Origin of the sequence: Paracoccus isoporae (genome assembly GCF_900101865.1) — a bacterium.
GTDB lineage: Bacteria > Pseudomonadota > Alphaproteobacteria > Rhodobacterales > Rhodobacteraceae > Paracoccus > Paracoccus isoporae.
This window is the reverse complement of sequence record NZ_FNAH01000005.1, coordinates 56,741-113,966: the sequence shown is the minus strand read 5'-3', so window position 1 is coordinate 113,966 and position 57,226 is coordinate 56,741. Positions and strand designations below refer to the sequence as shown.

Below are 57,226 nucleotides of genomic sequence, written 5' to 3'. Positions count from 1 at the left end.
CAGCGCGACGGTCTCCATCCGCCGGATGGTCAGATCCACGGATTCGGGGGTGTAATAGCTGCCGCGGCGGACCTGGTTCTGGGCCTGGAACGGGGCTGCATCCACGCCTGGAATCTCGGAAATCGTGGTCACGTCGCCAAAGCGATAGCGCGGCCCCTCGCTGATGGCGTAGGTGACGAAATACGCGTCGCGTTCGCGGGTCAGCTCGGGCGCCACCCCCTGCACGGTGAAATCGGCAAAACCCTGCGAGCGGTAGAAATCCGTCAGCAGGTTTTCGTCCAGTTGCAGCCGTTCGGGGTTGTAAGTGTCGGACTGGATGAAGCTGCGCAGCAGCCCGGCCTGCTTGGTCGCCAGCACGTTGCGCAGGCGGCGGTCGGAAAACGCGCGGTTGCCCGTGAAGCCCACCCGCTCGATCTCGGTCACGTCGCCCTCGCGCACCTCGAAGACCAGATCGACGCGGTTGCCCTCGCGCGGGATGATGCGCGGGCTGACGCGGGCCGCCAGCCGCCCCTGCGCCGAATAGGCCTGGGCGATATTGGCCGCGTCACGCTCGGCCAGCGACGGCGAATAGACCCGGCGCGATTCCGATTGCGCGATCCCGGCCAGTTGCTCGTCATCGATGCGGCGATTGCCCTCGAAGGCGATCTGGTTGATCGTCGGCCATTCGCGGACCCGGATCACCAGCGTGCCGCCCTGCGGCACCACCTCCACGGTCTCGAACAGCCCGGAGTTCTGGATCCGCTGCAGCGCGTCATTCACCTCGCCCGCCGAGACCTCGACGCCGCGGGTGATATTGGCATAGGAGAGGATCGTTTCCGGCTCGATCCGCTCATTGCCCTCGATGCGGACCTGGGTGAAAACATAGGCATAGGCGGGTGCGGGCGTGATCACCGCCGGAACCGCCCCTGCCAGCCCCGCCAGAAGCGCCACCGCGCATGTGCTGCGTTTGAAGTTCATGTCTGCCTGCCCCTTAGGTTAACGACCAAGGCGCAGTTTCGCGCCAATTTTGCCCGCGAATCTACAAGGATAGGGGGGGCAGTGTCAAAACCCCTTTTGCCGCGCTCAGCAACGCAGATCGTTACTGAGGCCAAAGAACATCAGCCCCAGCACGAGGGCGAGGCCAAGGCTGGTCAGCAGCCGCAGCGCACGCTCCGATGGCGGGCGGCCGGTCAGCGCCTCCCAGGCGTAGAAGGCCAGATGCCCGCCATCCAGCACCGGGATCGGCAGCAGGTTCAGAAACCCGATCGCCACCGACAGCACCGCGATCCACCAGATGAAGTTCCCCGCCCCGGCATCGGCCGCCTGCCCGGTACTTTCGGCGATCGAGATCGCGCCGCCCAGATTGCACGACCCGATCTGGCCAGAGATCATCGCCCAAAGCCCCGCGAGGCTGGTCGCGATGATCTGCCAGACCTGCCCGATCCCGTGGCCGAGCGCGGCCAGCGGCCCTACCGGTTGCGTGGCCGGCGCGAAATAGCCGTCGCCGGTGACCCCGATCAGCCAGCGTTGCTCGAACCCGCCATCGGGGGCGGCGATATCCTGCTGTTTCGGGGTCAGCGTCACATCCAGCGTTTCGCCTGCACGCCAGATCTGCAGATCCAGCGGCGCACCCCCGGCCGCCTCGACCTTCTCGCGCAGCTCGCCGAAGCGGGTCACCGCGTCGCCGTCCACCTGCAGGATCACGTCGCCCGCGCGCAGCCCGGCCTCGGCCGCGGCACTGCGTGGCGCCACCCCGCCGATGCGGGTGGGCAGCGGGTTCGGGCCTGCGACCTCGATCTCCGCGCCGTCGCGCGCCACGGTCCAGTCATAGGATTGCGCCGGGGGCAGCGCCTCGGCGGCGGCAAACAGATCCGCCCATTCCTGCACCGGCTGATCGCCGATGGCGAGGATCCGGTCACCGGGGCGCAGCGCGTTTTCCACGCCGGGCGGGGTCGGGGACAGTTGGCCCACCGTAGGCTGATCGACCGGCACGCCGCGCACGACCATGAACACCGCGAAGATCAGCGCCGAGAGGATGAAGTTGAACACCGGCCCGGCCGAGACCGTCGCCACCCGCGCCCAAAGCGGCGCGCCTTCCAGCGTCTGGCGGCGCAGCGCCGGATCGACGCGCCGGCCGGTGCCGGCGCTCGCCGCGTTGGCATCGCCCAGAAACTTCACGTACCCGCCCAGCGGGATCGCCGCCACCTGCCACAGCGTGCCGCGCCGGTCGCGCCGTGCCAGCAGCCGCGGCCCGAACCCCAGCGAGAACACCTCGGCCCGGATCCCCGACCACCGGCCGACAATGTAGTGGCCGTATTCATGCACGGTCACGATCACCGACAGCGCGACCAGAAAGGTCACGATGGTCCAGATGCTGCCGCCAAGCGCCGCGATGATGTCCATATGCTTATCGTCCCCCGTGACGTGCGGCCCAGGCGGCGGCGGATTGCCTTGCGCGCTGATCCCAATCCAGCACCGTCGCCAGATCTCCCGGCGATGTGGTGAAGCCCGCAACGCCGGTCAAGTCGTCAAGCGCCGCCTCGACCGCATGGGCCATGTCGGTGAAGCGGATGCGCCCGGCCAGAAAATCGTCAAGCGCCTGCTCCTTAGCACCGTTCAGCGCCGCCCCCGCCGCCCCGCCCGCCGCCATCACCTCGCGCGCCAGCCGCAGCGCCGGCCAGCGGGTCTCGTCAGGCGCGCGGAAACTCAGCGTGCCGAGCGCCGCCAGATCCAGCTTCGCCACCGGCAGCGCCGCCCGGTCGGGCCAGTTCAGCGCATAGCCGATGGCGTGGCGCATATCGGGCGCCCCGAGATGCGCGATGGAGCCGCCGTCGCAATGGGTGACCATCGCATGCACGATGGATTCCGGGTGGACCAGCACCCGGATACGGTCCGCTTCAATCCCGAAAAATTCATGTGTTTCAATGATTTCAAGCGCCTTGTTGAACATCGAAGCACTGTCGATGGTGATGCGCTGCCCCATCGCCCAGTTGGGGTGGGTCGAGGCCTCGTCCACCGTGGCGTGTTCCAGCCGGTCAAGGGGCCAATCGCGAAAGGCGCCGCCCGATGCAGTGATGGTGACATTCTCGACATTCTCGAGATCATCGCTGCCAAGCGCCTGAAATATCGCGGAATGTTCGGAATCCACCGGCAGGATCCTGGCGCCGTGCCGCGCCGCCGTGCCCATCACCAGCCGACCGGCGGCGACCAGGCTTTCCTTGTTCGCCAGGGCCAGCGTGCCGCCGCGTTCCAGAACCCGCAGCCCCGGCGGAAGCCCGGCCGCCCCGACAATGGCCGACAGCGTCCAGTCAGCCTCCATCCCGGCGGCCGCGACGATGGCATCCGCGCCTGCCGAGACCTGCACGTCCGAACCGCCGAGCACCTCCGCCAGATCGCCCAGCAACTCGGGATGGGCTGTCACCGCCATCTCGGCGCGCAACGTCCGCGCCATCTCGGCCAGCCTTGCGATATTGCGCCCGCCGCTCAGCGCGACGACGCGCCAGCGATCCGCACCGCCCGAGCGGATCAGCAGATCATATGCGCTTTCCCCCACCGAGCCGGTGGCCCCGAAAATCGAAACAGAGCGCATCAGAACCCGACCCGTGGCAATCCCATGACCCAGCTGAGCAGCATCACCGCCAGAACCGCGCCGGAGACGGCGTCGAACCGGTCCATGAAGCCGCCATGACCGGGGATCAGGTTGGAGCTGTCCTTGACCCCTGCCCGGCGCTTCAGCCAGCTTTCGGCGATATCGCCCAACTGCCCGGCAAGCGCAACCACCGGCGACAGGACAATCGCGGCCGGATCGGCCCATCCGCCAAGCCACAGCGCCAGCCCCAGCAGCAGCGCACCGACCCAGCCGGCGATGGTGCCCGACCAGGTCTTTTTCGGGCTGACCCGCGGCCAGAATTTCGGCCCGCCCAGCATCCGCCCGACGAAATATCCCAGAATGTCGGAGATGATGACCACACCCATCAGCCACAGGATGAAGGGCAGGCCATATTCCTCGCGCAGATGCACCAGCTCGAACCCGACGGCCAGGATCGCAATTCCGAACACCGCATAGGTCAGCCGGTCCTTCGGCACCGCGCCGGGCAGACCGGCGGCAATGGGGATCAGCAGGATCGGCAGGGCGAATTGCGGCAGGCCGAGGGCGGCAAACAGCGACAGCCCGGCGGCCACCGCCAGCACGATGGGGCGGCTGCGCCCGAACGGCGTGTCGAAGCGCGCCGGTCCGCGCCAGCCGGTCATCCGCGCCAATTCCCAGAAGGTCAGCGCCATGAACAGCGCCACGCCCGACCACAGCAGCAATCCGGTCGCCACCGCCAGTTGCGTGCCGATGGCGATCAGCACGGCGGCCGACACCACCCGGCGGGTCAGGTCAGACCACTTCCCCGACGCCGCCATCCCGCCTCAGACGCCGCCGAAACGGCGCTCGCGCAGGCCGAACCGGTCGAGGATCTGTGCCAGATGCTCGGGCGAGAAATCGGGCCACAGCGTTTCGGTGAACTCGTATTCCGCATACGCCGCCTGCCAGGGCAGGAAGTTCGAGGTGCGGGTCTCGCCCGAGGTGCGGATCACCAGATCCGGGTCGGGGCAGCCGGCCGTGTCCAGGCAGGCGGCGAGATCCGCCTCGTCCGGGGTGTCGATCTGCCCGGCCTGCATCTTCTCGGCCAGCCGAGTCGCGGCGCGGGTCAGCTCGTCGCGGCCGCCGTAATTGATGGCAACGGTCAGGTTCAGCCGCGAATTGACCGCCGTGCGCGCCTCGATCCCGGCCATCAGCGCCTGCAGCTTCTTGTCCAGCCGGTCGCGCCCGCCGATGAAGCGCATCCGCACGCCTTCGGCGGCCAGCCCGTCCGCCTCGCGCTCGATATAGCGGCGGAAGATCTTCATCAGCCCCAGCACTTCCTCGGTTGAGCGTTTCCAGTTCTCGGTCGAGAAGGCGTAGACGGTCAGCCAGTTCACCCCCAGATCCGGGCAGGCCCGCACGATCTGCTTGACCCGCTCGGCCCCGCGCCTGTGGCCCACCAGCCGGGGCCAGCCGCGATTGGTGGCCCATCGTCCGTTGCCGTCCATGATGATGGCGACATGGCGGGGCGGGGTCGGTTCGCCCGGCTGCGGGGCCGCGTTCAGCGCCATGATCAGACCTGCATGATTTCGGCCTGCTTGGCCTCGAGCGCCTCATCGACCTTGCCGATCATCCGGTCGGTCAGGGTCTGCACCTCGTCCTCCCACAGCTTCTGGTCATCCTCGGACATGCCGGCGCCCTTGGCCTTCTTGATCTGGTCCATCCCGTCGCGGCGCACATTGCGGATCGCGACGCGGGCATGTTCGGCATATTGCGCGGCAACCTTGGTCAGCTCGCGGCGGCGTTCCTCGTTCAACTCGGGGATCGGCAGCATGATGATCGTGCCGTTGAGCTGCGGATTGATCCCCAGCCCCGATTCGCGGATCGCCTTCTCGGCCTTGCCGACCAGCGACTTGTCCCAGATGTTGATTGTCACCATGCGCGGTTCGGGCACGTTGACGGTGCCGATCTGGTTGATCGGAGTGGGCGAGCCATAGGCGTCCACCATCACCGGCTCGACCATGCTGGCCGAGGCCCGGCCGGTGCGGAGACTTCCGAATTCGTGACGCAGCGAGTCCATTGCGCCATTCATCCGACGCTCCAGGTCATCGGTGTCGATTTCAATCTCGTCGGCCATGCCTGTCCCTCACGTCACATTATCCGCTCGTTCTAACGCGGCGAGTCGCGCAAGGCAAAGCGATATCCGCGATCGCCGCCCTGTCTGAACAACTGTTGAACGCCGATCAGAAAGACCGGGTTTCGCCGGGCCGCGCCGCGATGTCCATCGGCCCGGCCGCCGCGCCGCGCCGCATGATCCGCGACCGGGCGCGCATGATGGCGGCAGGTGGCATGCCCAAAGGCGCTGCAGCCCGGTGCAACACCGCACTGGAACCCTTTGGAATGTCGACTCGTTGGCATAAGGAAGCTGAAAGGAGGGACATGACATGAATTCCATCATCTATATCGTCGGCCTCGTGGTCGTGGTGCTGTTCATCCTGTCGATGCTCGGCATGCGCTGAGCCGCGGGACGGAACCGACAGGGGCGCGGCGGCTCATGGCCTGCCGCGCCCCTTTCCATTCCGCCCTGCCCGATCCGCCCGGCCGCGCCGCCTTTCCGGTCTGCCGCGACGTGCCGGGGAATGCGGCGGGACATAGTGCTGGCCTTCGCGCCGCCCCTGCGTTAGGGGGGCGCAAGTTTTTCTGAACAGGCCGTCTCATGGATATCCGCAACATCGCCATCATCGCCCATGTCGACCATGGCAAGACGACGCTGGTGGACCAGCTTCTGAAGCAATCGGGCAGTTTCCGCGAAAACCAGGCCGTGGCCGAGCGCGCCATGGACAGCAACGACATCGAGCGCGAGCGCGGCATCACCATCCTCGCCAAGGCCACCTCGGTCGAGTGGAAGGGTACGCGCATCAATATCGTCGACACGCCCGGCCACGCCGATTTCGGCGGCGAGGTGGAGCGGATCCTGTCGATGGTCGACGGCGTCTGCCTGCTGGTCGATGCCGCCGAAGGCCCGATGCCGCAGACGAAATTCGTGACCTCCAAGGCGCTTGCGCTTGGGCTGAAGCCCATCGTGGTGCTGAACAAGGTCGATAAGCCCGCGGCAGAGCCGGAACATGCGCTGAACGAGGTGTTCGACCTGTTCGCCAATCTCGGCGCCTCGGATGAGCAGCTCGATTTCCCGCATCTCTATGCATCCGGCATCGGCGGATGGGCCGTCGCGGATCTGGAGGATGAGCGCAAGGATCTCTCGGCGCTGTTCGATCTGATCCTGCAACATGTCGAGCCGCCGAAACAGATCGCGCAGTCCGACGCGCCGTTTCGCATGCTGGCCACCACGCTCGGCGCGGATCCGTTCCTGGGCCGCATCCTGACCGGGCGCGTCGAAAGCGGGCGCGCCAAGGCCGGCGACACGGTCAAGGTGCTGAACCGCCAGAGCGAGCGGGTCGAGCAGTTCCGGATTTCCAAGGTTCTGGCCTTTCGCGGTCTGACCCAGCAGCCGATCGACGAGGCGCAGGCGGGCGATATCGTCAGCCTCGCCGGCATGGCGAAAGGCACGGTCGCTGATACGATCTGCGCCGTCGAGGTCGAGGAGGCGATCCCCGCCCAACCCATCGACCCGCCGACGATCAGCGTGACCTTCGGCATCAACGATTCCCCGCTCGCCGGTCAGGACGGCAAGAAGGTGCAGTCCCGCGTCATCCGCGAGCGGCTGATCAAAGAGGCGGAATCCAACGTCGCGATCAAGGTCGAGGACACGCCGGGCGGCGAGGCGTTCATCGTCTCGGGCCGCGGCGAACTCCAGATGGGCGTGCTGATCGAAAACATGCGCCGCGAGGGGTTCGAGCTGTCCATCTCGCGCCCCCGCGTGATCTTCCGCGAGGAGGACGGGCAGCGGATGGAGCCGGTCGAGGAAGCCATCATCGACGTTGATGACGATTACACCGGCGCAGTGATCGAGAAACTGACCGGCGACCGCAAGGGTGATCTGGTCGACATGCGCCCGGCAGGTCACGGCAAGACGCGGATCGTCGCGCATGTGCCGTCGCGCGGGCTGATCGGTTATCACAGCGAATTCATGACCGACACGCGCGGCAATGGCGTGCTGAACCGGATTTTCCACGGCTGGACGCCCTATAAGGGCGCCATTCAGGGCCGCCGGCAGGGGGTGCTGATCTCGATGGAGAACGGGGTCAGCGTGGCCTATGCGCTGTGGAACCTCGAAGAGCGCGGCAAGCTGCTCATCGGCGCGCAGGAGCAGGTCTATACCGGCATGATCATCGGTGAGCACTCGCGCGACAACGACCTCGAGGTCAACCCGCTCAAGGGCAAGAAACTGACCAATGTCCGCGCCTCTGGCACGGATGATGCCGTGCGGCTGACCCCGCCGGTGCGCATGTCGCTGGAAGAGGCCATCGCCTATATCGACGATGACGAGCTGGTCGAGGTCACACCCAAGAATATCCGCCTGCGCAAGCGTCATCTCGACCCGCATGAGCGCAAGCGCGCGGCGCGGTCGGAGTAAGCCAACCACGCAGAATATCTGCGCGCGCTTTGGAACCGCTGCGTCGGATCACCGACCGGGGACAAGCGGGCGGTCGCCCCAAGGCGCGGTCGGTCGCTGGCCAGGCGGGGCTGCGGCCCCTGCTCCGGGCCGGCCCTGTTGCCTGCCCAGTCAAAAAGTAACGGCGTAGGCCATTCAGCACATCATCGACCGCCAATTCGGCAGCACTCAACCGAATTCGCCTACTCGCCGAACTCCCGCGTGATCCAGCCATTGATCCGCGCGGCCACCGGCGCGGTCTGGCCCGGCGACAGGATGTCGCCCGCGATCACATGCGCCGAGGCATCGTCGCCCGGACCCAGGCTGACCTGAACCGCGCTGACCTCGCCGCCCCAGCCGTCAAGCGCGCGGCGCGTCGCGGCCGGATCGACAACCTGATCGGCATCCGACCACATCGCCAGCACCGGCTGATGGGCCTCCGCGAACCCGACCCGCGCCGCCTCCCCCACCAGGGCCACCATCGGCAGGATCGACGCCATCGGATAGCAGGAGGTCCAGAATTCGCGATGCCTGTCGTTGCGCGGCTCGAAACAGCGCTCGCGCCCGGCGATCAGCGGCAGCCATTGCCGGGCGAGCGGCTGGCGCGCCAGGAAGGCCCAGCGGTTCTGCAACCCGAAATTGGGCGAGATCAGCACCACCCCGTCGATCAGCGGGCCAAGCTCCGGGTCGCGCGCCGCCATCGCGGCCAGCGTCCCGCCGGTGGAGCTGCCGATCAGCACCACCCGCTCGCCGATGCGCCGCCCGATCGCCACCGCCTCGGCCACGTCGCGCGCCCAGTCCGCCACCCGCGCCTTCTCCATCGAGGCGCCGTCCAGCCCATGCCCGTCCAGCCGGGCGAAATAGAGATTGGCCCCGCGCCAGGCCGCGACCAGATCCGGCACCGGCCGGATCTCCTGCGAGCTGGCGGAAAAGCCGTGCAGATAGACGAGCGCCACCGGCGTCTTCGCCCCGGTCCGCCCGGCCCAGACGATGCGGCGCGAGACCTCGGGCCGCACGCCGCTTTCCTCCTGATAGAGCCAGGCGTCCAGATCCTCGGGCAGTTCCGCGATCTCGGGCGGGCTAAACCGTCCGGGCTCGCGCGGGCCGAACATCCAGATCAGCAGCACCAGCCCGGCCAGACCGGCCAGAAGGATCAGCAGCCAGACCATCAGTCGCCGCCGCATCGGGCGGGCAGGCGCGGGCGGCGGGGACGCGGCTGTCTTCCGCCGCGCCTTGCCCGATCCTGTCCGCGCCGGGCGGGATGTCTTCGCGCCATCACGTCCGGCCACGTAGAACCTCGGTGATCGCCGTCTCGATCAGGCTGAGGCAATCCGGCGTCGAGAACCGGTGATCGGCCCCCTTGACCAGCGTCAGCCGCAGATCGGGGCTCTCGGGGTGATCCAGCAGCCGCATCGCCCAGTCCACCGGCACATCCGCATCCGCCGTGCCCTGCAGAAGCCGCACCGGGAACGGCAGGGCGAGCGGCCGGTCGAGCACCAGCCGGTTGCGCCCGTCCTCGATCAGGCGGCGGGTGATGACATAAGGCGCATCGTCATATTCGGAGGGCAGCGCGACGCGCCCCGCGTCCATCAGGGTCGCGCGCTGTTCCTCGGTGAAGCCGGACCAGAAGCCGTTCTCGGTGAAATCCGGTGCGGCGGCGATGCCGACCAGCCCGGCCACCCGCGCAGGCATCTCGCGCGCCACGAGCAGCGCGATCCAGCCACCCATGGACGAGCCGACAAGCACTTGCGGCCCCGCGGTCAGGCCCGTGATCGCCGCCATCGCATCCTCGGCCCAATCCCCGATCGCGCCATCCTCGAAGGCGCCACCCGATTCGCCGTGGCCGGAATAATCCAGCCGCAGATAGGCGCGGCCGTTTGCTGCCGCCCAATCCGCCAGATGCTCCGCCTTGGTGCCGCGCATGTCGGATTTGAACCCGCCCAGAAACACCACGCCCGGCCCCGCGCCCGGCTGACGCGCATAGGCGATGCGGCGGCCCTGCGCTGTCTCCAGATATTCGGTCATCGCTTGCTCGGGCATCAGCGCTCCGTCAGTTTCAACTCGATCCGGCGGTTCCGCGCCCGCCCTTCCGCGCTGTCCTCCGGGGCGACCGGGCGCGTATCGGCGAACCCGGTCGGCGCAAGACGGCCCGCGGGAAAGCCCAGATCGTCCACCATATAGCGCACAACCGCAAGGGCGCGCGCCTGGCTGAGCTCCCAGTTGTCGCGATAGCGCCCCTGACCCGAGAGCGGCACCGAGTCGGTATGCCCGTCCACCCGGATCACCCAGTCGATCTCCGGCGGGATGGTGTCCGCGATCTCGATCAGCATGTCGCTGACCCGCGCGACGGATTGCCGCCCTGCCGCCGACAGCGTCGCCTCGCCCTGCCCGAACAGCACCTCGGACTGGAACACGAAGCGGTCGCCGACCACCTCGACCTCGTCGCGCCCCTCCAGGATCTCGCGCAGGCTGCCGAAGAATTCCGAGCGGTAGCGGGCCAGGTCGGCGGCCTCTTCCTCCAGCCGCACCCGCTCCGCCTCCTCGAGCGCGAGCCGCTGGCGCTGCTCCTCCGAGGCGCGAAGCAGCGCTGCGTTCAACTGCTGGCCCAACTCCTCCAGTTCGACCTCCGCCGCCGCGCTGTCAGACTCGCTCGCGTTCAGCGCCGCCTGGATCGAGGCCAACTGGCCGTTCAGCGCCGCGACCTGCTCGTTCAGCAGGGCCACCCGGCGCTGCGCCTCGGTCGAGGCCGCCTGTTCGCCCGCAAGCTCCTCGCGTGCCGCGGCCAGCAGCGCCGCCTGACGCTCGGCCTCGCTGGCGTTCTCGGCGGCCGCGCGCAGCGCCGCCTGCGCCTCGCTGTCCAGCTCTTCGCGCGCGGCGCGGGCGGCGGCCAGCAGGGTCAGGGTCTCCTCGGCCTCGCGGCGGCTTTCCTCCAGCGACAGCGTCATCGCGGTCAGCTCCGCCTCCGATTCCGCCAGCCGTTCGCGCAGCAGCCGCGCGGCCTCCGCCTCCGCCAGGCGCTGCTCCTCGGCCTCGCTCAGCGCGCTGCCGGTCTGGTCGAGCTGCTGCTGCGCGGTGCCAAGTGCGGCCGCAGTCTCGGCCTGATCGGCGCGCAGCTCCTCGACGAGCGCCTGCAGCGCCTCGCGCCTTGCGGCGGCCTCGCGCGCGGCCTCTGCCTGCGCATCCACTTCGGTCCGCGCCGAAGCAAGCGCCTGTTCCGCCCGGCTGAGCGAATTGGCGGTGGTGTCCAGCGTCGCCTCTGCCGTGGACAGGCGCTGCGCGGTCGCGGCCAGTTCCTCTTCGGTGGACCCCAGCCGCTGCCGCGTCTCGGCCAGCTCCGCCTCTGCCGCACCGGCGCGTTCGGCCTCGGCCTCGCGCGCGGCGATCAGCCCGGCCACCTGGTCTTCGAACGCGCTCAGTCGGTCCCGGGCCGAGGACAGATCGCTCTGCGCCGTCTCGCGTTCCTGCCGTGTTATGGCGAGGATGCTGGTCAGCCCGGCCACCTGCTCGCTCAACGTGCCGAGTTCGCTTTCCTGTCGGTCCACCGTGTCGCGCAGCACCGACTGCACGACCATGAAGATGGTGATGACGAACATCAGCACCATCAGCAGCGCCGTCATCGCATCGACGAATCCCGGCCATATCGACGTGGACAGGCGGCTGGCGCCGCGCCCGCGCGCCAGGGCCATCAGGACCGCCCGAGCGCGCGCAGCGCCTCTGTCAGCTCGACGATTTCACGGCGCAGCTCGTAGCTCTCGAGCTGGCTGGAGGTCTGATCGTGGTCGAGCATGCGGGTCATCGCCTCGTCGATCGAGCGCAGATGCCGCAAGGTTTGCGGGTCCGCGCCATGTCCGCCCGACGCGGCGATCATCCGGTCCTGCGCATCGGCCAGCCGGGTCAGCGCGCGGGCCATCTCGTCCATATCGGCGGGGTTCTGCTCGACCATGCGGATCAGCCGGTCCTGCCCCTCGACAAGCTGTGCCATCACGCGAGACAGCGCCGCGTCCGTTCCGCCCGGCCCGGCCTCGGCCTGGCGGTCGTAATGCCGTTGCTGCGACTCCTCCAGCCGCGCAATGGCCCGCGCGATCTCGCCCGCCTCGTCCGGGCGGCGCTCCAGCACGGCGTGCAACCGCTCCTGCCCCTCGCCCAGACGGGCCACGGCCCCGGCAAGCGCATCTGTGTCGCGCGGCTGGCGTTCGACGGCGTCGATCAGACGGTCCTGCCCCTCGGTCAGCCGCGACATGGAACGGGCCATATCGACCATGCTGGACACGTTCGCCTCGGAATCGTCCAGCATGAACTGGCCCAGCCGTTCGACGTTGCGGGCCATCAGCAGCACCCGCTCATCGGCCTCGATCGCCTCCTGCTCGCGGATCTCGTCGCGCTCGGTATAGAAGGCCTGCATCTCGGCCATCTGCGCGGCGATCTGGTCCAGAAAGCCCAGAATGCTGGCCTGATCCAGCTTGTCGCCGTCGTCGCTGGACAGCCCCAGCCTCGTGAAGCCCGACAGCCACTCCTCCAGTTCGCGATAGAAGCGGTTCTGGCCGTGAGTCGCGAACAGCTCCAGCAGCCCGACGACCAGCGAGCCCGCCAGCCCCAGCAGGGACGAAGAAAACGCCACCGCCATGCCGCCAAGCTGCGCCTCCAGCCCGGTCATCAGGTTGTCGAACAGCTCCAGCCCGCTCTGGCCTTCCTGCGGGGCGAGCGCCCGGATCGTCTCGACCACCGCCGGCACCGTCGTCGCCAGCCCGTAGAACGTCCCCAGCAGACCCAGGAAGATCAGAAGGTTGGACAGATAGCGCGTGATGTCGCGCGCCTCCTCGATGCGGGTCGCCACCGATTCGAGGATCGAGCGGGCCGAGCCGGTGGAGATCACCCCGCCGATCGGTCCCCGCGCGCCCAGCAGGGCGGCCAGCGGCGCCAGCAGGCGCGGCGGGCGGTCATCGCCTGCGCCCACCGCGGCGACGCCCTTCTCGATGGCGTTGCGGCGGCGTTCGGCGAAGCGCTCGATCCAGCTCACCGACTGGAAAAGCTGCGCGACCTGCCAGAAACAGGCCAGCACGCCGATGACGAACACGCCCAGGATCAGCCCGTTCAGCCACGGGTTTGCGGCGAAGATCGGCAGGATGCGACCATAGGCGAACCAGCCGCCAAAGCCGACCAGAACCAGCACGATCAGCATCATCACGATCTGGCGCACCGGCTGGCCGAAATGCGGCTGCGTGACCTTGCGCTCCTGCGCGCGGCGCGCGGTCAGCCGCCGGGTCGGGCGCGGTGCCGGATCGGTGACGCTGCGCGCGCCGGCCATCTCGCGGCGTCCGGGCCCTTCCGTGCCCGGCCCTTCCGTGCCCGGCGCGGCCGTGCCCTGCGCGCCCCGCGCCGGCTGCGCCCCCGGTCGCCGCGCCGGATCGGCATCCGGCCCCGGCTGTTCGGGGCGGTCGGGATCGGACGGCGTGTCGGTGCTCATTACGCAACTCCGGGCGGGCAGGAACTCGGGACCGACTTTATCAGTGCCACTGAAACTGCCAACCGCCTATTTAAAAGTTTCAACCGGATAACTGACGGACTTCGCGGGCGAGCGCATCCAGCTCGGGATCGGGCAGGCCGAGCTCGGCCAGATGTGCCGCCGTGTTGTAAAGGTAGTCGCGGTTCGGACCGCGCCCGCCCACCGCCGCGGCGATGATCCGGGCCTGTTCGCGGGCGCAAAGCCCGCCCGCATATTGCTCGTGATCGGGCCGCATCACGTAAGCGATGGCCATCACCTCGCGCCCGTCGGACAGGCGCAGCGGCAGGACAGCCTCGCGATAGGCATCCGTCACCAGCTCGCGTTCGCGCACCGCGGCAATCGCCTCCGGCCAGTCCTCCGCCCCGATCCTCAGGGCGACGCCCCTGCAGCATGCGCCCTCCGCCGCGTCCAGCCCCAGCACCAGCCCCGGACTTTCCGGCGTGCCGCGATAGTGATAGGAGCGCAGGCAGAAGCTGCGGTGATACCCGTCCAGCGTCGCGGTCACCCGTTCCGCCACGTTCACCCGCGGATCCCACATCAGCGAGCCATAGGCGAATAACCAATTCTCGTCACTGTCTCGTAACTGCGTCATAAGATGGCATACTATGCCTGACAGCGGCCGGTTCAAGCTGGCCCGGAGACACACGGACGGGACTATGAGCAAACTGCTTCTCGGAACGGCGATCCTCGCGATTGCGGTAGGTGCTGCCTGGTTTGGCGGCGAAACCTGGCTGAGCAACCGGGTCGGCGCGATGGTCGGGGACAACCCGCAGATCGCGGCATCGGAGGTCTCGCCGCTGCGCAACCCCGCGCGGGTCGGGCTGCGGATGCGCGATGTCGAATATGGCGATGCCGAGAACGGGTTCAGCGCACCGGGGATGGAGGTCTATGCCCCGCTCACGGCACCGAACACGCTGACGGTGGACCTGCCGAATGTCATGGCGCTGCGCGTCGGGGCCACCCCGTTCGATCTGACGCTGGCCGAAGGCGTGGCGCAGGCCTCCTTCGCGCCGACCCATGGGCTGGCGATCCGCAGCGCCGGGCTGACCGCGCGCGAGCTCTCGCTTGGCGGGGCGCAGATGCTGGGCGCGGCGGATCTGGCCGCGCGGCAGGTGCATCGCGGCAGCGCCGCCCCGGCGGGCTCGGCCACGGCCTACAACATCGACATCTCGGTGCAGGACATTGCCCTCGCCGGGCTGGCGGACCGATTGCAGATCGCCGGGCCGGTGCAGGCCTGGCTGAGCGCCGTGCCCGACCGCCGAGTGCTGGAAGGCGCCGCGCCGCCCCCGTCCCTGACCGGGATCCAGACCCACGGCGTCGAGTTCAAGCTGGGCAGGATGCAGGCCCGCCTGCTCGGCCGGGTGGAGGCGGATGCGAACGGCTTTGCCAGCGGCGAGGCCGCCTTCTACACCGATGACGCGCAGGGCTTCATCGACGCGGCGGTCACCGCCGGGCTGATCCCGGAGAACGGTGCATTGCTGGCCCGTGCGCTGATCCACAACATGGCCGGAACCAGCCTGCCCGGCGATGCCGAGGAGCCGGCGGCGGAGGATCTCGCCTCCACCTCGGCCGAGGTGGCGGAAGAGGCGGCGGAGGCCACCGAGATCTTTACCGACGAGGCCGTGTCGCTGCCCAGGGCGGAGCCGGGACAGATCCGGCTGCCGCTGATCCTGAAGGATGGCGAGATGCGGCTGGGTCCGGTCCCGCTCGGCCCGGCGCCGCGTCTGCTGGGATAAGATCGCCCCGCCCGGCCCCGCGGCTGATGGGCCAACTCTGCCGCGCGCGTCCCCGCGCCCCCCGTCACGCAACGGCGGGTCGTGCGGTCAATGCGCGGCGGCCCAGCTTTCCCCGGTGCCGGCATCGACCACCAGCGGCACGGACAGCTTCACCGCCGGCTCCGCCGCGCCCTCCATCACCCCGCGCGCCGCGTCGACCAGATCGTCCACCGCCTTGTCCTCGACCTCGAAGACCAGTTCGTCATGGACCTGCAACAGCATCTTCGCGGGCAGATCCCGGATCGCGGCAGGCATGCGGATCATCGCGCGGCGGATGATGTCGGCCGCGGCCCCCTGAATGGGCGCATTGATCGCCGCGCGCCGCGCCCCGCCCGCCGCCGGACCCTTGGTGTTGATCCCCGGCGTCATGATGCGGCGGCCAAAGATCGTGCGCACGAAACCGTCGCGCTTGGCGTCCTCGACGGTCTTGTCCATATAGGCCCGGATTTCCGGGAAACGCTCGAAATACGTGTCGATGAAGGCCTGCGCCTCGGCCCGCGGGATGCGCAGATTGCGCGACAGCCCAAAGCCCGAGATGCCATAGATCACCCCGAAATTGATCGCCTTGGCCTGACGGCGGATCATCGGGTCCATGCCCTCGATGGGCACGCCGAACATCTGGCTCGCGGTCATGGCGTGAATGTCGATCCCGTCGCGGAAGGCCTGTTTCAGCGCCGGAATATCGGCGACATGGGCCAGGATCCGCAGCTCGATCTGGCTGTAATCGAGCGCCACCAGCCTGTGCCCCGGCGTGGCGATGAACGCCTCGCGGATGCGGCGGCCCTCTTCGGTGCGGATCGGGATATTCTGCAAATTCGGATCGGTCGAGGCCAGCCGCCCGGTCTGCGCCCCGGTGATCGAATACGACGTATGGACCCGCCCGGTATCGGCGTTCACATGGGTTTGCAGCGCATCGGTATAGGTCGATTTCAGCTTGGACATGCCGCGCCAGTCCAGCACGCGGGCGGGCAGGTCATGGCCTTCCGCCGCCAGATCCTCCAGCACATCGGCGCTTGTCGAATAGGCCCCGGTCTTGCCCTGCTTGCCGCCCGCAAGCCCCATCTTGTCGAACAGGATTTCGCCCAACTGCTTGGGCGAGCCCACGTTGAATTTCTGCCCGGCAAGCTCGTGGATCTCATCCTCCAGCCCGGCCATTTTCTGCGCGAACACATTCGACATGCGCGCCAGATGCTCGGGATCGACCTTGATCCCGGCCATCTCCATATCCGCCAGAACCGGCACCATCGGGCGTTCCAGCGTCTCGTAGGCGGTGGTCACCCGGTTGGGCGAAAGCTGCGGGCGCAGCATCTGCCAGAGCCGCCACGTGACTTCTGCATCCTCGGCGGCGTAGGGCGTGGCCTTGGCGATCTCGACCTGCTCGAAGCCGATCTGCGACTTGCCCGATCCGATCAGATCCTTGATCGGCATGGTGGTGTGGCCCAGCACCCGCTCGGACAGCGCATCCATGCCGTGCCCTCCGTCCCCGGCGGAGAGCGCATAGGAGAGCAGCATCGTATCCTCGATCGGCGTCATGCGGATGCCGAGCCGGGCGAGGATCTTCCAGTCATATTTGATGTTCTGCCCGATCTTCAGGATCGCCGCGTCCTCAAGCAGCGGCTTCAGCTTTCCGAGCACCAGATCCATGTCCAACTGCCCGTCGGATTTCGCGCCAGAGCCGAACAGATCGCCGCCGCCCGAGACATGGCCGACCGGGATGTAGCAGGCCGATCCCGCCTCGACACAGAGCGAGATGCCGACCAGATCGGCGGTCATTTCGTTCAGCCCGGTGGTCTCCGTGTCGATGGCGACGGCCCCCGCCTCCGCGATCCGCGCGATCCAGCTATCGAGCGCGTCTTCGGTGGCCACGGTCTCGTATCCGTCGCGGTCGATCTCCGGCCAGTCCGGCCCCGCCGCGGCCTCGCCCTGCGGGGCGGCTGGCGTGTCGGGCACGGACGGGGCTTCGACCTCGAATTTCTCGGCCACGCGGTTGGTCAGCGTGCGGAACTCCATCTCGGTCAGGAATCCCAGCAGCGTCTCCGGCTCCGGGTCGCGCAGCTCCAGCGTTTCCAGCGTGAAATCCAGCGGGGTTTCGCAATCGAGCTGCACCAATTGCTTCGACACCCGGATCTGATCGGCAAAGTCGATCAGCGTCTGGCGGCGCTTGGGCTGCTTGATCTCGTCGGCACGCGCCAGCAGCGTTTCCAGATCGCCGTATTCGTTGATCAGCAGCGCCGCCGTCTTGATCCCGATCCCCGGCGCGCCCGGCACGTTATCGACCGAATCCCCGGCAAGCGCCTGGATATCGACGACGCGATCCGGGCCGACGCCGAATTTCTCCTCGACCTCTTCCGGCCCGATCTCCTTGTTCTTGATCGGGTCGAGCATGGTCACCCCGTCGCCCACAAGCTGCATCAGATCCTTGTCGGAACTGATGATGACCGCCTCGCCCCCGGCCTCGCGCGCCTGGCAGGCGAGCGTTGCGATGATGTCGTCGGCCTCGAAATTCTCCAGCTCGATGCAGGCGATGTTGAAGGCCTTCGTCGCCTCGCGGGTCAGCGGGAATTGCGGCACGAGGTCTTCGGGCGGTGGGGGCCGGTTGGCTTTGTAGTCGGCGTAAAGATCGCTGCGGAAGGTCTTGGCGCTGTGATCGAAAATCACCGCGACATGGGTCGGCGCCATGTCGCCCTTGGAATCCTGCACGTATTTCCACAGCATGTTGCAGAACCCCGCGACCGCACCGATAGGCAGCCCGTCGGATTTGCGCGTCAGCGGCGGCAGCGCGTGATAGGCGCGGAAGATGAAGGCCGAGCCGTCGATGAGGTGAAGCTTGTGGCCCTTGCCGAAGGCGTTGGACATGGTGATCTCCCGCTGCGATGGACGGGTTGTGCCATGTCCGGGGCCGGGCTTCCAGTGGAACGGGCGGCGACCCCTCACCCTTATCGGGCAACAGAGGGCCAGCGGCTGTCCGCCGGATGGCCGGACCCGGTCAGGTCTGCGCGCTTAATGGCGAAACCCTCCGCCGGACATCCGGGCTCAGTGCGGCGGCACCGAAGCGGCCGTCCGTCGGGGCGGACAGCCGTTGGCCCGGCGGGCTTCGCCCTCGATTCCGGGCCGGGCACAGAACCCGATGGTCGGACAGTCCCAGAGGCGGGCTGTTCCCGCCCCCTCAATGCTCGTCGTGCACATTCTCCGCGTCGATCACGAAGCGCTTGTCGCAATAGCCGCAATCGACGAAGCCCATCTCGGGCGAGATCTTCAGCCACACCTTGGGATGGCCCAGCCCGCGCGATTCGTCGCCCGCACAGGCGACCTTCCAGGTCGTCACCGTCTCGGTCTCGGGCGCCGGGTGGGCGACGGCGCTGCTCTCGCCGGTGGAGAGCGGGTTTTCGGGCGGCACAAACTCTGACATGGCAAGCCTTCTTGTCGTGCGGGGCTGGATCGGGTCTAAACCCACATAGCCGACCGCACGCCACCCCGCAAGAACCGCCCCCGCAGAAGGCCAGGCCACGCCATGAACGAGACCCAGAACGCCATCGAGATCACCGGGCTGCGCAAGACCTATGCCGCCTCCGGCAAGGCGCCCCCGAAAGAGGCGCTGAAGGGGATCGACCTGACCATCCCGGCAGGCTCGATCTACGGGCTGCTGGGGCCGAACGGGGCGGGCAAGTCGACCACGATCAACATCATGGCCGGGCTGGTGAACAAGACCGCGGGGAACGTGGTGATCTGGGGTTTCGACCAGGACGTGAACCCGCGCAATTCCCGCGCCGCCATCGGGGTCATGCCGCAAGAGCTGAATATCGACCCGTTCCTGTCGCCCCGCGCCAGCCTGGAGGTGCAGGCCGGGCTATACGGCGTGCCCAGATCCGAACGCTGGACGGATGAGTTGCTGGCGCTTGTCGGGCTCAGCGATCAGGCCGAAAGCTATTCGCGCAATCTGTCGGGCGGGATGAAGCGGCGGCTTCTGCTGGCCAAGGCGCTTGTTCACCGCCCGCAGGTGCTGGTGCTGGACGAACCCACGGCGGGCGTCGATATCGGGCTGCGCGAGATGCTGTGGCAGAATGTCCGCCGCCTGAACGAGCTGGGCATGACGGTGATTCTGACCACGCATTACCTGGAGGAGGCCGAGCAGATGTGCGACCGCATCGCCATTATCGACCGCGGCGAGGTGCTGGTGGAAAACTCGACCGAGGCGCTTCTGGCCGGGGCGGATGGCAAGACGCTGGTGATCGCCACCGACGACACCCCGCTGCCCGCCTTGCCCGATGGCGTGACGGCAGAGCGGCGCGACGCGGGCCGGGTGGCGTTCAGCTATGCCCCCTCGCAGATGCAGCCCGATGCAATCATCGACGCGCTGCGCGGCGGCGGCCTGCCGATCCGCGACATTGCCATCGAGCAGCCGAGGCTGGAAGATGTGTTTGTCGAACTGACCCGGCACTGACCCTTCAGGAGGACGAGACATGGCCGACACATCCGGCACCATCACCGCGACCTGCCGCTGCGGGCAGGTGAAGATCACCGTGCAGGGCCCGCCCGCCGTGACCAATGCCTGCCACTGCACCGGCTGTCAGGCGATGACGTCGAGCGCGTTTTCCCTTGGCGTGATGTATCACGGCGACGCGGTGACGATCGAAGGCGAGACCGTCATGGGCGGGCTGAAGGGCGATGCCTCGCAGCATCATTGCTGTGCCAACTGCCTGAGCTGGGTCTTCACCCGCGCCGAGGGCTTCGCGCCCTTCATCAACATCCACAGCGCCATGTTGGGCGATCTGGCGCGGCAGCCGCCCTTTATCGAGGTCTGGACCGATGAGAAGCTGGACTGGGTGGAGACCGGCGCGGCGCACAGCTTTGCGCAGTTCCCTCCCCCCGGCGACATGCCCGGCCTGTTGCAGGAATTTGCGCGGTCGCGCGGCTGACGATCCCGCCTATCCGCTGACGCGGGCCAGCCATTCGCTGTGGATCGGCCCGCATTCGGCGCCCCGGTAAAGGCCGAGCGGCGTCACGATCCCGCCCGTGACGAACACCCATTGCTCGGATGTCTGCTGCTGATCGCCATCGACCGAAACGCCCACGCGCAGGTCGAGAACCGCGCGGTCCTGCCCGCCTTCGGCCTCCAGCACATAACCCCAGCCGCCGCCCTCGGCGGTGGTGACATTGCCGTAGCCATAGACCTGAATCGCATCGCCCTCGATCATCTCGATCAGCACCGCGCCGGCATGGCCTTGCGTGTCGGCGGCGAAACAGACCGGCGCGACGATGTCATCCGGCGCTTCGACGCGGATCTCGCCGGCAAGGGCCGCGGCGGGTGCCGCGCTGAACGCCATCAGCGCGGCGGCGGCCAGCGGGCAGAGGGTTCGCGGATCTGGCAAGGGCATCGGGGCAGCTCCGATTGCGGCGGGAACGGGACCGATCATAGCAGATCAGCACCGATTCGGCTGCAAAGCATTGCAGGCACGGGCGCGGCAGGCCGGAACCGCCTCATCGCCCCGGCAGCGCCGCCCCGGCGGGGCACGGCGCAGGCGGCATCAGCCCGGCGTCACTCCGGCATCAGCAGCATCGGCCCGATCACCCGACCGCCGAGGATATGCAGATGGAAATGCGGCACCTCCTGCACCCCGTCATTGCCGGCATTGGTGATCGCGCGGAACCCGTTGCCCTGATCCAGCGAGACCCCCTCGGCGCGGACCACCTCGGCGCAAAGCCGCATGAAGCCGGTGATCTCCTCGGGCGGGGCGTTGGCGGCGAAATCGTCGAAGCTGACATAGCGCCCTTTCGGGATCACCAGCACATGGGTCGGCGCCTTGGGGCTGATGTCGCGGAACGCCAGCGCGTGCTCGTTCTCGGCCACTGTGTCGTTGGGGATCTCGCCGCGCAGGATCTTGGCGAAGATGTTGCTGTCGTCGTAATCGTAACCCATCGGGCCTCCTCAATCGGCAAAGAGATACGGCGTCGCCGCGATCTGTCTGGCGGTATCCTCTTCCACATGCAGGAAGGCCGCAAGCACCCGCGCATTCGCCTCCACCCCGGCCGCCTCGCTGATCTCGTGATAGCCGCGCAGATGCAGGTCGCGCAGCCGGGCCGATTCCTGGTCCAGATCGTTGCGCACGATGGGCAGAAGCCGTTCGACCACCTGCGGCGGGGTGGACGGGTTGGCCAGCCCGACCCGGCCGATATGGCCGCGCAGATAGGCGTCGTCGAAATCCGGCTCGATGAACAGAACGCGGGTCACGCCGCGGTCGCTGGTCAGATCCTGGATCAGATCGAGCGCCGAGGGATCGAGGCAGATCACCAGCCGGTGATCCTCGTATTCGGCATGCAGCAGCCTGATGAGCGCGCGGCGATGGCGCTCGCGCTTGGCGACGGTCTTTTCCACCCCGCCCAGATCGGGCAGATGGGCGTCGCGCTCGTTGAACAGGTAATCCACCGCCGGCACGTCGCTGTGGCCGCGGATCGCGGCGGTCAGGCGTTTGGCCACGTGCCATTTCTTCGCCACCACGATCAGAAGCTGCGCCTTGCCGGCCAGGCCGCTGTCCATTTCCCAGAAGCGCGGGGCGAAACGCTGCCCGACCCGGCCGCGTGCGGTCAGGAAGCGGAACAGCGACTTGCCCTCGCCCGAGATCGCGAAATGCAGCCCCTGTGCCTGCCACAGCACACCCAGCCGCGATTTCAGCTCCTGCGCCTCGGGGCTGATCTTGCGCGCGAACAGATAGTCCTGACGCAGCAGCATCTCGTAGTGGTCGTTGTGAAACACCACCGGCATGCCGTAATCGGTGAAGATCAGATAGGTAAGAGTGCGCGACCGGATCTCTCGCCGCGGCACGAGATGGCGCACCAGGGTCTGGAAGAAGATCTCGTCGGGGATCCAGGTGGTGCGGAAGAACCGCATCACGTCGCGGCGGTCCCGGCAGAAATCCAGGATCTTCTCGACGGTCTCGCGGCGCAGGCACCACCACTGGCTGCCGATCATGATCTGCAGATCATCGGGGATTCGCCGGGTCAGCCCCAGCCGCTTCTGGATGTTGTAGCTGGCATAGAAGCGGCGCGGCTGGCTGCGCTCGTTGAACCAGTGCCGATAGATCAGCCGGTCCTCCTTCATGCCCGTCTTGATCCAGTCCGAGCCGAAGAAATCGACGCTCTCGATGTAATCGACATCTTCCGCATCCAGCAGGTCGCGGGCGAATTCCGCCGACTTGATCGGCATGCAATCGCCCGACAGCATGTAGAAATGCGTCGCGGCCGGAAAGGAATCGACGGCGATGCGCACCGCCTCCAGCGTCGCCTCGACCAGCGACCACGCGCCCCAGCCGCATTTCACCCGCCGTTTGGCAAAGGTGATGTTGGGATGATGCTCAAGCGCCTCGCGCAGCCGCAGGTAATCGGCAAAGGGTGCGCGGGCGTCGAAATGGATGGCCACGTAATCGCCGGTCTCCGACAGCCGCCTGGCCTGGGCGATCAGGCCCTCCACATCCTTGTGGGCCAGCAGGATGAAGGCGATCTTGGCCATGGCTCTCCGGTCGGGCGTCGGGCGTCGTGCGTCGCGGTTCATGTGACAGGGCGTTGAAAACCCTGCGCTGATCTGCTTTTGTCTGTAACGATTTTGGCAGGTGTCGCAACCCGCCGCATACCACCAGAGGATGTGCAATGGGGTTTCCCGGTGTCTGGATGACGGAAAGCGAAAGTCTCGTTTACCGGGTCGTGCCGAAATGCGCCTGTTCGACGATCGGCCAGATTATGTTCCATTCCGATCACGGACGCTATTTCGACGGCGACATCCATGACAGCAAGGACGGGCTGCACAAGTGGAACCAGGACCACAGCCAGCCCTTGATCGAGGAGGCGGTCCGGGCCGGGCGCGGCGTGACCTTTACCTGCGTGCGCAACCCCTATTCGCGCATCCTGTCGTCGTTCTTCGACAAGATCGCGGGGATTCAGCGCAACGGCAAACGCTATCGCGGCAATCTGGTCCCGCAGCTCATGCAGCGCTACGGGATCGAGGTCGGCAGCCCGGATGACGAGTTCGATTTCGACCAGGTCCGCTCCTTCCGCCGCTTCCTGCTCTTCGCGCGCGATACGATCCGCTGGCGCCGCCCGATGGAACCCGACATCCACTGGTCGGCCATGTCGGGCCATATCTCGACCTTCATCACCAATGGCGGGAAATACGACCAGATCTTCTTCACCGAGAAGTTCAACGAAGGCATGCAGCGCGTGCTGGACGCGGCCGAGACGCCGGTGAAGATCGACGTGAACGACGTGCCGCGCTTCAACGAATCCGAAGGCCACGGCCCCAAGCGGGCGCATAAGGTCAGCGACTATTTCGACGATCTCTCCCGACACCTGCTGTGGGAGATCTACAAGCGCGATTTCGTGCTGTTCAAATATGATTTCGACGATCCCGACAACAAGTTCCCGACCGCCGAGGTCGACCTGGACGAGGTCCACGCCAAGCTGGGCCGCTGACCGCGCCGTCCCGATTTCCTTTCCGGGATAGCACGCCTCGGGTTCAGCGCGGCGGCGGTCCGTGGGCTGCGGCCAGGTTGGCATCGCTCAGCAGGCGGCGATGGCGCTGCGCCTCGCGCCGCATCCGCGCGAAGCTGGTGATCCCCCGCGCCTCGAGCGCGGGCAGCATCCGCAGATAGGCCTGCGCCGTGGCCTCGGCATCGCCCATCGCGGTATGGCGACGCTCGGGCGGCAGGACGATCCCCAGCCGGTCGCAGATCGCATCCAGGCTGTGGGTGGCGCCCTGCCCCCAGAGCATCGCCGACAGCAGCACCGTGTCCATCACCGGGTTGGAAAAATGCCGCCCCGACTCGGCCTCTGCCGCGCGCAGAAGCCCCATGTCGAACGGCGCGTTATGGGCGATCAGCACCGCATCCTCAGCAAATGCGTGGAAATCGCGCAGCGCCGCCGCCATGTCGGGCGCATCCGCCACCATCTGATCGGTGATGCCGTGATACCGGGTCGATCCGGGCGGGATCGCACGGCACGGATGCACCAGCGTCTCGAAACGCTCGCCGGTCAGCCGCCCGCCCGCGATGCGCAGCCCGGCAATCTGCACGATCCGGTCAGAGAGCGACAGCCCCGTCGTCTCGGTGTCGAAGACGACGCAGCACAGTCCGCGCAGATCCCGCTCGTCTTCGCGGCCGGACGCGGCGAGCGCGAAATCATAGGTGACCGAGGGGCGCGCCGCGCGCGGGATCTCCGACAAAGGCAGCGGCAGGACCAGCCGGAAGCCATCGCCCTGCGGCTCGGGCCAGATCGCGCTGTCATGCGCGGCCAGGATCTCCGCCCCGCTCAGATCGGGCGTGTCGGGATCGGGCGGATCCTGCAGCCAGCGGTCCAGCTCATCCACCGCCAGCTTCGCACCCTGCCAGCGCAGGCTCAGCACCGCCTCGCCCTGCGCGGCGCGGATCTCGGCCGTGGGTGGCCGGCCGCTCTCCTCCAGCCGCGCCCCGAGCGCGGCCAGCAGACCGCCGATCTGCCAGCCATCCGCCGCCAGCGTCACCGGCGCCACCTCACCCAGCGGCAGGCCCATCCCGCGGGCCAGCTCCTCCGCCGCGACGCGGGGGCGGTCTTGCGGGGCATCTGACAGCGTCCGGTCCAGATCGCGCAGCGCGGTGACTATCCCCTGCCCCGCCGCGCGGATCGCCTGCTGCGCCGGGGCGGGCAGCGTCCGGCCCGGATCGTCAAGCAGCGGCGCCAGGGCCGCGGCATGGCGGCGCAGCGCCTCGATGGGGGCATACGGGGGGGCGGGCCGGTCCTGCGCCGGGCGCAGGATCAGCACGCTGCCGCCCATCTCTCCGGGCAGGGCGCGCATCCGCCCGCGCAGCCGCGTGCCATCCGCCGCGCTCAGCGCCAGATCGGTGGCCGCCGCCCCGGCCGCCAGCCGCGCCCGCGCCGCCGCCAGACCGCCGCCGTCAAGGGATCGTTCGAGCGGGCGTTCCAGCGCCAGGCCGGGCAGAAGCTCGGCCGCGGCGGCATTATAGAACAGCACCCGCCCCTGCCCGTCGGCCATCACCGCCCCCGCCCCGATATCGGACAGCAGATGCTCCAGCAGCCGCTTGTCCTGCGCGTCCGCCTCGGCATGGGCGGCCATCGCCGCGTCCAGCACCCGCGCCGCGCGGTCCCGCGCCGCGGCCGCCCCCGCCACCGCCTGCGCAAGTTCGGGCAGGTCACGCGCCTCCTGCGGATCCGGGCCGGTGCCGGTCAGAAGCGCGCCGGTCAGCCGCTCGACCGGGCGGGCCAGATGCCGGTCCAGCAGAAACCAGATGCAGGAAATCAGCACCAGGCTGCCCAGCCCGCCGATCAGCGCGATCAGGCTCAGCGCATCGACGAGACCGGCGGGCGAACCCTCCCCCGCGCGCAGGCCCCGCCACGCCAGCCCGAGCGCGGCCAGCACCAGCATCGCCACCCCGGCCCCCAGCACGGCGAAGATCAGCAGCACCCGCCGCCGCAGCGGCAGCCGCATCAGCATGCTCCGGCCGCCAGCACCCGCGCCATCTCGGCGCGCAATTCCGACAATTCAAACGGCTTGGCGATGAACCCGTCCGCGCCGAGCGCCAGCCCCTTGCGCCGTTCCAGCGCCGATCCCCGCGCCGTCATCAGCAGCACCCGCACCGCGCGCAGATCGGCATCCTCGCGCATCTCCTGCACGATCTGATAGCCGGATTTCTCGGGCAGCATCACGTCGAGCAGCACCAGGTCCGGCCGCATCTCGCGCAGCGCCGCGATGGCGCCGCCGCCACTGGCCAGCCGGGCATGGTCATGCCCGTCCCGCGTCAGCAGGAAATCGAGCGCGAAGGCAATGTTGTCCTCGTCCTCGATGACCATGATCCGGGCCATGTCAGCCGCCCTGCCCGCAGATCGCGGCGAAGGCAGGATCGCCGGGCGCGGCCGGCTGCCAGTCGGCATCGGGGGCGCGGGTCCGCCCGGCCGCGCAATCGACCCCCTGTTCGACCGTGACACTGCGTTTCCAGCGTTCGACCAGGATCACCGGCACGATCTGCGCCCCCTGTCCGTCATCGCGCACCGCCTGCGGGTCGATCAGCGCCAGACGCGAGGTCGGCGCGACCACGAAGGTCCAGGGCCGCAACCCGCTGCGCCCGGTGCCTTCCGCGACCACCTGCACCCGCTCGGGAAGCTGCGCCTTGATGCGGCTGGCCCAGCTATATTCGTTCCATGTGGCATAGATCAGCATCGACGCCCCGATCCCCGCCGGCAGCACCCAGGTCGGCAGCGGCCGTCGCGCCGCGCGCAGCGCGTGGGACAGCGCGTAGAGCAATGCGGCCGCGCCGATGGCCACGGCAAACACGCCAAGCAGATCGGCCCCGACCCCGCTGATCTGGTTCATGTCAGGACTCCCTTCCCGTGGCCGAGCGATGACTGCATGGTGCGCACCACCACGAAGGCATCGCGCAGATGGCTGCGTTCGAAATCCGGCAGATTGGAGGGCGACAGGAAATTATCCGGCCGCCGCCCCGCCCGAACGAGTGCGGCCTGGTTTTCCAGCCGCAATGTCTGGATCAGGTCATAGGCGGCGATGAGATCACGCGCCCCGCTGCCGGAGATGACGCCCGCATCCTCTGCCGCCTCCAGCCGGGCGCGGGTGTTGACCGGCGCAAGCCGCCCCTGAAGCGCATAGACCCGCGCCAGATCCGCCACCGGCACCACCCCGTTCATCTTCATGTCGATATGGCCCTGATGCTCGCCCGACCGGATCGTCGCAAATCCGCGGATCAGCCCGAGCGGCGGCTGGTGCTTCAGCGCATTGGCGGTCATATGCGCCACGAAGATCGAGTTCTCGGACGCCATCTCCAGCGTCTCGGCCTGAAGCCCGGCCAGCAGATCGGCCGCGCCGCCGATGGCGCGCAGATCGAACATGACCGAGGCCAGCATCTGCGCCTCGGGCGAGGTGCGTTCGATCCAGCCGCGGAAATAGTCGCGCCACACCGCGCGGGGCTGCCGCCATCGCGGGTTGGTGGCCATCATGTCGCCAGGGCAATAGACATAGCCCGCCGCATCCAGCCCGTCGCTGACAAACCGCGCCAGCTCGGTGAAATAGGGATCATCGGGGTCGGTGCCATCCGACAGGATCAGGATATTGTCCTGATCCGACACCCCGGTCTGATCCTGCCGCCCCTGGCTGCCGCAGGCCGCCCACAGATAGGGCGCGGGCGGCGGACCCAGCCGTGCCTCGGCCAGCGACAGCAGGCGGCGCGTCACCGCGTCGGCCACATCGGTAATCAGCCGCGTCACGATTTCATGGCGCTGATGGGCGGCGACCAGCGTGACCAGCAGATCGGGAATGCGCGCGGTGATCTGCGCCATCTCGGCGACCGTCTCGGCCTGCGCCACCTCGCGGATCAGGGCCGAGCCGGAAATCGCCTGCAACCGCGTCAGATCGGTCTGGGTGACCATGCCGACAAACCGCCCCGCCTCGACCACCGGCAGATGTCCGACGCGCCGCTCCATCATGGTGTTCAGCACGTCCGAGCCGAGCGCCGAGGGCGGCAGGCTGACCGGATCTGCGGTCATGATGTCTTGCACGGGGCCCGACAGCGCGCGCCCCTCCGCCACGACCCGGTTCGACATGTCGCGGATCGTCACCAGACCCAGCAGCCCGCCCGCCTCATCGGTGATCCCCAGTGAGGACACCCCGGCATCGCGCATGATCCGCGCCGCCTCGGCAATCGGGGTCTGCGGGCCGGTGGCGACCGGATCGCGCCCCAGCAGATCCGCCACCTTCAGCGCCGCAATATCCGCCCCGCCGCGCGACACCGCGCCGCCGCGCCGAAAGAAGCGCGCGAAGGCCGGGCTGTCCCGCATCAGGCGATGAAACTCGGCCGCAGGCAGCATCAGCAGCGCCCCCGCCCGCGTCACCCGCGCCGTCGTGGCCGCGCGCCCTTCGGCCAGAAGCCCGCGTTCCCCGAAGCTGTTGCCCCGGCCAAGCTGCGAAACCAGCCCGCCATTGCCATCCGTGACTTCGACCTGCCCGGTCTGGATCAGATACAGCCCGTCGAGCGGGGCGCCTTCGGTATAGACGGTCTCGCCGTCCTGCCACTCCCTGCGGGCGAAGGAACCGGCCACACGGGCCAGCTCGTCCTCCGGCAGGGCATCATAGGGGTGAATGCTGGAAAGAAACTGCTGGATCGGGTCCATCTCGCCCCTGCGCAAAAGATGCCGCGCCCCCCCGGCAGGGGACGCGGCGGTGACACTCAGTGATGGGCGGTCGCCGCACCGGCCCCGCGCGGCACGCGGATCGATTCGACCAGCTCGACGATCTCCGCCGGCGGCTCCTCGGTCGCGTTCGACACGAAATAGGCCACGCCGAAATTGATCAGCGCCCCGATCACCCCGAAGGAGGCCGGCGAGATGCCGAACATCCAGCTTGCCGCGTTATCCTCGAACAGGTTGGTGCCCGCGATGAACAGGAACCCCTTGTAGGCGAAGATATACATCAGCGTGGAGATGATCCCGGCCAGCATCCCCCAGATCGCCCCCTGCTTGTTGATGCGGGTCGAGAAGATCCCCATCATCAGCACCGGGAAGATCGACGATGCCGCAAGCCCGAAGGCAAGCGCCACGGTCTGCGCGGCAAATCCCGGCGGGTTCAGCCCTAGGATCGTCGCCACGAGAATCGACACAGCCATCGAGATCCGGGCCGCGTTCAGCTCGCCCTTCTCGCTGATATCCGGTGCCAGCCAGCCCTTGACGAGGTCATGCGACACGGCACCCGAGATCGCGAGCAACAGCCCCGCCGCCGTGGACAAGGCCGCCGCCAGGCCGCCCGCCGCCACGATGGCGATGACCCATCCCGGCAGGTTGGCGATTTCCGGGTTGGCCAGAACCATGATGTCGTTGTTCACCGTGGTCAGCTCATTACCCGCCAGACCCTGCTCCTCGATCGCGGCCGACAAGGCCTCGCTCTCGCCGGCTTCGTTGTAGTACTGGATCATGCCGTCGCCGTTCTTGTCTTCCCAGTTGAGAAGCCCGGTGACCTGCCAGTTGCGCATCCATTGCTTGTCCTCATCGTTTTCGATGGATTCAAGCGTCACCGCCGGCTGGCTGAAGGTCTCGCCCGCCTCGGCGCCCGGCCACATGGTGGTGGTCAGGTTGAAGCGCGACATCGCCCCCACGGCCGGGGCCACGGTGTAAAGCAGCGCGATGAAGACGAGCGCCCAGCCCGCCGATTTCCGCGCATCCGCGACTTTCGGCACGGTGAAGAAGCGGATGATGACATGCGGCAGACCCGCCGTGCCGATCATCAGCGCCAGCGTGAACAGCACCATGTCCAGCGTCGAGGTGTGATGCGCGGTATATTCGCGGAAGCCCAGATCCGTCACCACCTGGTCCAGCTTGGTCAGGAACTTGGTGTCGGTCCCGTTCAGCGTGCCGAACAGACCCGTCTGCGGCAGGAAATGCCCGGTCAGTTGCAGCGCGATGAAGATCGCCGGGATCGTATAGGCGATGATCAGCACGACATATTGCGCCACCTGCGTATAGGTGATGCCCTTCATGCCGCCCAGAACCGCATAGCAGAACACGATCGCCGCCCCGATCCACAACCCGGTGGAGTTCGAGACCTCCAGGTAGCGCGAGAAGGTCACGCCCACCCCGGTCATCTGCCCGATCACGTAAGTAATCGAGATGATCAGCAGGCAGACCACGCCGATGATCCGCGCGGTGCGCGAATAGAAGCGGTCTCCAATGAATTCCGGCACCGTGAACTTGCCGAATTTCCGCAAATAAGGCGCCAGCAGCATCGCCAGCAGCACATAGCCGCCCGTCCAGCCCATCAGATAGGTGGAGTTGTCATAGCCGGTGAAGGCGATCAGCCCGGCCATGGAGATGAAGGAGGCGGCCGACATCCAGTCCGCGGCGGTGGCCATGCCGTTCATCACCGGGCTGACGCCCCGGTTCGCGGCATAGAATTCGCTGGTCGAGCCGGCGCGCGCATAGATGGCGATGCCGATATACAGCGCAAAGCTGAGCCCGATAAAGATCAGGTTAAGGGTAAACTGGCTCATCTTACTCCTCCACCCCATGCTCGCGGTCGAGCTTGTTCATGCGCCAGGCATAGGTGAAGATCAGCACGATGAAGACCAGGATCGCGCCCTGCTGGGCGAACCAGAACCCCAGATCGGTGCCGCCGACCGCGATGCCGCTGATGAGCGGGCGGAAGATGATGGCGAAGCCGTAGGATACAAGCGCCCAGATGGCGATGCAGATATAGATGATCTTCAGATTGGCCCGCCAATAGGCATTGGTGGCTTGCTTGTCACTCATGTCCCCAGGTTCCTCCCATGTGAGAACCGCCGCCCTGTTCTTCGCCCTTCCCGCGCGCGGCGGCGACGCGCGGGGGGCGATGGCCGGGACCGTTCAGCCCCGGTTCATGCGATTGTCGATCAGATCGTCCACCACCTCGGGCTCGGCTAGGGTCGAGGTGTCGCCCAGGCTGCCGTAATCATCCTCGGCGATCTTGCGCAGGATGCGGCGCATGATCTTGCCGGAGCGGGTCTTGGGCAGGCCCGGCGCCCATTGGATCAGGTCGGGCTTGGCGATGGGGCCGATCTCGTTGCGCACCCAGGTCTCCAGCTCCTTGCGCAGCTCGTCGCTGGGCTCGACCCCGTTCATCAGCGTGACATAGGCATAGATGCCCTGCCCCTTGACCTGATGCGGATAGCCGACGACGGCGGCCTCGGCGACCTTGGCGTGGGCCACAAGCGCCGATTCCACCTCGGCCGTGCCCATGCGGTGGCCCGAGACGTTGATGACATCATCCACCCGCCCGGTGATCCAGTAATAGCCGTCCTCGTCGCGCGTGCAGCCGTCGCCAGTGAAGTAATAGCCCTTATATTGCTGGAAATACGTCTCCATGAAGCGCTGATGATCGCCCCAGACGGTGCGCATCTGCCCCGGCCAGCTATCGGCGATGCACAGCACGCCGCTGGCGGGATCGCCCTCCTGCACCTTGGCGGATTCGGGATCGAGGATCACCGGGTTGACGCCGAAGAAAGGCAGCGTGGCGGACCCCGGCTTGGTCTCCACCGCGCCGGGCAGCGAGGTGATCATGTGCCCGCCCGTCTCGGTCTGCCACCAGGTATCGACGATCGGGCAGTTCCCCTTGCCGATATTCTTGTCGTACCAGTTCCACGCCTCGGGGTTGATCGGCTCGCCCACCGTGCCCAGAAGGCGCAGGCTGGACAGGTCGTATTTCTCGACATGCTCGGTGCCCTGCCCCATCAGCGCGCGGATCGCGGTCGGCGCGGTGTAGAACTGGTTGACCTTGTGCTTTTCGCAGACCGCCCAGAACCGACCCGCATCGGGATAGGTGGGCGTGCCCTCGAACATCAGCGTCGTCGCGCCATTCGCCAGCGGGCCATAGATGATATAGCTGTGGCCGGTGACCCAGCCCACATCCGCCGTGCACCAGAACACGTCGCCCTCGTGATAATCGAAGGTGTATTGATGGCTGATCGCGGCATAGACCAGATAGCCGCCGGTCGAATGCACCACGCCCTTGGGCCGCCCGGTCGAGCCGGAGGTATACAGGATGAACAGCGGATCTTCTGCGTTCATCGGCCGCGGCGGGCAGTCCGGGCTGACCTCCTCCATCATCGCCTTCACATCGACATCGCGTCCCTCGACCCAGGTGGTCTGATCGCCGGTATGCTTCACCACCAGGCAGCGCACCTTGTCCGAGCAGTGCAGCAGCGCGGCATCGGCATTGGATTTCAGCGCCGTCCGCCTGCCGCCGCGCGGCGCGGTGTCGGCGGTGATGACCGCCTTGGCCTCGGAATCGTTGATCCGGTTCGCCAGCGCATCGGGCGAGAAGCCCGCAAATACGATCGAATGAATCGCCCCGATCCGCGCGCAGGCCAGCATCGCGTAGGCCGCCTCGGGGATCATCGGCAGATAGATCACCACCCGGTCGCCGCGCATCACACCCTGGCTCAGCAGCACATTGGCAAACCGGTTCACCCGGTCGCTGAGCTGATTATAGGTGATATGCTGCGCCTCGGCCTCGGGATCGTCGGGCTCGAAGATGATCGCGGTCTGATCGCCGCGCGACTCCAGATGCCGGTCCACGCAGTTGACGCAGGCATTCAGCACCCCGTCCTCGAACCATTTGATCGAGACATCGCCAAAGGTGAAATCGGTGTTCTTGACCTTGCTGTAGGGCTCGATCCAGTCCAGCCGCTTGCCCTCGCGGCCCCAGAACCCCTCGGGATCAGAGATCGATTCGTCGTATAGCTTCCGGTAATCCTCGGGCCCGGCATGGGCATTCTCGAACCCTGCCGGAATCGGATGTTTCGCAATGTTTTCAACGGCCATGGCAATCTCCCCCCATTTGAAATCTATGCACGCCGGACACGCGGCCGGCGGCGATTGACGGATCAGATGTTGCGGCAAAGTAAATCACAATGAATTGCCGCCATAAAGCATTTTTATTATTGGATAATTTTGTAAATTCGTTGACGAAATCAACGCCGGTTTTGTAAACAATTCACAGCGGCGTGAGCGCAATGACGGGGCTTGCCGCCCGCCTTCCGGCAAGGCAGCGTAAGCCCATGACGACAAACCCGCTTCTGGATGTGGATGAGGACGCGCGCCAGCTTGCCCGGCGGCTGATCGCGCAGATGCAGCACGCCGTTCTGGCCGTGACCGACCCCGCGCACGGCGCGCCGCACCTGTCCCGCATCGCGGCCCAGCCCGATCTGGACGGCACGCCGATGGGCTGGCTGTCGGCCATCGCGATCCATTCGCGACTGCTGACTGATACCCGGCAGGCCGGTCTGCTGATCGAGGATGCGCGCGCCTCGGGCGAGGCCATGACCCGGCCCCGCCTCAGCCTTCAGGTCATCGCCGTTCCGCAACCCCGCGACGATGCGCGCAACCCCGCCCGGATGCGGGCCTGGCTGGCCCGGAACCCGAAGGCGCGGGTCTATGCAACGCTGCCGGATTTCCGCTTCTGGCGGCTGGAGCCGCAGGGCGGGCTGCTGAATGCCGGCTTCGGCCGGGCCTGCCGGCTGAGCGCGGATGATCTGAAAATCCCCCCGGAGCGCGTGCGCCGGGGGGATTGAGCAGCAGCTTCCGGCCCGGATCAGTTCGGCTCGTCCATCCGCGCCCGGATCACCACCTTGCCGCGCGCAGGCCGCGACCATTCGACCTGCAGATTGCCGCCACCCGGCCCCTGCTGGCTGCGCACCCAGGGCATCTCCGTCAGCCGGCTGCCATCCGCCGCGTCGATGCGCGAGGCCGCGGTCAGCGAGTCGACATGCTTGGCCCGCGCCCGGAACGGCAGATGGCGCGCCACCGGCACCACCCAGCTTGCCTGGGCGGCAGGCTGCTCATGGGTGATCTGCACCGGGTTGGCGACATAGTCCAGCACCCCGTTATAGGTATTGCCGGCAAACAGGATGTTGCGCATCCGCGACAGGTTCATCGCCGCATGGCTGGTGTCGATCTTCTCCACCCGGTCGATCTTGTTGCCGCCGACAAGAAAGACATTGTTGGTCACGCTCAGCCCGTGGATGAAATGCCCGGCACCAAACGGCTTGACCGAGATCCAGGCGAAATCCTTCAGCACCTCATGCACGGTGAAATGATTGCCGGTGATCGACAGCCCGCCGAAGGAATAGGAGTTCTGCCCGAATGCCGGCACGGGTGCATATTCATTGGTCCATTCGATCAGGCAATTGTCGATGTAATTGCCGGTGATGACCGTCTTGCAATTGGTCCGCGTCAGCACCAGCCCCGGCACCCGCTTGCCGCTCTGCGCGTCATCGCCCTGGAACCAGTGATTGCCGACGATCAGATGCCCGGTGCCGTCCGCCACCATGAAACAGCCGAAGCGGACAAAGCGGTTCTCGCGGATCTTGGTGTCGTTGGCGTTGACATTGATCGCGACGCTGCGGCGGTCCTGCGCGTTCAGATGCATCTCGTTGGACATGAACTGGCAGCGATCCACCTGCATCCCCTGGCAGCCCCGCCCGGCCGAGGTTATGCCCCGGTCGCGCGGTCCGGCCACGTAGCAGTCGCGGATATTGAACAACAGCCCGTCTGCCGGAAGCATCAGGAAGCTGGCCTTGCCGTTCAGCGAGATCTCCAGATCGGCAAAATTCACATGCGAGCAGCTCTCCATGCCCAGGAAATCGAAGGCATAGCGGAACCGCTCGAACCGGTATTGCCTCGTGCCCGACCCGCCATGCAGCGGCTGCGACAGGGTCAGCGTCTGCGCGCCGACATTCTTCGCCTTCACATAGACCTCGCGCCCGACGCCGGGGCCGGAGATATGGCTGCCGATCTCGATATTGGCGACATTGACCACATTGGTCAGGATCTCGGGGCGCGCCGCGTCGTATCGCGCCTGCGACTGCACCACCCGGCTCTGCCATTTCGGCCCGTCCACGATGTTGATCTGCCCGTTGCAGATCACCCGGCGATTGCGGAACTTCGTCAGGCCGGGCGACAGCGCGGTCATCACCATCGGCTCGGTCAGGTCGATCTTGCGGCCGCGCAGGTCCAGTTCGCTGTGATCGGTATATCCGAACAGCGCCTGCAGCGCGCGTTTCAGCGCCTCGGTCTCATCCCCGAAAGCGGCGGCATAGCTGGGATAGTCGAAGCTGCCCATCAGCGTCAGCCGGGCGGCGCGCGGCATGCTCAGCGTGCCGGTGAAGCGGACCGGCGCGCTCAGCGTCAGATCCGAGCCGATGCGGAAAACTCCCTGAGGCACCACCACCGTCCGGCCCTTCGCCGCATCATCCGCCGCCTTGAACGCCGCGCGATTATCCGTCACCCCGTCCCCGACCGCTCCGAAGTCGCGCACATCGACGAGATCCATCATCTCGCGCAGGAAGGCCCCGGTCACGTCCTCGATCTTCAGCGATTCGATGCGCAGCGTGCCGCCATTCGCACCGATCAGGTCCAGCCCGAAATGACCGTAGACCTGCCGCGCCCCCCAGACCATGTCGACCCCGCCGCGCCGGCCGCTGCCGACAATCGCGCTGATCTCGACCACGCGGCCGTAATCGGGCAGTTGCGTGGCCGCGCCGATCTCGTCCAGCCCGGTGACATGGCTGCGCGCCCCGTCCCCGGCCCAACCCGCGATCCGGGCCGAGGGGCGCGGCCCCGCCACCGCCTTCAGCCGCGCCGAGACGCGCAGATAGGTGCCGGGCGGCAGCGGCGTCTCGCCGGTGAAGCGGATGCGGGTGACATCCTCGACCTTGCTGATCTCCAGACAGGCGCCGAAATCCTGATCGGCCTGGACGATCGCCGCGTTGGCCATCCCGGCCCAGCTCGCACCGCCCGGCGTGCCGTATTCGCGCGACCAGGCCGCCAGCCCGGCGGCGAAACCCGGTGGCGACAATTTCAGCCCGTCGGTGATGGCGATGTTCATGCACGGTCTCCCCTTAACTCGGCCCGCGGCCTGTGTCGGGAAAAGGTCCGTTTCCGCGGTTAAACCCGCCTTAATCCGCCGCGCGTTGCATCGGCCCGCCCGGTCAGGCGGTGCCCAGATCGCCCTGCAGCGCACGCCCGATCAGGGCGCGGGTCTCGTCAATGCCGTAAAGCGCGATGAATCCGCCGAACCGCGGCCCCTGATCGGCGCCCAGCAACACCTGGTAAAGCGCCTGGAACCAAGCCCTGAGTGGCTCGAAGCCGTGATCCTTGCCGACGGCGAACACCATGGTCTGCAACTCCTCGGGATCGGCCGCCCCGTCCCATTCGGCCAGACGCCGCGCCAGATCCTCAAGTGCCGCGCGTTCTTTCTCATCCGGCGCGCGGAACACCCGCGTCGGCGCCACGAAATCCTCGAAATAGCGCAACGCATAACCTGCCGCTTCATCAAGCTGCGGATGCGTTTCGGGCGAGGCATCGGGCGCATAGCGGCGGATGAACCCCCACAGCCCAGCCTTATCCTTGGCACCAGCCACCGAGGCCAGGTTCAGCAGCATCGCGAACGGCACCACCATATCCGAGGACGGCACCTGTCCGCGATGGATGTGATAGACCGGATTGGCCAGTTGCTGCTCCGGTGCCTGGTCGGGATAGGCCCGCAACTGCTGGTGATATTCGTCCACCGCCTTGGGGATCACATCCCACCACAGACGCTTGGCGGTTTTCGGTTTCTGATACATGAAATAGGACAGGCTTTCCGACGCGGCATAAGTCAGCCATTCGTCAATGGACAAACCATTGCCCTTGGATTTGCTGATCTTCTGCCCCTGATCGTCCAGGAACAGCTCATAAGTGAAATGTTCCGGCTTGCGCCCGCCCAGAACCTCGCAGATCCCGTCATAGATCGGCGTATTGGTGCTGTGATCCTTGCCATACATCTCGAAATCGACATCCAGCGCGGCCCAACGCGCGCCGAAATCCGGCTTCCATTGCAGCTTCACATTTCCGCCCGTGACCGGCAGGGTCCACTCACGCCCCTCCTCGTCGTCAAAGGTGATCTCGCCCTTCGCCGCATCGACATGCTTGATCGGCACATAGAGCACGCGGCCGGTTTCGGGGTGGATCGGCAGGAAGCAGCTATAGCTTTGCTGGCGTTCCTCGCGCAGGCTGGCCAGCATGATCTTCATGATGTCGTCGTAACGCTCGGCGGCGCGCAGCAGCGTCGCATCGAACTCGCCGGATTTGTAGAACGCCGTCGCCGACATGAAATCATACTGAAACCCGAACGTGTCCAGAAACCGCCGCAACATGGCGTTGTTGTGGTGCCCGAAACTCTCATATTCCCCGAACGGATCGGGCACGGCGGTCAGCGGTTTCTGCAGGTTCTCGCGCAACAATTCCTGCTGCGGCACGTTCTCCGGCACCTTGCGCATCCCGTCCATGTCGTCCGAGAAGCAGATCAGCCGGGTCGGAATATCCGAAATCACCTCGAAGGCGCGCCGGATCATCGTCGTGCGCGCCACCTCTCCGAACGTCCCGATATGCGGCAGGCCGGACGGACCATAGCCCGTCTCGAACAGCACATAGCCCTTTTCGGGATCCTTCTTCGCATAGCGTTTCAGCACCCGGCGCGCCTCTTCGAAAGGCCAGGCCTTGGAAGTCATCGCGGCGTCGCGCAGGGTGGTCATGGTGAAATCTCCTGAAGGGGTCGCGGGCGGCTTATTGAAACCCCGCGCCATCGTCAATATTTTGCCCGAAACCAGAAGGAAACCGCCTCTTGACGCTCGATAACTCGTCCTTTTCCGCCTGCGACGCGCTCGTCTCCGTGATGGTGGCGGTGTCGGCCTCCGATTCCAATATCCGCACCGCCGAGCTTGTCGCCATCGAGCGGATGGTGAATCACATGCCGGTCTTTGCCAGCTACGACGCCGACCGCATCCGCGCCGTGTCGCAGACCGTCATCGCGCTGTTCGAGGAGGAGGACGGGCTCGACGCGCTGTTCGGGCTGATCCATGACGCGCTGCCGGAACGGCTCTATGAAACCGCCTATGCACTTGCCTGCGACGTGGCCGCCGCCGATGGGCGCCTGCCCGATGACGAGGCAGAGATGCTGCGCGAGATCCGCTATCAGCTCAATATCGGCCGGCTGCATGCCGCGGCGATCGAGCTCTCCGCGCAGATGCGCCACCGCACGCTGTGACCCCGCCGCTCAGCCGTAACGGCCGAGCCAGCTCCGCACCAGCTCCTGCTGCAGATACTTGGCGCGATGGGTCCAGCCGATCACGCCGTCGGGCAGTTCCCGCCCCTCGGTGGCGGCGCGGCGTTCCATGTCGCTGACATAGATGGCAAAGATCACCTCGCGCGCGCCCGGCAACCCGCCATATCCCGCCAGGTTCGACACGAAGTTCAGCGTGCCGGTCTTGGCGTCAAGGCGCAGATCCCCCGGCTGCGCCCGCCCCCGCGCATCCTGCAGCCCGACATGCCGCATCAGCCCGCGCAGCGCCCCGTCCCGCACGCCGAGCGTGGCGATCACCTGCGCCATCGCCCGCGCCGTCACCCGCGACTGCGCCGACATGCCGGAATGGTCCCGCAAATCCAGCCCCTCGATCCCCTGCCGGGCAGCCCAGCCTCGCATCGCACCGGCCGACGCCCGCAGATCCGCCGCGCCGCTCGCATGCAGCCCCACCGCCTCGGCGGTCAGGTTCGTCGAATATTCCATCATGCCGCGCAGAATCTCGGTCAGCGGCGGGCTTTCGATGCGCGCAATCTCGACCGCGCCGTCGGGCAGATCCCCGATCACCTCGGGGGCAGGCAAAGGCAGACCGGCGGCGCGCGCAAGGGTCTGGAACACGTCGCCGGCATAGATCTCCGGGCGGCGCACCGGCAGCCAGCGGCTTCCCGCCACGCGCAACGCGCTGCGATTGATTTCCCAGATCTCGCGCGCGGCGTCCGTCCGCCAGGCGAAGACCGGCCCCCCGGATACGCCCGCCGCGCGGACGGTATAGGCCACCGGGCGATGCGCCCGCGCCCGCGCCGTCACCGCCATCCCGGCGCCGCCGCTGTTCCAGGCCAGATGCACGCGGTTGAAGTTCAGCATCATCCCCGACACGGCCGGGTTATAAGCCAGGTGATCCGCCTGTTCGGGCGAGATTTCCGCGATGAAGGGCAGCGCGCCGCCCCAGACCGCCAGCCGCGCGATGCCCTGCGGCGCCGCCGCCGCCACCCGCCCGGCCAGCGTCGCGAGCGCGTCGCTGTCCAGAACCGGATCGCCGCCCCCTGCGAGGATCAGCGTATCACCGTGACGCAGCACCCGCGTCGCAAAACGCCGCCCCCCGCCCAGCCGGTCGAGCGCGTAGAGCGCCGTCAGGATCTTGAGCGTGCTGGCGGGCGCCACCGGCTGATCGGCGCCGCGCCCTTCCAGCAAGGCACCGTCCGGGTCGAACACCGCATAGCGCACTGCCGCGCCCAGCCCGGCCTCCTCGATCAGCCGGCCGGGACGGGGCGGCGGCTTGCGCGGTGGGGGCGCGGCCAGGCCGGGCGCGGTCTGGGCCTGGGCCACGCCGCCAGTGGCAACCACGCCTGCCAGCCCGGCGAGGATCTGTCGCCGCGTCTGCCGGCTCACGCAGCACCGATCTGGATGAAGCGCGACCGGTCCAGCCGGTTGTCGAAGAAGGGCACGCTGTCCGGCGGGCGCAGCGCCCCGTCGCCCGACGCGGCCACCATCGCGGCGCATTCGGCCAGCACCACCTCGGTGATGAAGGGCAGATGCAGCGCACGGGCCTCGGCCATCGGCACCCAATGCAGATGGGACAGCTCGTCACAGGCGCGCGAGAAATCGTCGGGATCACCGGCGATCCGCGCCGCGTCGGCCATGAAGAACCGCGCATCGAAGCGGCGCGGGCGACCGGGCGGGGTGATGGCGCGGAAGATGTAATGCAGATGGCTGGCATCGGGCATCAGCCCGGCCTCGCCAAACCCGGCAAGCTGGCTGCGCCCGGCGCGCCCGATCAGCAGCCCGGTCTCCTCGGCCAGTTCGCGCAGCGCCGCAACCAGCAATTGCCGCGGGGTGACCGGGGTCTCCGCCCGCAGGTCGATGGCCAGGCGCCGCATGGTGACGTCATCGGCATCGGCGGCCAGCGGCACCGCCGCATCCTCGGCATCCACAGCGCCGCCGGGAAAGACGAATTTCGACGGCATGAAGGCGGCCTTGGCGCCGCGCATTCCCATCAGCACCGCCGGTTGCGGCCCGTCGCGGCGCACCAGGATGATGGTGGCCGCGTCGCGCAGCGCGGCCGGGTCACGCGGGCGATGGTCTGTCTCCGGGCGCATCGTCAGCTCATCACGAGGTCGAGGGCTCTGCCCCCGGACCGCCGAAACCGTGCATCCGCCGCGCCCATTGCGCGCCCACGAGCGCGCCCTTGAGCACCGGCAGCAGCGCCAGCGACAGCACCACCGCGCCCAGCGAGAACCAGATCAGCATCGAGACCGGCGAGGGTTGGTAGGTCAGGAAGACCCAGAGCAGCAGCGGCGCCCCGATATGGGACACGATCAGCACCGTCAGATAGGCCGGACCGTCATCGGCGCGCTGATGATGCAGCGCCTCGCCGCAATGCGGGCAGTGGTCGCGCACCTTCAGATAGCCCGCGAACATCCGGCCGTCGCCACAGGCGGGGCATTTCAGCATGGCGCCGCGCCGCATGGCGCGTCCGGTCGGGCGGTCGTCCTCCGCGATCTCCATCTTGTCGCCTCTTCCTGTCTCGCTGCTGCAAGGCAGGATAGCCCGTTCCCCCGCCGCCGACCAGTGGGGTTTGCCGCCGCACCCGGCACCGTGCGGATCGGTCGCAGCAGGCGCGTGATCGCGGCACCGGCCGGGCATGATCGCATGACGGGCGGACCACCGCGCCGTTGCATCGCCGGAAGAATGCATTTGGCGTGTCCCGATCCGGCTGCGCGAGACCGAGTTTTTGCGGTTCAGCCTCGGCAAATCGGCAGGCGGCAGATCCGATCGGCGGCCCTTTCGCGCCACAGCCGTGCCCGTCTTAAGCCGCGGCCGGAAACCGGCCATCCTCGCCTGCGGCTGCGCCGATGGCCCGCGACCTGTGGCTGAGGGCGGGGCCATGCGGAGATCGCGGAAAGCGCCGCTCCGCCTTGGGAAAGCCGGCGCCCCTTCGCGCAAACGCCTTTCCTCTGCGCCGGCGAAGGATGGAGAGTCGCCTGTCGCGATTCTGCCATCCGGCAGCGCATCCTCACGGAATCCGCATCTCAGGCGGCATGGGCGTCGCGCGACAGCATGACGATATTCCGCCCGGCCCGCTTGGCCGCGATCAGCGCCGCATCGGCGCGGCGCATCGTGTCCTCGACCCGGCAGCGCGGCTCGACAGAGCCGTCACTGGTGGCGACGCCGATGGAGATCGTGACCGGCACCGGCACCTCGCCCGCCAGCCCTTGCGCCCGCACCGGGGCGGCGCAGATCGCCCGGCGCAGCCCCTCGGCGAGCGAGACGGCGTCGGTCTCGTCCGCGCCGGGAAGCAGGGCCAGAAACTCCTCCCCGCCATAGCGCGCGAGCCATCCGGCCTGGCCGAGATGGTCGCGCATCGCCACCGAGACATCGCGCAGCACCGCATCGCCCGCAGCATGGCCGTGGCGGTCGTTGATCTGCTTGAAGCGGTCGATATCGATCATCAGCAGCCCGAAATCGCCGCCCCCCGCCGCCGCCTCGCTGATCTCGCGGCTGATGCTGCGGCGATTGGCCAGCCCGGTCAGCGAATCGACCCCGGCCAGGCGGTGCGCCAGCCGGGTGTCGCGGCAGCGCCGCTCACCCTCCCGGCCGTGGCGCAGCAGCAGCGCCAGCCGTGCCGCGAGTTCTGCGTGATGCGCCGGTCCGCAAAGCGGCTCGGCCAGCACGTCGGTCGCGCCGATCTCCAGCGCCCGCGCCTCCTCGGCCGCATGGCCACCCCGCTGGATCAGCGCCAAGGCCGTGCCCTGCCCCGCGGCCAGCAGACGCACGCGCAGATCCGCCAGATGATCCAGTCCGGCACCATCCGCCCCGCCATCAACGAGGATCGCCGCATAGCCGCGCGGCGGGCTGCGCAACACGTCGCGCGGGAGCAGCCGCATCAGCTTGCGCCCGGAGGCGTCGCGGGCCGCGCATTGCCAGCGTTTCGCCAGCGCCGCGTCGTCGGTCACAAGTCCGATCCGGTCCGACGGCTCGAACTCCGCCGCGTCATCGGCGAACCCGGCCGGCGCGGGCGACGGTTGCGCGGTCCAGCAGCGCAGCCGCGCGCGCAGCACCGGATCCGGGCAGGTCCGGTCCAGCACGTATTCGGCACCCGCACGGAAGGCCTGCGACCGGTCCGCCGCGGCGCATTGCACGATCACCGGCGCCGGCAGCGCGCCGCGCAACCGGGTGATGTCATCCGCCAGCGCGGCCAGACCCGCCAGGTCGTCGGCACGCAGGATCACCGCCGCGACATCGCCGCAATTGCCCATCGCCTCGGCTGCATGTCCGGCGGTGATGACGCGGTAATTCGCCGCCTCCAGCCGCAGCTTCATCGTCAGCCGCGAGGTGAGATCGTGATCGATGACGAGCAGCCGTCCCAGCATGTTCCCTTGCCTCGAATCTGGTTCACCGGCAGGCTCCCATGAATTCTTTAACAAAGACTTTCGCTGCCCGAGGACCGCATGACCAACCCGACCGAGACCGCCCGCGACATCGCGGACCGCCTGATGCTGCACGTGCTGGGCGACCCCGAATTGCTGAGCAGCCTGATGGGGCGCAGCGGGATCACCCCCGACCAGCTCCGCGCCCTGGTGAACGGGCCGGACATCCATGGCTTCATCCTCGATTTCGTGGCCGAGAGCGACGACCGGGTGATGCAATGCGCCGATGCGACCGGGATCTCCGCCGCCGAGATCGGTCACGCGGCCCGGCTGCTGAACCGGCGCGATTGACGGAAAATTAAGCATTGCCTGCTAGCCCGGTCGGGACGGAGGCAAGATGCACGGATTCCTCATTCGCGGAATTGAACTGTTCCTGCGCACGCGGCACGGCGAGGAGATCTGGTGCGCGGCCTGTGCCGACGCGGGGCTGGACCGGCGCGGCACGCAGATGATGGGCAGCTACCGGACCGAGGCGGCGCAGCGGCTTTTGCAGGCGGCGAGTGCGGCGCTGCAGATCCGCCGGGACGAGCTGTTAGAGGATATCGGCGGCTGGATCCCGCGGCTGGACAGCATCCGCCACGTCATGCGCTTCAGCGGGTCCTGCTACGAGGATTTCGTGCTGTCGCTCGACGATCTGCATGATCGCGGCCGGGTGGTGCTGCCCGGTCTCGACCTGCCCAAGATCGCGACCCAGGTGACCGGGCCGAACGCCTATCACCTGCGCATCACCTCGGCCGAGGCGGACTGGTACCCGGTGCTGGCCGGATTCCTGCGCGGCATGGCCGATGATTACGGCGTGCTGGCGCTTGTCGAGGGCGACGGGACCAGCCTGGATGTGCGCATCGCCGACACCGCATTCGCACGGGGCAGCCGATTCTCGCTGACCGAATTCGCCGGGAGACCCTGATGGGCGGTGGCCGCGCCATCGCGGTGGAGCGGCTGGCGGCGCTGATGCCGATGCATCTGCAGATCGACGAGAACGGCGCGATCCTGTCCTGCGGGCCGACGCTGCGCAAGCTGATCGGGCGCGCGCGCCACGTCGCCACCGCGTTCGAGCTGCGCCGCGCCCCGCCCGATGCCCTGCTGATCCCCGCCATCATTGCCGCCGCCCGCAGCGGCGAGCGGGTTTTCCTTGGCCTGCGTGACAGCGATCTGCCCCCGCTCCGGGGCGAGGCCATGATCCTGCCCGCCGACGCGGTGCTCATCAATCTGGGATTCGGGATCGGGGTGATCGACGCCGTCGCGCGCTATGATCTGACCGACGCGGATTTCGCCGCCAACGAGCTGGCCATCGAGATCATGTATCTGCACAAGTCCAGCCAGGCGATCCGGGCCGAGCTGGCGCGGCACAGCCATCACCTGGAACAGGCCCGCGAGACGGCGGAGATGCAGGCCTTCACCGATCCGCTGACCGGGCTTCTGAACCGGCGCGGCTTCGAGCTGGCCTTCAGCCTGGCGATCGAGGCGCGACGCGCGCCGGAGGGGCGGCGGCAGGAATTCTCGGTGCTGCAGATCGATCTCGACTGGTTCAAGCAGGTCAATGACCGCTTCGGCCATGCCGCGGGCGACGCGGTGCTGCGCCGCCTGGCCGAGATCCTGCGCCAGGAGACACGGGCCGAGGACAGCCTGGCCCGGATCGGCGGCGACGAGTTCCTGATCCTGTTGCCGGCGCTGACCTCGGAGACGGCGCTGCGTCAGCTCGGGCGGCGGATGATCGCTTCCATCCAGCAGCCGATCCGTTTCGATGCGAATCTGTGCCAGGTCTCGGCCAGCATCGGCGCGGCCCTGTCGGAACGCTATGACGAGCTGACCGCCGAGCAGATCCTGTCGGACGCGGATGCGGCGCTCTACACCGCCAAGCGCGACGGCCGGGGCCGGATGCATATCCACTGCCCCGGCGACGACTGCGCGGGAGACGCCGGCGGGGCGTAGCCGGCGGGCGCGAACGGGTCGAGCATCGGTCCCGCCAACTGCGGCAGCAGCCGGGCCAGAGACTGGCGGAGCGTCGGGCGAGAGGGCGCGCATCGGACGCAGGCAAACGACAAGGACCACCGGATCAGGCTTCGCGGCAACCGTCATGCCGCATCAAAGCGAACGCCTCCGGCGAAGCCATGCAGCGACAGCCTGCCCGAGTCGAGACATCGCCCTAACAAAACGATCGGGCACGGCCCCTGACCGACATGTCGCCGGTGCGGCGCTCTACGCGTGGCACATGATCCGCATGGCCGGTCGAACAGCGCGCCTCGCAGATCGGATCGCGACGAGCGGCGCGCTCAATGCGCCCGGTCCGAACGGGCAAAGTCGGACCAGGTCGTCACATCGGGCGCCGGGACGCGCATATGGGCCTGGCGCAACAGTCCGGCCTCGCGTTCTGCCGTGCCCGGACCGGCTTGACACATCAACGGAGGTCTCGTCAGCGCCTCCCGGCCACCATGTGACCGGTGCGGCGGTCACGCGCAGGAAAGCCCCCACGGCGCGGCCATTCGACCCGAGCGGCCTTCCCCGCCGCCCGCTTGGGCTTGAGCCTGCACCGCGCCCGGCCTAGACCGGCCCGATGAGACAAGGTTTTCCCATCGCCGCGCCGGGTCAGCGCATCGGCCTTCTGGGCGGCTCCTTCGATCCCGCGCATGAGGGCCATGTCCGGCTGACCGAAGAGGCGCTGAAGCGGTTCGGGCTGGACCGGGTCTGGTGGCTGGTCACGCCCGGCAATCCCCTGAAATCGCGCCAGCCCGCCCCGCTGGCCGAGCGCGTGGCCCATGCAAGCCGCGTCATGGACGATCCGCGCGTGGTGGTGACGGGGATCGAGGCGCGGCTGAACACCAGGCTGACGGTGGAGACGATTGCGGCGTTGCAGCGCCTCTATCCGCAGCAGCGTTTCGTCTGGCTGATGGGGTCGGACAATCTCGTGCAGTTCGGCCAGTGGGAACGCTGGCGGGAGATCGCGGCGCGGGTGCCCATCGGGGTGCTGGCACGGCCCGGCACGCGGCTGCGGGCGCGGCTGTCGAAAGCGGCGCGGATCATGGCGCGCGACCGGCTGCCCGAGGATGAGAGCGAACGGCTGGGCGGTGCGGTGCCGCCGGCCTGGGTGATGGTGAACATGCCGATGTCGAATGCCTCGTCAACGGCGATCCGCGCCGCCCGCATCAACCGGCAGGACGCGGCGCGGGCGGCGGGGGACGGAACGCCGCCCGACCGGCCCTGATCCGGCGGCCCGGATCCGGCAGCAGGTCAGCGGCCGGTGAATTTCGGGGCGCGCTTTTGCAGGAAGGCCGCGACGCCTTCGCGGAAATCGGCGCTGCGCCCGGCCTGGCCCTGCAGTTCCGCCTCCAGCTCGAGCTGGGCCGCGAAGTCATTCGCGCCGGATTCGCGCACCGCGCGGCGCACCGACAGGAAGGCCGATGTCGCGCCTTGCGCCAGGTGACGCGCGCGGTCCTGCACGGTCTCGACGAACTCCGCCTCCGGCACGGCCTGCCAGATCATCCCCCAATCGGCGGCCTGGCGCGCCGGGATCTTGTCGGCGAACAGCATCATGCCCATGGCGCGCGCATTGCCCACCAGCCGCGGCAGGATCCAGGTGCCGCCCGCATCGGGGATCAGCCCGATCTTGGTGAAGGCCTGGGTGAAATAGGCGCTTTCCACCGCGATCACCACATCCGCGACAAGTGCCAGATTGGCCCCGGCCCCGGCGGCCACCCCGTTCACGGCCGCGATCACCGGCGCGCGGCACTCGATCACCGCGCGCAGCATCGGCTCATATTCCCGGCGCAGCGTCCCCTCGATATCGCCGGCGGCGGCCGCGTCGCTGAGATCCTGACCCGAGCAGAACCCGGCCCCAGCCCCGGTCATCACCACGCAGCGCACATCCTCGCCGATGCTGCCGAGCGCCTGCGTGATCTCGGCCCGCATCTGGGTGTTCAGCGCGTTCATCACCTGCGGGCGGTTCAGCATCAGCGTGGCGATGCCGGATTGCTGCGAAAACGTGATGGTCTCGAATGCCATGGGATCCTCCTGGGTTGGCGCGCAGAATGGCAAGGCGCCGGGCGGGTGGAAACCCCCGCCGTCGCGTCATGAGCCGTGGCTTGCCCGGCTTGCAGAGAAACCGGCGCGACTGTGCCTTAGACATGAAGGATCTCAGCGGCGCAGGATCTCGTCCAGACGGGCCTGTTCCTCCGGGCTCAGCGGCTGCTCTGCCGCGGCCCCCGGCGCGGCGCGGCGCGCGGCGACGAAGCGCCAGCCCAGAAACGCGGCAAGGATCGCCATCAGCGGACCGGCCAGATACAGGATCAGATTGCCGCCGGTCATGCGCGGCGCGAACAGCACGAACTCGCCGAAACGGTCGGTCACCGCCTCGACCACCTCGGCATCGCTGTCGCCCTCGGTCAGCCGCTCGCGCACATAGAGCCGCAGGTCGCGGCTGATCGCGGCATTGGATTCGTCGATATTCTCACCCTGGCAGACCGGGCAGCGCAGATCCTGCGAGATGTCGCGCGCCCGCGCCTCGAGCGCCGGATCGTCCAGCACCTCGTCGGGCTGAACCGCCAGCACCGGACCGCAGATCAGCGCCAGTGACAGCAGGGCGGCGGACGGAATCCTCATTCTGCCGGCACCTCCGCCGCCTTGCGCCGCCCCGCCCCGGCCGCCACGCGGTAGCGGCGATCGGACAGGCTGATGAGGCCGCCCGCCGCCATCATCATGCAGCCCAGCCAGATCCAGTTGGCAAAGGGCTTGAGATAGCTGCGCACCGCCCAGCCCCCGCCCTGCTGCGGATCGCCGATGACCAGGTAGATGTCGCGCATCAGCCCGCTGCTGATCGCGGCCTCGGTGGTGGGCATGGCTTGCACCGGATAGATCCGCTTCTCGGGGCGCAGCACGGCCACGGCCTCACCGCCCCGTGCCACGGTCATCGTGGCCATGGTCGAGACATAGTTCGGCCCCGGCACCTCCTCGACCGCGTCCAGCGTGATCAGGTATCCGGCGAGCTCGTAATCCTCTCCGATCTGTACGGTGCGGATATCCTCCACCTGCCAGGCCATCAGCAGGCTGACCCCGATGAAGGTTACGCCCAGCCCGGCATGGGCGACGGCCTTGCCCCAATCGGCGCGGGGCAGCCGGGCCAGCCGGGACAGGCCGGATCTGCCGGTGCGGAACCACAACTCCGCCGCAGCCCCGAAGACCAGCCATGACCCCAGCCCCGCGCCGATCACCGCCAGCGCGGAGTTGCCCGTGGAGAGCGCGAAGACCAGCAGCATCACGGCGACGGCCAGGACCGCTGCGCCGCGCAGAGGCCGCAGCACGCGGCGCATCTGGCCGCGCTTCCAGGGGATCAGCGCGCCGACGGGCAGGATCAGCGCCAGCCCGACCATGAAGGGGGTAAAGGCTTTCTCGAAGAACGGCGGGCCGACAGACAGCTTGCGGTCAAAGAACAGCTCGGCCAGCAGCGGCCAGACCGTGCCGATGAACACCACGAAGGCCGCGACCGCCAGCAGCAGGTTGTTCACGATCAGCATCCCCTCGCGCGAGACAGGCGCGAAGACCGCCTTGGCCTGCATGGAACCCGCCCGCGCCGCAAACAGCGTCAGCGCCCCGCCGACAAAGGCGGCCAGGATCGCCAGGATGAACACGCCCCGCGCCGGGTCCGAGGCGAAGCTGTGCACCGAGGTCAGCACGCCCGAGCGCACGATGAAGGTGCCGATCAGCGAGAAGCCGAAGGCCATGATCGCCAGCAGGATGGTCCAGCTTTTCAGCACCTCGCGCTTCTCGACGACGATGGCGGAATGCAGCAGGGCCGCGGCCAGCAGCCAGGGCATGAAGCTGGCATTCTCGACTGGATCCCAGAACCAGAACCCGCCCCAGCCCAGCTCGTAATAGGCCCACCACGAGCCGAGCGCGATGCCGATGGTCAGAAACATCCAGGCCGCCAGCGTCCAGGGCCGCACCCACCGCGCCCAGGCCGCATCCACGCGCCCCTCGATCAGCGCGGCCACGGCAAAGGAAAACGCCATGCTCAGCCCGACATAACCGAGATAGAGAAACGGCGGGTGGAAGGCCAGGCCGGGGTCCTGCAAGAGCGGGTTCAGGTCGAGCCCGTCAAAGGGCGGCACCTCCAGCCGGGTGAACGGGTTCGAGGTGAAGATGATGAAGGCATAAAACGCCGCACCGATCGCCGCCTGCACCGAGAGCACCCGCGCCCGCAGGCTGGGCGGAAGCTGGGCGCCGAACGCCGCCGCACAGGCCCCGAACAGCGCCAGGATCAGCACCCAGAGCAGCATCGAGCCTTCGTGATTGCCCCAGACGCCGGAGATCTTGTAGATCATCGGCTTGGCGGAATGCGAATTCTGATAGACGAGCGCGACCGAGAAATCCGAGGTCACGAAGGCCACGGTCAGCGCCGCGAAGGAGACCCCCACCAGCCCGAACTGCGCCAGGGCGGCCGGGCGCGCGGCCTCCATCCAGGCAGGCCAGCCCTTTGCCGCGCCGATCAGCGGCACGCTGGACTGAAACAGCGCCACCGCGAAGGCGAGGATGAGGGCGAAATGTCCAAGCTCGGCGATCATGTCAGGCTCCCTTGCACGGAAACCCTACCCCAGAGCCGCGCGAGAGACCATCTTCCGGCGACGCGGCGCAGTGCCGCATCGGCACATAAATCCGTGAGACCGCCCGCCCCTGTCAGGCCGCGGTGCTTTGCGATTTGCGATAGGCTTGGATCTCGTCCACGACGAAATCGCGGAACGCTACCACCCGGCGCGAGCCGCGCAGTTCCTCGGGGAAAGCCAGGAAGACCGGCACCTCGGCGGATTCGACATCGTCGAAGACCCGCACCAGCTCGGGGAAATCGGCGGTCAGGTAATCGGGCAGAACCCCGATCCCCACCTCGTTCAGCACCGCCTGCAACACGCCGAAATAATTGTTCACCATCAACAGAGAGCGCGGATGGCTTTCCAGCAATTGCTGCACCAACAGTTTGCCCGCCGAGACCTGCGGCACGGCCGGATCCTGGCAGATCACCCGGTGCCGCGCCAGGTCGGGCACGCTGGACGGGCGGCCGGCCTCGGTCAGGTAGTTGCGGGTGGCATAGAGCCGCATGCGGATGTTCAGCAGCCGCCGGCGGATCAGGTCCGACTGGCTGGGCTCCTTCATGCGGATCGCCACATCGGCCTCGCGCATGGGCAGGTCCATGACCCGCTCTTCCAGGATCAGGTTGATCTTGAGATCGGGATAGAGCGAGTAGAGCTTGTTCAGGCGCGGCACCAGCCACAGCGTGCCGAAGCCGGTGGCGGTGGTGACTTTCAGCTCGCCCATCACCTGTTCTTCGGTGTCGCGGATGCGTGCCTCGGCCATGTCGAGCTTGCGCGCCATCTCGGCGGTGGCGGAAAACAGCAGTTCCCCCTGCTCGGTCAGGATCAGCCCGCGCGCATGCCGGTGAAACAGGGTCACGCCGAGTTGATCCTCCAGCCCGCGGATCTGGCGGCTGACGGCGGATTGCGACAGGCGCAGCGAATCGCCGGCATGGGTCAGGCTGCCGGCATCAGCGACCGCATGGAAAATGCGCAGCTTGTCCCAATCCATCTCTGTGTCTTTCTGTCCCGCGAGCCATGCAATCGTTGCAACTCTTACGCGCTCACGGGATTTTCGGCAACATATGCGAAAAGAGAGTTTTCCCTTTGTGGGTCAGCTTTGCTGACGTATAATGACCGCAACCACCACTCGAGCAGGGAGGGCCAGATGGGGGTTCCACAGGACCAGTCATTCTCGCTGGCGGATCGTTTCGATCTGTCGAAATCGCAGGTATTGCTGAACGGCACGCAGGCGCTCGTGCGGCTGATGCTGATGCAGCACGCGCGCGACACCGCCGCCGGGCTGAACACGGCCGGGCTTGTCAGCGGCTATCGCGGCAGCCCGCTGGGCGGCGTCGATCTGCAGATGATGAAGGCCGAGAAGCTGCTTTCCGCCGAGAACGTGCTGTTCCAGCCCGGTCTGAACGAGGATCTGGCCGCCACCGCGATCTGGGGCAGCCAGCAGGCCGAACTGCGCGGCGAGGGGAAATATGACGGCGTCTTCGCGCTGTGGTACGGCAAGGGTCCGGGGGTGGACCGCACCGGCGACGTGATGCGCCACGGCAATATGGCCGGATCGTCGCAGCACGGCGGCGTGGTCATGGCGATGGGCGACGACCATACCGGCGAAAGCTCGACCGTGCTGCACCAGTCCGACTGGGCGATGGTGGATGCCTATATCCCGGTGCTGTCGCCGGCCGGTGTGCAGGAGATCCTGGATTTCGGCCTTTACGGCTTTGCGCTGTCGCGCTTCGCGGGGGTGTGGACGGGTCTCAAAACGATGAAGGACACGGTCGAGGCGACCTCGGTCGTCAATGGCGATCCGTTCCGGCTGAACTTCGTGGCCCCGAAATTCGAGATGCCGGAGGGCGGGCTGAATATCCGTCTGGGCGATACGCCGGTGCTGCAAGAGGCCCGGATGATTGACTATAAACGCTTCGCGGCCGAGGCGTTTTCGCGCGCCAACAAGATCGACCGCAGGATCTGGGGCAAGCCGGGCGCGAAGATCGGCTTTGTCGCGGCGGGCAAGAACTGGCTGGATCTGGTACACGCCCTGTCCCTGCTGGGCATCGACGAGGCCGAGGCCGACCGGCTGGGGCTGACCACCTACAAGATCGGCCAGACCTTCCCGATGGACATGAAGACCTTCCAGGAATGGTCCGAGCCGCTGGATCTGGTCATCGTGGTCGAGGAAAAGCGCAAGCTGATCGAGGTGCAGGTCAAGGAGGCGATCTTCGACAACCGCCATGGCCGTCGCGTCATCGGCTGGCACCATGACCGCACCGGCGAGGAGGTGTTCCCGACGCGCTATGCGCTCGACCCGGTGATGATCGCGGAAAAGCTGGGCGGCATCCTAATCGAGGAAGGTCGCGGCACCGAGGGCATCCGCGCCGGGCTGGAGAAGCTGACCGCCGCGCGCCGCGCCGACAACGCGCCCGAGATTGCGGTCAGAACCCCCTGGTATTGCTCGGGTTGTCCGCATAATAGCTCGACCCGCGTGCCCGACGGCAGCCGCGCCTATGCCGGGATCGGCTGTCACTACATGGTGCAGTGGATGGACCGCGAGACGACCGGCTTCACCCAGATGGGCGGCGAGGGTGCCAACTGGGTCGGGGAAGCGCCGTTCAGCAAGAGGGGTCATGTTTTTCAGAACCTTGGCGACGGAACCTATAACCATTCCGGCATTCTCGCCATCCGCCACGCCGTCGCCACCAAGACCAATATCACCTACAAGATCCTCTATAACGACGCCGTCGCCATGACCGGCGGCCAGCCCAATGAGGGTGACCTGACCGCGCCGCAAATCGCGCGCGAGCTGGTGGCGATGGGGGTCGATCCGGTGGTGGTGGTCCACGATTCCAAAGAGGAGTTCGACGCCAGCCAGTTCGGCGGCCTGCGGATCGAGGAGCGGTCGGAAATGATGCGGGTGCAGCGCGAGCTGACCGAACAGGGCGGCACCTCGGCCATCATCTATGTCCAGACCTGCGCCGCTGAAAAACGCCGCCGCCGCAAGAAGGGGCTGTTTCCCGATCCCGACCGGCGCATCTGGATCAACCCGGATGTCTGCGAGGGCTGCGGCGATTGCGGGGTGCAGTCGAACTGCGTCTCGGTCGTGCCGCTGGACACGGAACTGGGCCGCAAGCGCCAGATCGAGCAATCCTCCTGCAACAAGGATTATTCCTGCGTGAACGGGTTCTGCCCCAGCTTCGTCTCTGTCCGCGGCGGTAAGCTGAAAAAACCGGCGGCAACCGCGCTCGACCTGCCGGACCTGCCTGCGCCCGACCTGCCCGCCATTGACGGCACGCATAATGTCGTCATCACCGGCGTCGGCGGCACAGGCGTCGTCACCATCGGCGCGGTGCTGGCGCAGGCCGCCCATATCGACGGCAAGGGGGCCGGGATGATGGAGATGGCCGGCCTCGCCCAGAAGGGCGGCGCGGTGCATATCCATCTGCGCCTGGCCAACGCGCCCGGCGATATCAGCGCCATCCGCGTCGCGGTGGGCGAGGCGGATTGCATCATCGGCGGCGATCTGGTGGTGACGGCCGGGGCCAAGACCATCGGGCTGATGACCAAGGACCGCACCGGCGCGGTGGTGAACGATCACGAGATCATCACCGGCGAGTTCACCAAGAACCGCGATTTCCAGATCCCCGCCGACCGACTGAAGATGTCGCTTCAGGCGCGGCTTGGCGATCAGGTGGCGTTTTTCGATGCCAATGAGCTGGCGCGCAAGGCGCTCGGCGATTCGATCTACTCGAACATGCTGGTTCTGGGCGGCGCATGGCAGCGCGGTCTGATCCCGCTGAGTGAAGACGCGATCCTGACCGCGATCGAGCTGAACGGCGCCAAGGTCGAAGAGAACAAGCGCGCCTTCAAGATCGGGCGTTGGGCGGTCAGCGATCCTGCGGCGGTGGCCGAATTCACCGCGCCTGCCAAACCCGCCGAACGGCCCGACCCGATCGCGTTCCGCGCCGACTGGCTGGTCGAATACCAGGACGAGGCCTATGCGCAGCGTTTCCGCGATCTTGTGGCACTCGCCCCCAACAATCTGCGCGAGGATGTGGCGGCGGGGCTGTTCAAGCTGATGGCCTATAAGGATGAATACGAGGTCGCACGTCTGCATCTGAAGACCGCCGACGGGGTGGCGCGCGAATTCGATGGCGACACGAAGCTGTCCTTCCACCTCGCGCCGCCGGTCCTGCCGGGCCGCGACAGCGAGGGACGGCCGAAAAAGCGGGAATTCGGCGCGTGGATCCTGCCCGGCTTCCGCCTGCTGGCGCGGATGAAAGGGCTGCGCGGCACCGCGTTCGACCCGTTCGGGTGGCTGGCCGAGCGGCGGGCGGAGCGCGCCATGCTGGCCCAGCACGAGGCCGATCTGCGCGCCCTGCTGCCGCAGGTCACCCCCGCCACCGAGGAGATCCTGCGCGAACTGGCCCGGCTGCCGCTGAGCATCAAGGGCTATGGCCTGATCAAGGACAAGGCCGCCGAGGAGGCCGCCGCCCGCCGCGCCGAGCTGATCGAGGCGTTCCGCGACGGGGGCACACCGCTGGCCACCGCGGCGGAGTGACCTGCCGCATGGACTTTTCCCGGACCGCGTCCTATGTCGCGGTCTGGGCTGGCGAGGACATGACATGGCGGTTGGGGTATTCGATTCCGGGCTGGGCGGGCTGACCGTCTACAGGGCGATCCAGGACCGGCTGCCCGATCTGCCACTGGTCTATTTCGGCGACAATGCCCACGCGCCTTACGGGGTGCGCACCGCCGAGGATATCTATGATCTGACCTGTGCTGCCACGGAACGGCTGTGGCAGGAGGAGTGCGATCTGGTGATCCTGGCCTGCAACACCGCCTCGGCCGCCGCCTTGCGCCGGATGCAGGAGAAATTCGTGCCCGAAAACAAGCGGGTACTGGGCGTTTTTGTCCCGCTCATCGAGGCGCTGACAGAGCGGCAATGGGGTGACAACTCGCCCCCGCGCGAGGTGGCGGTGAAGCATGTGGCGCTGTTCGCCACCCCCGCGACGGTGGCCAGCCGGGCCTTCCAGCGCGAGTTGGCCTTTCGCGCCATCGGCGTCGATGTCGAGGCGCAGCCCTGCGGCGGGGTGGTGGACGCGATCGAGGATGGCGACGAGATCCTGGCCGAGGCGCTGATCGCCAGCCATGTCGAGGCGCTGAAACGCCGCATGCCGCAGCCCGAGGCGGCGATCCTGGGCTGCACGCATTACCCGTTCATGCAGGAGGCCTTCCAGAAGGCGCTCGGCCCGGAGGTGCAGGTGTTCAGCCAGGCGCGGCTGGTGGCGGACAGCCTGGCCGACTATCTCGAACGCCACCCGGAGATGATCGGCGCGGGAACCGAGTCCCGCTATCTGACGACCGGCGATCCGGCGCGGGTCTCCTCCAAGGCGATCCAGTTCCTGCGCCGTCGCGTGGTCTTTGACGCGGCCTGAGGTGTTTCCATGAAATCACTGAAAAAGCAGAGAAGAATACAGATCATCATTGCTGCCGCCGTGGCGCTTCTGCTGGCGGCTGTGCTGATCGGATACGGCTTTCGCGACGGCATCAACCTGTATCGCGCGCCCACCCAGGTGATGGAGGAGCCGCCCGCGCCGGGCGAGGTGTTCCGGCTGGGCGGGCTGGTCGAGGCGGACAGCCTGACCCGCGGCCAGGGCGAGACGGTCAGCTTTTCCGTCACCGACGGGGCCCATGTGATCCCGGTGCGCTTCACCGGCGTGCTGCCCGACCTGTTCGAGGAGGGCCAGGGCATGATCGGCACCGGAGAAATGCAGGGCGAGGTTTTCGTGGCGACGGAAATCCTGGCCAAGCATGACGAGAATTACATGCCTCGCGAGGTGGCGGATTCGCTGAAAGAGGCCGGGGTCTACGAGGTGCCCGGAAGCTGAGCGTGCGACGCGCGGGGCGGTCAGCGCGCAACGCGCGAGATGCTCGGCGCGAAACGCGCGGGATGCTGAGCGCGCAACGCGCGACGGCTTAGCCGCAGCTTAACCTTCCCGCAGCAGGCTTTCCCCGGTCAGATCAGGCGGAGGGCGAGATGAAATCTGTCAGGGACATCGCGGCGGAAATCGTGGCGCGCGAAGGCGGTTACGTGGACGATCCCGACGATCCGGGCGGGGCGACGAAACACGGCGTCACCATCGGCACGATGCGGCGGCTGGGACGGGATCTGACCGGCGATGGGCGGGTGGACCGCGCCGATGTGAAGGCGCTGACCCGCGCGCAGGCCACCGAAATCTTTCTCGAACACTATTACCGCCGTCCGGGGCTCGGCGCTCTGCCGCAGATGCTTCAGCCCTCGGTGTTCGACATGTATGTCAACTCCGGCACCAACGCCGTGAAGATCCTTCAGCGCCTGCTGAGCCGGATGGGATTTCCGGCGCGCGATGACGGGGTGATCGGCCCCAAGACCCGCGCAGCCGCGCAGGCCGCCGCGGACGCCGCGCCGCGCCATCTGGCCGATGCCTACGGGATCGAACGGCGGAATTTCTACTATGCCCTGGCGGATCGCCGCCCGGCCAGCCGGAAATATGCCCGGCGGCGCGACGGCGGCAAGGGCGGCTGGATCATCCGGGCGGAGGAATTCATCGCGGCGCGGTTTCACCTGAGCGCCGCCCAGCATCGCGAAAGGATCGCGGCATGGGGATGATCGACCGGCTGATCGGCATCGGCCCGGCCGCGCAGGGCGTCGCCGGCGCGGCGGCTGACATGGCCGGGGTGTTCCATGAGAACGCGACCCGCCGGATGGAGCTGGAGGCGGACGCGCATCGCGACGCGCTGTCGCAATTCGGGGCCGAGTTCGCCGCGCCCCGGCCGGGCCGGTTCGACGGCTTCGTGAACGGGCTGAACCGCCTGCCCCGGCCCTGCATGGCCATCGGCACGCTGGCGCTGTTCGTCTTTGCCATGGCGGCCCCGGCGCGGTTTGCCGAGCGCATGGCCGGGCTGCATGCCGTGCCGGAGCCGCTCTGGTGGCTGCTGGGGGCCATCGTCTCGTTCTATTTCGGGGCGCGGGAGGCGCATTATTTCCGCAATCCGGGATCACGCGGGCGTGGCGGTCGCAGGCCGGGGTCACGCGGCGCAGAAATTTCCGCACCGCAGCAACTGCCGGATGCCGGGGCGGCCCAGCTTCGACCGACCCCGGCGGCGATCAGCGCAAATTACGCCGACAATGCTGCATTACAGGAATGGCAGGCGGAAATGCGCGCGGCGGCAGGCTGAAATCAGCCTGCCATGCTTTCAGCGCATGGCGGCTATGCTGCAATTGCAGCATGAAAAAGCTTGTCAGCGCGGCAGGCTGCCACTAGATCACTCTGCGAAGGCGATGATTGAGGCAACTCTCATAACCTTCACCTCCCTGTTGGACTTGGGCCGGGCCTTGTGCCCGGCTTTTTTTGCGCCGATCCGCGTGTCGCGCCCCCTTTTCCTCTGCGGGATCAGCGCCTAAAAGGCGGGCCATCCACACAGACGGGGGACAGCCATGACCGAACCGGAGATCACCGAGGATCTGATCGCCGCCCACGGGCTGAAGCCCGACGAGTATCAGCGCATTCTGGACATCATCGGCCGGACCCCCAGCTTCACCGAGCTGGGCATCTTCAGCGCGATGTGGAATGAGCATTGCTCCTACAAATCCTCGAAGAAATGGCTGCGCACCCTGCCGACCGAGGGGCCGCAGGTGATCTGCGGGCCGGGAGAGAATGCGGGCGTGGTCGATATCGGCGACGGTCAGGCGGTGGTCTTCAAGATGGAGAGCCACAACCACCCCTCCTATATCGAGCCGCATCAGGGGGCTGCGACCGGCGTGGGCGGGATCCTGCGCGATGTGTTCACCATGGGCGCGCGGCCCATCGCGGCGATGGATTCGCTGAGCTTCGGACGGCCCGAGCACCCCAAGACCGCGCATCTGGTCAAGGGCGTTGTCGAGGGGATCGGCTCCTACGGCAATTGCTTCGGCGTGCCGAATATCGGCGGCGAGGTGCGGTTCCACCGGGCCTATGACGGGAATTGCCTGGTGAACGCCTTTGCGGCGGGTCTGGCCGATGCGGATGCGATCTTCTATTCCGCCGCCTCGGGCATCGGGATGCCGGTGGTCTATCTGGGGGCCAAGACCGGGCGCGACGGGGTTGGGGGGGCCACGATGGCGTCGGCCGAGTTCGACGACACGATCGAGGAAAAGCGGCCCACCGTGCAGGTCGGCGATCCCTTCACCGAGAAATGCCTGATGGA

General features: G+C 67.5%; 49 protein-coding genes and 1 pseudogene (2 of these 50 cut by a window edge). 17 read left to right on the top strand and 33 right to left on the bottom strand.

Features of this window, described 5'->3' with window-relative positions; translation table 11 throughout:
* The 6 genes from bamA to frr all read right to left on the bottom strand — a co-directional run.
* Positions 1 to 957: the 5' portion of an outer membrane protein assembly factor BamA gene (gene bamA / locus BLT73_RS09765; RefSeq protein ID WP_090523369.1), read on the bottom strand. The gene continues 1,374 nt to the left of window position 1, outside the view; only the first 957 of its 2,331 coding nucleotides appear in the window; its start codon is at positions 955 to 957; its stop codon lies off the left edge, out of view.
* A gap of 105 nt (positions 958 to 1,062) precedes the next feature.
* Entirely contained in the window at positions 1,063 to 2,382 is a 1,320-nt protein-coding gene (gene rseP / locus BLT73_RS09760) for an RIP metalloprotease RseP (protein ID WP_090523366.1), read from the bottom strand.
* A 4-nt stretch (positions 2,383 to 2,386) separates the two neighbouring features.
* Entirely contained in the window at positions 2,387 to 3,568 is a 1,182-nt protein-coding gene (gene dxr, locus BLT73_RS09755) for a 1-deoxy-D-xylulose-5-phosphate reductoisomerase (protein ID WP_090523364.1), read from the bottom strand.
* Positions 3,568 to 4,386, bottom strand: coding sequence for a phosphatidate cytidylyltransferase (locus BLT73_RS09750; protein WP_090523362.1), 819 nt, complete (start codon positions 4,384 to 4,386; stop codon positions 3,568 to 3,570). The genes dxr and BLT73_RS09750 overlap by 1 nt, the downstream gene beginning before the upstream one ends.
* Before the next feature lie 6 nt (positions 4,387 to 4,392).
* The gene (gene uppS, locus BLT73_RS09745) at positions 4,393 to 5,118 is read right to left on the bottom strand and encodes a polyprenyl diphosphate synthase (RefSeq protein ID WP_090523359.1); all 726 of its coding nucleotides are present in this window, start codon (positions 5,116 to 5,118) and stop codon (positions 4,393 to 4,395) included.
* 2 nt (positions 5,119 to 5,120) lie between these two features.
* Positions 5,121 to 5,684, bottom strand: coding sequence for a ribosome recycling factor (frr, locus tag BLT73_RS09740; RefSeq protein ID WP_090523356.1), 564 nt, complete (start codon positions 5,682 to 5,684; stop codon positions 5,121 to 5,123).
* A 579-nt stretch (positions 5,685 to 6,263) separates the two neighbouring features.
* Between frr and typA the strand changes: the two genes are divergently transcribed.
* Positions 6,264 to 8,081 carry a translational GTPase TypA gene (typA, locus tag BLT73_RS09735; protein ID WP_090523354.1) on the top strand — a complete coding sequence of 606 codons (1,818 nt, stop codon included), beginning with the start codon at positions 6,264 to 6,266 and terminating at the stop codon, positions 8,079 to 8,081.
* A gap of 221 nt (positions 8,082 to 8,302) precedes the next feature.
* On the opposite strand, the gene BLT73_RS09730 is transcribed toward typA, so the two are convergent.
* The 5 genes and pseudogenes from BLT73_RS09730 to BLT73_RS09710 form a co-directional block, all read right to left on the bottom strand.
* A complete protein-coding gene (locus BLT73_RS09730) occupies positions 8,303 to 9,268 on the bottom strand; it encodes an alpha/beta hydrolase (protein WP_176805029.1) in 966 nt (321 codons plus the stop codon).
* 106 nt (positions 9,269 to 9,374) lie between these two features.
* Positions 9,375 to 10,124 (bottom strand): alpha/beta fold hydrolase, encoded by a 750-nt coding sequence (locus BLT73_RS09725; protein ID WP_090523626.1) that lies wholly within the window; start codon positions 10,122 to 10,124, stop codon positions 9,375 to 9,377.
* 14 nt (positions 10,125 to 10,138) lie between these two features.
* Positions 10,139 to 11,785, bottom strand: a complete 1,647-nt coding sequence (locus BLT73_RS09720; RefSeq protein ID WP_090523349.1) for a peptidoglycan -binding protein — start codon at positions 11,783 to 11,785, stop codon at positions 10,139 to 10,141.
* A gap of 680 nt (positions 11,786 to 12,465) precedes the next feature.
* Positions 12,466 to 13,278 (bottom strand): annotated as a pseudogene (locus BLT73_RS17590) (hypothetical protein); the annotation flags it as partial.
* A 364-nt stretch (positions 13,279 to 13,642) separates the two neighbouring features.
* Positions 13,643 to 14,194: a gamma-glutamylcyclotransferase gene (locus tag BLT73_RS09710; protein WP_090523346.1), complete on the bottom strand. Its 552-nt coding sequence runs from the start codon at positions 14,192 to 14,194 to the stop codon at positions 13,643 to 13,645.
* 64 nt (positions 14,195 to 14,258) lie between these two features.
* Between BLT73_RS09710 and BLT73_RS09705 the strand changes: the two genes are divergently transcribed.
* Positions 14,259 to 15,338, top strand: coding sequence for a DUF2125 domain-containing protein (locus BLT73_RS09705; protein ID WP_176805025.1), 1,080 nt, complete (start codon positions 14,259 to 14,261; stop codon positions 15,336 to 15,338).
* A gap of 87 nt (positions 15,339 to 15,425) precedes the next feature.
* On the opposite strand, the gene polA is transcribed toward BLT73_RS09705, so the two are convergent.
* Both polA and BLT73_RS09695 read right to left on the bottom strand, forming a co-directional pair.
* On the bottom strand, positions 15,426 to 18,233 hold the full coding sequence (polA, locus tag BLT73_RS09700) for a DNA polymerase I (protein ID WP_090523342.1): 2,808 nt from the start codon (positions 18,231 to 18,233) through the stop codon (positions 15,426 to 15,428).
* 310 nt (positions 18,234 to 18,543) lie between these two features.
* Positions 18,544 to 18,786: a zinc-finger domain-containing protein gene (locus BLT73_RS09695; protein ID WP_090523340.1), complete on the bottom strand. Its 243-nt coding sequence runs from the start codon at positions 18,784 to 18,786 to the stop codon at positions 18,544 to 18,546.
* A gap of 102 nt (positions 18,787 to 18,888) precedes the next feature.
* Here BLT73_RS09695 and BLT73_RS09690 point away from each other — a divergent pair, with 102 nt between their 5' ends.
* Both BLT73_RS09690 and BLT73_RS09685 read left to right on the top strand, forming a co-directional pair.
* A complete protein-coding gene (locus BLT73_RS09690) occupies positions 18,889 to 19,818 on the top strand; it encodes an ABC transporter ATP-binding protein (protein ID WP_090523338.1) in 930 nt (309 codons plus the stop codon).
* 19 nt (positions 19,819 to 19,837) lie between these two features.
* Entirely contained in the window at positions 19,838 to 20,293 is a 456-nt protein-coding gene (locus BLT73_RS09685; RefSeq protein ID WP_090523336.1) for a GFA family protein, read from the top strand.
* A gap of 9 nt (positions 20,294 to 20,302) precedes the next feature.
* On the opposite strand, the gene BLT73_RS09680 is transcribed toward BLT73_RS09685, so the two are convergent.
* From BLT73_RS09680 to BLT73_RS09670, 3 genes are all read right to left on the bottom strand, one after another.
* Positions 20,303 to 20,752 (bottom strand): hypothetical protein, encoded by a 450-nt coding sequence (locus tag BLT73_RS09680; protein ID WP_090523333.1) that lies wholly within the window; start codon positions 20,750 to 20,752, stop codon positions 20,303 to 20,305.
* Between the two features lie 161 nt (positions 20,753 to 20,913).
* On the bottom strand, positions 20,914 to 21,294 hold the full coding sequence (locus tag BLT73_RS09675) for an HIT domain-containing protein (RefSeq protein ID WP_090523331.1): 381 nt from the start codon (positions 21,292 to 21,294) through the stop codon (positions 20,914 to 20,916).
* Between the two features lie 9 nt (positions 21,295 to 21,303).
* The gene (locus tag BLT73_RS09670; RefSeq protein WP_090523624.1) at positions 21,304 to 22,881 is read right to left on the bottom strand and encodes a DUF5928 domain-containing protein; all 1,578 of its coding nucleotides are present in this window, start codon (positions 22,879 to 22,881) and stop codon (positions 21,304 to 21,306) included.
* A gap of 137 nt (positions 22,882 to 23,018) precedes the next feature.
* Between BLT73_RS09670 and BLT73_RS09665 the strand changes: the two genes are divergently transcribed.
* The gene (locus BLT73_RS09665; protein WP_090523328.1) at positions 23,019 to 23,837 is read left to right on the top strand and encodes a sulfotransferase family protein; all 819 of its coding nucleotides are present in this window, start codon (positions 23,019 to 23,021) and stop codon (positions 23,835 to 23,837) included.
* A 43-nt stretch (positions 23,838 to 23,880) separates the two neighbouring features.
* Here the strand turns inward: BLT73_RS09665 and BLT73_RS09660 are convergent, their stop codons facing one another.
* The 7 genes from BLT73_RS09660 to acs all read right to left on the bottom strand — a co-directional run bounded on the left by BLT73_RS09660 (position 23,881) and on the right by acs (position 32,711).
* Positions 23,881 to 25,845, bottom strand: coding sequence for an exonuclease domain-containing protein (locus BLT73_RS09660; protein ID WP_245727221.1), 1,965 nt, complete (start codon positions 25,843 to 25,845; stop codon positions 23,881 to 23,883).
* Complete coding sequence (locus BLT73_RS09655) at positions 25,845 to 26,219, bottom strand: response regulator transcription factor (protein ID WP_090523322.1); 375 nt, start codon at positions 26,217 to 26,219, stop codon at positions 25,845 to 25,847. Before BLT73_RS09655 ends, BLT73_RS09660 begins: the two co-directional genes overlap by 1 nt.
* Before the next feature lies 1 nt (position 26,220).
* Complete coding sequence (locus BLT73_RS09650; RefSeq protein WP_090523320.1) at positions 26,221 to 26,727, bottom strand: hypothetical protein; 507 nt, start codon at positions 26,725 to 26,727, stop codon at positions 26,221 to 26,223.
* Positions 26,724 to 28,535 carry a DUF294 nucleotidyltransferase-like domain-containing protein gene (locus tag BLT73_RS09645; protein WP_090523317.1) on the bottom strand — a complete coding sequence of 604 codons (1,812 nt, stop codon included), beginning with the start codon at positions 28,533 to 28,535 and terminating at the stop codon, positions 26,724 to 26,726. The genes BLT73_RS09650 and BLT73_RS09645 overlap by 4 nt, the downstream gene beginning before the upstream one ends.
* 56 nt (positions 28,536 to 28,591) lie before the next feature.
* On the bottom strand, positions 28,592 to 30,403 hold the full coding sequence (locus BLT73_RS09640) for a sodium:solute symporter family protein (RefSeq protein ID WP_090523314.1): 1,812 nt from the start codon (positions 30,401 to 30,403) through the stop codon (positions 28,592 to 28,594).
* Between the two features lies 1 nt (position 30,404).
* On the bottom strand, positions 30,405 to 30,662 hold the full coding sequence (locus BLT73_RS09635) for a DUF4212 domain-containing protein (RefSeq protein WP_090523310.1): 258 nt from the start codon (positions 30,660 to 30,662) through the stop codon (positions 30,405 to 30,407).
* 93 nt (positions 30,663 to 30,755) lie between these two features.
* Entirely contained in the window at positions 30,756 to 32,711 is a 1,956-nt protein-coding gene (gene acs, locus BLT73_RS09630) for an acetate--CoA ligase (protein WP_090523307.1), read from the bottom strand.
* A gap of 236 nt (positions 32,712 to 32,947) precedes the next feature.
* Between acs and BLT73_RS09625 the strand changes: the two genes are divergently transcribed.
* Positions 32,948 to 33,460, top strand: a complete 513-nt coding sequence (locus BLT73_RS09625) for a hypothetical protein (protein ID WP_090523304.1) — start codon at positions 32,948 to 32,950, stop codon at positions 33,458 to 33,460.
* Between the two features lie 20 nt (positions 33,461 to 33,480).
* Here BLT73_RS09625 and BLT73_RS09620 read toward each other — a convergent pair whose 3' ends face one another.
* Positions 33,481 to 35,775, bottom strand: coding sequence for a glycosyl hydrolase family 28-related protein (locus BLT73_RS09620; RefSeq protein WP_090523302.1), 2,295 nt, complete (start codon positions 35,773 to 35,775; stop codon positions 33,481 to 33,483).
* A 103-nt stretch (positions 35,776 to 35,878) separates the two neighbouring features.
* On the bottom strand, positions 35,879 to 37,462 hold the full coding sequence (locus BLT73_RS09615) for a lysine--tRNA ligase (RefSeq protein ID WP_090523299.1): 1,584 nt from the start codon (positions 37,460 to 37,462) through the stop codon (positions 35,879 to 35,881).
* Positions 37,463 to 37,551: 89 nt separating this feature from the next.
* Here BLT73_RS09615 and BLT73_RS09610 point away from each other — a divergent pair, with 89 nt between their 5' ends.
* Positions 37,552 to 37,974, top strand: a complete 423-nt coding sequence (locus BLT73_RS09610; RefSeq protein ID WP_090523296.1) for a tellurite resistance TerB family protein — start codon at positions 37,552 to 37,554, stop codon at positions 37,972 to 37,974.
* A gap of 9 nt (positions 37,975 to 37,983) precedes the next feature.
* Here BLT73_RS09610 and BLT73_RS09605 read toward each other — a convergent pair whose 3' ends face one another.
* From BLT73_RS09605 to BLT73_RS09590, 4 genes are all read right to left on the bottom strand, one after another.
* A complete protein-coding gene (locus BLT73_RS09605) occupies positions 37,984 to 39,396 on the bottom strand; it encodes a D-alanyl-D-alanine carboxypeptidase (RefSeq protein ID WP_245727213.1) in 1,413 nt (470 codons plus the stop codon).
* Positions 39,393 to 40,103, bottom strand: a complete 711-nt coding sequence (locus BLT73_RS09600) for an NUDIX hydrolase (RefSeq protein ID WP_090523289.1) — start codon at positions 40,101 to 40,103, stop codon at positions 39,393 to 39,395. Before BLT73_RS09600 ends, BLT73_RS09605 begins: the two co-directional genes overlap by 4 nt.
* Positions 40,104 to 40,113: 10 nt before the next feature.
* Entirely contained in the window at positions 40,114 to 40,512 is a 399-nt protein-coding gene (locus tag BLT73_RS09595) for a DUF983 domain-containing protein (RefSeq protein WP_090523286.1), read from the bottom strand.
* Between the two features lie 524 nt (positions 40,513 to 41,036).
* On the bottom strand, positions 41,037 to 42,377 hold the full coding sequence (locus BLT73_RS09590; protein WP_090523283.1) for a GGDEF domain-containing protein: 1,341 nt from the start codon (positions 42,375 to 42,377) through the stop codon (positions 41,037 to 41,039).
* A gap of 78 nt (positions 42,378 to 42,455) precedes the next feature.
* Between BLT73_RS09590 and BLT73_RS09585 the strand changes: the two genes are divergently transcribed.
* The 4 genes from BLT73_RS09585 (at position 42,456) to BLT73_RS09570 (ending at position 45,636) form a co-directional block, all read left to right on the top strand.
* Positions 42,456 to 42,725, top strand: coding sequence for a DUF3572 family protein (locus BLT73_RS09585; RefSeq protein WP_090523279.1), 270 nt, complete (start codon positions 42,456 to 42,458; stop codon positions 42,723 to 42,725).
* 46 nt (positions 42,726 to 42,771) lie between these two features.
* A complete protein-coding gene (locus BLT73_RS09580) occupies positions 42,772 to 43,341 on the top strand; it encodes a heme NO-binding domain-containing protein (protein WP_090523276.1) in 570 nt (189 codons plus the stop codon).
* Complete coding sequence (locus BLT73_RS09575) at positions 43,341 to 44,366, top strand: GGDEF domain-containing protein (RefSeq protein ID WP_090523274.1); 1,026 nt, start codon at positions 43,341 to 43,343, stop codon at positions 44,364 to 44,366. Before BLT73_RS09580 ends, BLT73_RS09575 begins: the two co-directional genes overlap by 1 nt.
* A 622-nt stretch (positions 44,367 to 44,988) precedes the next feature.
* Positions 44,989 to 45,636: a nicotinate-nucleotide adenylyltransferase gene (locus BLT73_RS09570; protein WP_090523272.1), complete on the top strand. Its 648-nt coding sequence runs from the start codon at positions 44,989 to 44,991 to the stop codon at positions 45,634 to 45,636.
* Positions 45,637 to 45,662: 26 nt separating this feature from the next.
* On the opposite strand, the gene BLT73_RS09565 is transcribed toward BLT73_RS09570, so the two are convergent.
* From BLT73_RS09565 to BLT73_RS09550, 4 genes are all read right to left on the bottom strand, one after another.
* Positions 45,663 to 46,433, bottom strand: coding sequence for an enoyl-CoA hydratase-related protein (locus tag BLT73_RS09565; protein ID WP_090523269.1), 771 nt, complete (start codon positions 46,431 to 46,433; stop codon positions 45,663 to 45,665).
* 132 nt (positions 46,434 to 46,565) lie between these two features.
* Entirely contained in the window at positions 46,566 to 47,030 is a 465-nt protein-coding gene (locus tag BLT73_RS09560; protein WP_090523267.1) for a cytochrome c-type biogenesis protein, read from the bottom strand.
* Positions 47,027 to 48,988, bottom strand: coding sequence for a heme lyase CcmF/NrfE family subunit (locus BLT73_RS09555; protein ID WP_090523265.1), 1,962 nt, complete (start codon positions 48,986 to 48,988; stop codon positions 47,027 to 47,029). The genes BLT73_RS09560 and BLT73_RS09555 overlap by 4 nt, the downstream gene beginning before the upstream one ends.
* Positions 48,989 to 49,100: 112 nt before the next feature.
* A complete protein-coding gene (locus tag BLT73_RS09550; protein WP_090523262.1) occupies positions 49,101 to 50,000 on the bottom strand; it encodes a LysR family transcriptional regulator in 900 nt (299 codons plus the stop codon).
* A 156-nt stretch (positions 50,001 to 50,156) separates the two neighbouring features.
* Here BLT73_RS09550 and BLT73_RS09545 point away from each other — a divergent pair, with 156 nt between their 5' ends.
* From BLT73_RS09545 to purL, 6 genes are all read left to right on the top strand, one after another.
* Positions 50,157 to 53,558 carry an indolepyruvate ferredoxin oxidoreductase family protein gene (locus BLT73_RS09545; RefSeq protein ID WP_090523260.1) on the top strand — a complete coding sequence of 1,134 codons (3,402 nt, stop codon included), beginning with the start codon at positions 50,157 to 50,159 and terminating at the stop codon, positions 53,556 to 53,558.
* 64 nt (positions 53,559 to 53,622) lie between these two features.
* Positions 53,623 to 54,435, top strand: coding sequence for a glutamate racemase (gene murI, locus BLT73_RS09540; RefSeq protein WP_090523257.1), 813 nt, complete (start codon positions 53,623 to 53,625; stop codon positions 54,433 to 54,435).
* Between the two features lie 9 nt (positions 54,436 to 54,444).
* Positions 54,445 to 54,888: a cytochrome c maturation protein CcmE gene (ccmE, locus tag BLT73_RS09535; RefSeq protein ID WP_090523255.1), complete on the top strand. Its 444-nt coding sequence runs from the start codon at positions 54,445 to 54,447 to the stop codon at positions 54,886 to 54,888.
* Positions 54,889 to 55,037: 149 nt separating this feature from the next.
* A complete protein-coding gene (locus BLT73_RS09530) occupies positions 55,038 to 55,649 on the top strand; it encodes a holin-associated N-acetylmuramidase (RefSeq protein ID WP_090523253.1) in 612 nt (203 codons plus the stop codon).
* Complete coding sequence (locus BLT73_RS09525) at positions 55,640 to 56,218, top strand: holin family protein (RefSeq protein WP_090523251.1); 579 nt, start codon at positions 55,640 to 55,642, stop codon at positions 56,216 to 56,218. The genes BLT73_RS09530 and BLT73_RS09525 overlap by 10 nt, the downstream gene beginning before the upstream one ends.
* A gap of 259 nt (positions 56,219 to 56,477) precedes the next feature.
* A protein-coding gene (purL, locus tag BLT73_RS09515; RefSeq protein ID WP_090523247.1) for a phosphoribosylformylglycinamidine synthase subunit PurL crosses the window boundary here: on the top strand, positions 56,478 to 57,226 show its 5' portion. It continues 1,429 nt past the right edge of the window; only the first 749 of its 2,178 coding nucleotides appear in the window; its start codon is at positions 56,478 to 56,480; its stop codon lies beyond the right edge, outside the window.

Bases quoted from the DNA above. Each gene is read 5' to 3' on its own strand.
- rseP (WP_090523366.1), bottom strand. From the start codon at position 2,382: ATGGACATCATCGCGGCGCTTGGCGGCAGCATCTGGACCATCGTGACC.
- dxr (WP_090523364.1), bottom strand. From the start codon at position 3,568: ATGCGCTCTGTTTCGATTTTCGGGGCCACCGGCTCGGTGGGGGAAAGC.
- BLT73_RS09750 (WP_090523362.1), bottom strand. From the start codon at position 4,386: ATGGCGGCGTCGGGGAAGTGGTCTGACCTGACCCGCCGGGTGGTGTCG.
- uppS (WP_090523359.1), bottom strand. From the start codon at position 5,118: ATGGCGCTGAACGCGGCCCCGCAGCCGGGCGAACCGACCCCGCCCCGC.
- frr (WP_090523356.1), bottom strand. From the start codon at position 5,684: ATGGCCGACGAGATTGAAATCGACACCGATGACCTGGAGCGTCGGATG.
- typA (WP_090523354.1), top strand. From the start codon at position 6,264: ATGGATATCCGCAACATCGCCATCATCGCCCATGTCGACCATGGCAAG.
- BLT73_RS09730 (WP_176805029.1), bottom strand. From the start codon at position 9,268: ATGGTCTGGCTGCTGATCCTTCTGGCCGGTCTGGCCGGGCTGGTGCTG.
- BLT73_RS09725 (WP_090523626.1), bottom strand. From the start codon at position 10,124: ATGACCGAATATCTGGAGACAGCGCAGGGCCGCCGCATCGCCTATGCG.
- BLT73_RS09720 (WP_090523349.1), bottom strand. From the start codon at position 11,785: ATGGCCCTGGCGCGCGGGCGCGGCGCCAGCCGCCTGTCCACGTCGATA.
- BLT73_RS09710 (WP_090523346.1), bottom strand. From the start codon at position 14,194: ATGACGCAGTTACGAGACAGTGACGAGAATTGGTTATTCGCCTATGGC.
- BLT73_RS09705 (WP_176805025.1), top strand. From the start codon at position 14,259: ATGAGCAAACTGCTTCTCGGAACGGCGATCCTCGCGATTGCGGTAGGT.
- polA (WP_090523342.1), bottom strand. From the start codon at position 18,233: ATGTCCAACGCCTTCGGCAAGGGCCACAAGCTTCACCTCATCGACGGC.
- BLT73_RS09695 (WP_090523340.1), bottom strand. From the start codon at position 18,786: ATGTCAGAGTTTGTGCCGCCCGAAAACCCGCTCTCCACCGGCGAGAGC.
- BLT73_RS09690 (WP_090523338.1), top strand. From the start codon at position 18,889: ATGAACGAGACCCAGAACGCCATCGAGATCACCGGGCTGCGCAAGACC.
- BLT73_RS09685 (WP_090523336.1), top strand. From the start codon at position 19,838: ATGGCCGACACATCCGGCACCATCACCGCGACCTGCCGCTGCGGGCAG.
- BLT73_RS09680 (WP_090523333.1), bottom strand. From the start codon at position 20,752: ATGCCCTTGCCAGATCCGCGAACCCTCTGCCCGCTGGCCGCCGCCGCG.
- BLT73_RS09675 (WP_090523331.1), bottom strand. From the start codon at position 21,294: ATGGGTTACGATTACGACGACAGCAACATCTTCGCCAAGATCCTGCGC.
- BLT73_RS09670 (WP_090523624.1), bottom strand. From the start codon at position 22,881: ATGGCCAAGATCGCCTTCATCCTGCTGGCCCACAAGGATGTGGAGGGC.
- BLT73_RS09665 (WP_090523328.1), top strand. From the start codon at position 23,019: ATGGGGTTTCCCGGTGTCTGGATGACGGAAAGCGAAAGTCTCGTTTAC.
- BLT73_RS09660 (WP_245727221.1), bottom strand. From the start codon at position 25,845: ATGCGGCTGCCGCTGCGGCGGCGGGTGCTGCTGATCTTCGCCGTGCTG.
- BLT73_RS09655 (WP_090523322.1), bottom strand. From the start codon at position 26,219: ATGGCCCGGATCATGGTCATCGAGGACGAGGACAACATTGCCTTCGCG.
- BLT73_RS09650 (WP_090523320.1), bottom strand. From the start codon at position 26,727: ATGAACCAGATCAGCGGGGTCGGGGCCGATCTGCTTGGCGTGTTTGCC.
- BLT73_RS09645 (WP_090523317.1), bottom strand. From the start codon at position 28,535: ATGGACCCGATCCAGCAGTTTCTTTCCAGCATTCACCCCTATGATGCC.
- BLT73_RS09640 (WP_090523314.1), bottom strand. From the start codon at position 30,403: ATGAGCCAGTTTACCCTTAACCTGATCTTTATCGGGCTCAGCTTTGCG.
- BLT73_RS09635 (WP_090523310.1), bottom strand. From the start codon at position 30,662: ATGAGTGACAAGCAAGCCACCAATGCCTATTGGCGGGCCAATCTGAAG.
- acs (WP_090523307.1), bottom strand. From the start codon at position 32,711: ATGGCCGTTGAAAACATTGCGAAACATCCGATTCCGGCAGGGTTCGAG.
- BLT73_RS09625 (WP_090523304.1), top strand. From the start codon at position 32,948: ATGACGACAAACCCGCTTCTGGATGTGGATGAGGACGCGCGCCAGCTT.
- BLT73_RS09620 (WP_090523302.1), bottom strand. From the start codon at position 35,775: ATGAACATCGCCATCACCGACGGGCTGAAATTGTCGCCACCGGGTTTC.
- BLT73_RS09615 (WP_090523299.1), bottom strand. From the start codon at position 37,462: ATGACCACCCTGCGCGACGCCGCGATGACTTCCAAGGCCTGGCCTTTC.
- BLT73_RS09600 (WP_090523289.1), bottom strand. From the start codon at position 40,103: ATGCGCCCGGAGACAGACCATCGCCCGCGTGACCCGGCCGCGCTGCGC.
- BLT73_RS09595 (WP_090523286.1), bottom strand. From the start codon at position 40,512: ATGGAGATCGCGGAGGACGACCGCCCGACCGGACGCGCCATGCGGCGC.
- BLT73_RS09590 (WP_090523283.1), bottom strand. From the start codon at position 42,377: ATGCTGGGACGGCTGCTCGTCATCGATCACGATCTCACCTCGCGGCTG.
- BLT73_RS09585 (WP_090523279.1), top strand. From the start codon at position 42,456: ATGACCAACCCGACCGAGACCGCCCGCGACATCGCGGACCGCCTGATG.
- BLT73_RS09580 (WP_090523276.1), top strand. From the start codon at position 42,772: ATGCACGGATTCCTCATTCGCGGAATTGAACTGTTCCTGCGCACGCGG.
- BLT73_RS09575 (WP_090523274.1), top strand. From the start codon at position 43,341: ATGGGCGGTGGCCGCGCCATCGCGGTGGAGCGGCTGGCGGCGCTGATG.
- BLT73_RS09570 (WP_090523272.1), top strand. From the start codon at position 44,989: ATGAGACAAGGTTTTCCCATCGCCGCGCCGGGTCAGCGCATCGGCCTT.
- BLT73_RS09565 (WP_090523269.1), bottom strand. From the start codon at position 46,433: ATGGCATTCGAGACCATCACGTTTTCGCAGCAATCCGGCATCGCCACG.
- BLT73_RS09560 (WP_090523267.1), bottom strand. From the start codon at position 47,030: ATGAGGATTCCGTCCGCCGCCCTGCTGTCACTGGCGCTGATCTGCGGT.
- BLT73_RS09555 (WP_090523265.1), bottom strand. From the start codon at position 48,988: ATGATCGCCGAGCTTGGACATTTCGCCCTCATCCTCGCCTTCGCGGTG.
- BLT73_RS09550 (WP_090523262.1), bottom strand. From the start codon at position 50,000: ATGGATTGGGACAAGCTGCGCATTTTCCATGCGGTCGCTGATGCCGGC.
- BLT73_RS09545 (WP_090523260.1), top strand. From the start codon at position 50,157: ATGGGGGTTCCACAGGACCAGTCATTCTCGCTGGCGGATCGTTTCGAT.
- murI (WP_090523257.1), top strand. From the start codon at position 53,623: ATGGCGGTTGGGGTATTCGATTCCGGGCTGGGCGGGCTGACCGTCTAC.
- ccmE (WP_090523255.1), top strand. From the start codon at position 54,445: ATGAAATCACTGAAAAAGCAGAGAAGAATACAGATCATCATTGCTGCC.
- BLT73_RS09530 (WP_090523253.1), top strand. From the start codon at position 55,038: ATGAAATCTGTCAGGGACATCGCGGCGGAAATCGTGGCGCGCGAAGGC.
- BLT73_RS09525 (WP_090523251.1), top strand. From the start codon at position 55,640: ATGGGGATGATCGACCGGCTGATCGGCATCGGCCCGGCCGCGCAGGGC.